General features: G+C 67.0%; 45 protein-coding genes (2 of these 45 cut by a window edge). 17 read left to right on the top strand and 28 right to left on the bottom strand.

Annotated features, from left to right (window positions below; all coding sequences use genetic code 11):
* The 11 genes from NZU74_07680 to NZU74_07730 form a co-directional block, all read left to right on the top strand.
* Positions 1-5,963: the 3' portion of a DUF2298 domain-containing protein gene (locus NZU74_07680; GenBank protein ID MCS6881199.1), read on the top strand. Its footprint begins 1,768 nt before the window's first position; the window shows 5,963 of its 7,731 coding nt (coding positions 1,769-7,731); its start codon lies off the left edge, out of view; the stop codon is at positions 5,961-5,963.
* Positions 5,964-6,083: 120 nt separating this feature from the next.
* Positions 6,084-8,594, top strand: coding sequence for a DUF2298 domain-containing protein (locus NZU74_07685; protein MCS6881200.1), 2,511 nt, complete (start codon positions 6,084-6,086; stop codon positions 8,592-8,594).
* 138 nt (positions 8,595-8,732) lie between these two features.
* A complete protein-coding gene (locus tag NZU74_07690; protein ID MCS6881201.1) occupies positions 8,733-9,110 on the top strand; it encodes an isoamylase early set domain-containing protein in 378 nt (125 codons plus the stop codon).
* Positions 9,111-9,302: 192 nt separating this feature from the next.
* Positions 9,303-10,847: a glutamine-hydrolyzing GMP synthase gene (guaA, locus tag NZU74_07695; GenBank protein ID MCS6881202.1), complete on the top strand. Its 1,545-nt coding sequence runs from the start codon at positions 9,303-9,305 to the stop codon at positions 10,845-10,847.
* A gap of 96 nt (positions 10,848-10,943) precedes the next feature.
* Positions 10,944-11,930 carry a mevalonate kinase gene (mvk, locus tag NZU74_07700; protein ID MCS6881203.1) on the top strand — a complete coding sequence of 329 codons (987 nt, stop codon included), beginning with the start codon at positions 10,944-10,946 and terminating at the stop codon, positions 11,928-11,930.
* Between the two features lie 8 nt (positions 11,931-11,938).
* A complete protein-coding gene (gene mnmA, locus NZU74_07705) occupies positions 11,939-13,024 on the top strand; it encodes a tRNA 2-thiouridine(34) synthase MnmA (protein MCS6881204.1) in 1,086 nt (361 codons plus the stop codon).
* A 40-nt stretch (positions 13,025-13,064) separates the two neighbouring features.
* The gene (locus NZU74_07710) at positions 13,065-13,325 is read left to right on the top strand and encodes a hypothetical protein (protein ID MCS6881205.1); all 261 of its coding nucleotides are present in this window, start codon (positions 13,065-13,067) and stop codon (positions 13,323-13,325) included.
* A gap of 93 nt (positions 13,326-13,418) precedes the next feature.
* Positions 13,419-13,877, top strand: coding sequence for a hypothetical protein (locus tag NZU74_07715; GenBank protein MCS6881206.1), 459 nt, complete (start codon positions 13,419-13,421; stop codon positions 13,875-13,877).
* 228 nt (positions 13,878-14,105) lie between these two features.
* Positions 14,106-15,026: a DUF1385 domain-containing protein gene (locus NZU74_07720; GenBank protein MCS6881207.1), complete on the top strand. Its 921-nt coding sequence runs from the start codon at positions 14,106-14,108 to the stop codon at positions 15,024-15,026.
* A gap of 78 nt (positions 15,027-15,104) precedes the next feature.
* Entirely contained in the window at positions 15,105-15,920 is an 816-nt protein-coding gene (locus tag NZU74_07725; GenBank protein ID MCS6881208.1) for a DUF4388 domain-containing protein, read from the top strand.
* 50 nt (positions 15,921-15,970) lie between these two features.
* Positions 15,971-16,501, top strand: coding sequence for an ATP/GTP-binding protein (locus NZU74_07730; GenBank protein ID MCS6881209.1), 531 nt, complete (start codon positions 15,971-15,973; stop codon positions 16,499-16,501).
* Positions 16,502-16,645: 144 nt separating this feature from the next.
* Here NZU74_07730 and NZU74_07735 read toward each other — a convergent pair whose 3' ends face one another.
* The 3 genes from NZU74_07735 to NZU74_07745 all read right to left on the bottom strand — a co-directional run bounded on the left by NZU74_07735 (position 16,646) and on the right by NZU74_07745 (position 21,066).
* Positions 16,646-17,986 carry a hypothetical protein gene (locus NZU74_07735; protein MCS6881210.1) on the bottom strand — a complete coding sequence of 447 codons (1,341 nt, stop codon included), beginning with the start codon at positions 17,984-17,986 and terminating at the stop codon, positions 16,646-16,648.
* A gap of 400 nt (positions 17,987-18,386) precedes the next feature.
* Positions 18,387-19,559: a trypsin-like peptidase domain-containing protein gene (locus tag NZU74_07740; GenBank protein ID MCS6881211.1), complete on the bottom strand. Its 1,173-nt coding sequence runs from the start codon at positions 19,557-19,559 to the stop codon at positions 18,387-18,389.
* A 568-nt stretch (positions 19,560-20,127) separates the two neighbouring features.
* Complete coding sequence (locus NZU74_07745) at positions 20,128-21,066, bottom strand: TIGR01777 family oxidoreductase (GenBank protein MCS6881212.1); 939 nt, start codon at positions 21,064-21,066, stop codon at positions 20,128-20,130.
* A 471-nt stretch (positions 21,067-21,537) separates the two neighbouring features.
* On the opposite strand from NZU74_07745, the gene NZU74_07750 reads away from it, so the two are divergent.
* Positions 21,538-23,451 carry a glycoside hydrolase family 5 protein gene (locus tag NZU74_07750; protein ID MCS6881213.1) on the top strand — a complete coding sequence of 638 codons (1,914 nt, stop codon included), beginning with the start codon at positions 21,538-21,540 and terminating at the stop codon, positions 23,449-23,451.
* A 164-nt stretch (positions 23,452-23,615) separates the two neighbouring features.
* On the opposite strand, the gene ettA is transcribed toward NZU74_07750, so the two are convergent.
* Entirely contained in the window at positions 23,616-25,289 is a 1,674-nt protein-coding gene (gene ettA, locus NZU74_07755; GenBank protein ID MCS6881214.1) for an energy-dependent translational throttle protein EttA, read from the bottom strand.
* 452 nt (positions 25,290-25,741) lie between these two features.
* Here ettA and NZU74_07760 point away from each other — a divergent pair, with 452 nt between their 5' ends.
* Positions 25,742-26,221: a linear amide C-N hydrolase gene (locus NZU74_07760; GenBank protein MCS6881215.1), complete on the top strand. Its 480-nt coding sequence runs from the start codon at positions 25,742-25,744 to the stop codon at positions 26,219-26,221.
* A gap of 120 nt (positions 26,222-26,341) precedes the next feature.
* On the opposite strand, the gene NZU74_07765 is transcribed toward NZU74_07760, so the two are convergent.
* The 13 genes from NZU74_07765 to NZU74_07825 all read right to left on the bottom strand — a co-directional run bounded on the left by NZU74_07765 (position 26,342) and on the right by NZU74_07825 (position 39,963).
* Complete coding sequence (locus tag NZU74_07765) at positions 26,342-27,007, bottom strand: YIP1 family protein (protein MCS6881216.1); 666 nt, start codon at positions 27,005-27,007, stop codon at positions 26,342-26,344.
* Between the two features lie 186 nt (positions 27,008-27,193).
* Positions 27,194-27,622, bottom strand: a complete 429-nt coding sequence (locus NZU74_07770; protein MCS6881217.1) for a PIN domain-containing protein — start codon at positions 27,620-27,622, stop codon at positions 27,194-27,196.
* On the bottom strand, positions 27,622-27,891 hold the full coding sequence (locus NZU74_07775; GenBank protein MCS6881218.1) for a hypothetical protein: 270 nt from the start codon (positions 27,889-27,891) through the stop codon (positions 27,622-27,624). Before NZU74_07775 ends, NZU74_07770 begins: the two co-directional genes overlap by 1 nt.
* Before the next feature lie 291 nt (positions 27,892-28,182).
* Positions 28,183-29,322 carry a hypothetical protein gene (locus NZU74_07780; GenBank protein ID MCS6881219.1) on the bottom strand — a complete coding sequence of 380 codons (1,140 nt, stop codon included), beginning with the start codon at positions 29,320-29,322 and terminating at the stop codon, positions 28,183-28,185.
* 19 nt (positions 29,323-29,341) lie between these two features.
* A complete protein-coding gene (locus tag NZU74_07785; protein MCS6881220.1) occupies positions 29,342-30,022 on the bottom strand; it encodes a hypothetical protein in 681 nt (226 codons plus the stop codon).
* Positions 30,023-30,370: 348 nt separating this feature from the next.
* Positions 30,371-32,575: an alpha/beta hydrolase gene (locus tag NZU74_07790; GenBank protein MCS6881221.1), complete on the bottom strand. Its 2,205-nt coding sequence runs from the start codon at positions 32,573-32,575 to the stop codon at positions 30,371-30,373.
* Between the two features lie 36 nt (positions 32,576-32,611).
* The gene (locus NZU74_07795; protein ID MCS6881222.1) at positions 32,612-34,852 is read right to left on the bottom strand and encodes a prolyl oligopeptidase family serine peptidase; all 2,241 of its coding nucleotides are present in this window, start codon (positions 34,850-34,852) and stop codon (positions 32,612-32,614) included.
* A gap of 114 nt (positions 34,853-34,966) precedes the next feature.
* The gene (locus tag NZU74_07800; GenBank protein MCS6881223.1) at positions 34,967-35,653 is read right to left on the bottom strand and encodes a Bax inhibitor-1/YccA family protein; all 687 of its coding nucleotides are present in this window, start codon (positions 35,651-35,653) and stop codon (positions 34,967-34,969) included.
* A 149-nt stretch (positions 35,654-35,802) separates the two neighbouring features.
* Positions 35,803-36,195, bottom strand: a complete 393-nt coding sequence (locus NZU74_07805; protein ID MCS6881224.1) for a phage holin family protein — start codon at positions 36,193-36,195, stop codon at positions 35,803-35,805.
* Positions 36,196-36,435: 240 nt separating this feature from the next.
* Complete coding sequence (locus NZU74_07810; protein MCS6881225.1) at positions 36,436-37,995, bottom strand: alpha/beta fold hydrolase; 1,560 nt, start codon at positions 37,993-37,995, stop codon at positions 36,436-36,438.
* 35 nt (positions 37,996-38,030) lie between these two features.
* The gene (locus NZU74_07815; GenBank protein ID MCS6881226.1) at positions 38,031-38,507 is read right to left on the bottom strand and encodes a hypothetical protein; all 477 of its coding nucleotides are present in this window, start codon (positions 38,505-38,507) and stop codon (positions 38,031-38,033) included.
* 332 nt (positions 38,508-38,839) lie between these two features.
* Positions 38,840-39,544 carry a response regulator transcription factor gene (locus NZU74_07820; GenBank protein ID MCS6881227.1) on the bottom strand — a complete coding sequence of 235 codons (705 nt, stop codon included), beginning with the start codon at positions 39,542-39,544 and terminating at the stop codon, positions 38,840-38,842.
* Positions 39,545-39,756: 212 nt separating this feature from the next.
* Positions 39,757-39,963 (bottom strand): hypothetical protein, encoded by a 207-nt coding sequence (locus NZU74_07825; GenBank protein MCS6881228.1) that lies wholly within the window; start codon positions 39,961-39,963, stop codon positions 39,757-39,759.
* Positions 39,964-40,173: 210 nt separating this feature from the next.
* Here NZU74_07825 and NZU74_07830 point away from each other — a divergent pair, with 210 nt between their 5' ends.
* Together NZU74_07830 and NZU74_07835 are read left to right on the top strand one after the other, a co-directional pair.
* Positions 40,174-43,533, top strand: coding sequence for a hypothetical protein (locus NZU74_07830; protein ID MCS6881229.1), 3,360 nt, complete (start codon positions 40,174-40,176; stop codon positions 43,531-43,533).
* Between the two features lie 251 nt (positions 43,534-43,784).
* Positions 43,785-44,570, top strand: coding sequence for a Mut7-C ubiquitin/RNAse domain-containing protein (locus NZU74_07835; GenBank protein MCS6881230.1), 786 nt, complete (start codon positions 43,785-43,787; stop codon positions 44,568-44,570).
* A gap of 111 nt (positions 44,571-44,681) precedes the next feature.
* Here the strand turns inward: NZU74_07835 and NZU74_07840 are convergent, their stop codons facing one another.
* The gene (locus NZU74_07840; GenBank protein MCS6881231.1) at positions 44,682-45,548 is read right to left on the bottom strand and encodes an alpha/beta hydrolase; all 867 of its coding nucleotides are present in this window, start codon (positions 45,546-45,548) and stop codon (positions 44,682-44,684) included.
* Between the two features lie 556 nt (positions 45,549-46,104).
* On the opposite strand from NZU74_07840, the gene NZU74_07845 reads away from it, so the two are divergent.
* A complete protein-coding gene (locus tag NZU74_07845; GenBank protein ID MCS6881232.1) occupies positions 46,105-46,614 on the top strand; it encodes an NAD(P)H-dependent oxidoreductase in 510 nt (169 codons plus the stop codon).
* 124 nt (positions 46,615-46,738) lie between these two features.
* Here NZU74_07845 and NZU74_07850 read toward each other — a convergent pair whose 3' ends face one another.
* The 5 genes from NZU74_07850 to NZU74_07870 all read right to left on the bottom strand — a co-directional run bounded on the left by NZU74_07850 (position 46,739) and on the right by NZU74_07870 (position 53,613).
* Entirely contained in the window at positions 46,739-47,497 is a 759-nt protein-coding gene (locus NZU74_07850; GenBank protein MCS6881233.1) for a Sir2 family NAD-dependent protein deacetylase, read from the bottom strand.
* Between the two features lie 266 nt (positions 47,498-47,763).
* Positions 47,764-49,113, bottom strand: coding sequence for a S41 family peptidase (locus NZU74_07855; protein MCS6881234.1), 1,350 nt, complete (start codon positions 49,111-49,113; stop codon positions 47,764-47,766).
* Positions 49,114-49,186: 73 nt separating this feature from the next.
* A complete protein-coding gene (locus tag NZU74_07860) occupies positions 49,187-50,905 on the bottom strand; it encodes a penicillin-binding protein 2 (GenBank protein MCS6881235.1) in 1,719 nt (572 codons plus the stop codon).
* Between the two features lie 418 nt (positions 50,906-51,323).
* Positions 51,324-52,475, bottom strand: a complete 1,152-nt coding sequence (locus NZU74_07865) for a histidine kinase (GenBank protein ID MCS6881236.1) — start codon at positions 52,473-52,475, stop codon at positions 51,324-51,326.
* Positions 52,476-52,752: 277 nt separating this feature from the next.
* Entirely contained in the window at positions 52,753-53,613 is an 861-nt protein-coding gene (locus NZU74_07870; protein MCS6881237.1) for a hypothetical protein, read from the bottom strand.
* Positions 53,614-54,035: 422 nt separating this feature from the next.
* On the opposite strand from NZU74_07870, the gene NZU74_07875 reads away from it, so the two are divergent.
* Positions 54,036-54,524, top strand: coding sequence for a MarR family transcriptional regulator (locus NZU74_07875; protein MCS6881238.1), 489 nt, complete (start codon positions 54,036-54,038; stop codon positions 54,522-54,524).
* Positions 54,525-54,601: 77 nt separating this feature from the next.
* Here the strand turns inward: NZU74_07875 and NZU74_07880 are convergent, their stop codons facing one another.
* The 5 genes from NZU74_07880 to NZU74_07900 form a co-directional block, all read right to left on the bottom strand.
* Positions 54,602-55,102, bottom strand: coding sequence for a hypothetical protein (locus tag NZU74_07880; protein MCS6881239.1), 501 nt, complete (start codon positions 55,100-55,102; stop codon positions 54,602-54,604).
* Between the two features lie 22 nt (positions 55,103-55,124).
* Positions 55,125-55,706, bottom strand: a complete 582-nt coding sequence (locus tag NZU74_07885) for a hypothetical protein (protein ID MCS6881240.1) — start codon at positions 55,704-55,706, stop codon at positions 55,125-55,127.
* 139 nt (positions 55,707-55,845) lie between these two features.
* A complete protein-coding gene (locus tag NZU74_07890; GenBank protein MCS6881241.1) occupies positions 55,846-56,598 on the bottom strand; it encodes a hypothetical protein in 753 nt (250 codons plus the stop codon).
* A gap of 21 nt (positions 56,599-56,619) precedes the next feature.
* Entirely contained in the window at positions 56,620-57,264 is a 645-nt protein-coding gene (locus NZU74_07895; GenBank protein MCS6881242.1) for a ribonuclease HII, read from the bottom strand.
* Positions 57,248-57,671: the 3' portion of a methyltransferase domain-containing protein gene (locus NZU74_07900; GenBank protein MCS6881243.1), read on the bottom strand. It continues 257 nt past the right edge of the window; the window shows 424 of its 681 coding nt (coding positions 258-681); its start codon lies off the right edge, out of view — the gene reads right to left on this strand; it ends in the stop codon at positions 57,248-57,250. Before NZU74_07900 ends, NZU74_07895 begins: the two co-directional genes overlap by 17 nt.

Genomic DNA, 57,671 nt, shown 5'->3' on the forward strand with positions numbered 1-57,671 from the left:
CGGCGCCGTATGCGGAGGATGAGCCGCGCAAGTACGTCGGCGGCATGGGGCTGAGCGGCGGCTACGAAGAAGGGCTGCTCGACCAGCTCGACCGCGCCGATTACATCACCCTCACCAGCAACCGCATCTACGACAGCGCCTCGCGGCTGCGCATGCGCTACCCGGCGCTGATGCGCTACTACCACGCCCTGTTCAGCGGTGAACTGGGCTTCCGGCTGGCGGCGGAGATCACCTCGTACCCGCACATTCTGGGGATTGAGATCCCCGACCAAGTGGCCGAAGAGGCTTTCCACGTCTACGACCATCCCCGGGTGCTGATCTTCGAGAAGACCGCGGCCTACTCCCGCGAGCGGGCCGAGGCGCTGATCACCGGCGACGTGCTGTGGGAGGAGGTGTACAAATCCCCGGTGCTGATCGCCGACCGCAACCCGGCAGCGCTGCGCCTGACCGACGGCCAGTGGCGCCGCTATGCCGCCGGCGGGGCCTGGGTGCTCGACGACCTGCCGCAGCCGCTCGCGCCGTTGACCTGGCTGCTGGCGCTGGAGGCGCTGGCTCTGGCGACCTTCGCCCTGCTGTTCCCCCTCCTGCCGCGCCTGCCCGACCGGGGCTTCAGCCTGGCGAAGATCCTCGGCCTGCTGCTCGTGGCCTACCTGGCCTGGCTTGCCGGCAGTCTGGGCAACGGACCAGGCATTCCCGGGCGCGGCAACGCTGGCGCGGTGGGCCGGGGGCCGTTCCCGCTGCCCTTCGCTCCGGCGACGCTCTGGCTGTGCGCCGCCCCGCTGGTGCTGGTGGGCGCGGCGGCGGCCTGGCGCCAACGGGCCGAGTTGCGGGCCTTCGGGCGGGCGCGCCGCGCGGCCCTGCTGGGCGCCGAGGCAGTGTTTCTAGCCTTCTTCCTGCTGGGCATACTATTGCGCCTGCTCAACCCGGATCTGTGGCACCCGGCCCGCGGTGGCGAGAAGCCCATGGACTTCGCCTATTTCAACGCCGTGCTGCGCAGCGCCGCCTTCCCGCCCTACGATCCCTGGCACGCAGGCGGGTTCATCAACTACTACTACTTCGGCTTCGTGCTTGTCGGCGCGTTGACCCATCTCAGCGGCGCGGCGCCGGGGGTGGCCTACAACCTGGCCGTCGCCACCGTGCTCGGCCTCACCGCGCTGGGGTCCTGGGGCGCGGTCTACAACCTCCTCGGCGGGCGGGGCGATGCAGCCGGGGAGCAGCGGGCGCTTGCAGCCGCGGGACTGGCGCCGGCGCTGGGGCTGATCCTGGGCAACCTGGCCCAGGCCGTCTGGTTCCTCAACGGTTATGCTGCCGAGCAGGCGGCGAAGGGCCGTCCCGAGTGGGCCTACTGGGACGCGACGCGGATCGTGCCGGGAACGGTGAACGAGTTTCCCTTCTTCACCTTCCTTTTTGGCGATCTGCACGCCCATATGCTGGTCATGCCGCTCAGCCTGGCCCTGCTGGGGCTGGCCGTGGCCTATGCGCGCGACGTGCCGCGCCAGGCGGGTCGCGCCGTGGCCTGCGCTCTGGCGATGGGCCTCCTGGCGGGAGCCATCCGTGCGACCAATACGTGGGATTACCCCACCTTCGTCGGCCTGGCCGCCCTGCTGCTGGCCGTGGCGGGCTGGCGGGCCAGCCGCGGGCAGGGGGTGGCCCGATCACTGCTGTGGATCGCCGGGCCGCCGCTGCTGATGGCAATCAGCGGTAATCTGTTCTTCGCCCCCTTTGTCGCCAACTTCGCCACCGAGTCCTCAGGAGTGGAACTCTGGCGCGAGAGCATGGCTCCTACACTGCTCGGTCAGGTCCTCGGCGCGTCGCGGACGACGCTGCGCGAGGCGTTCCTGCTGTACGGTCACTGGCTCTTCGCCGCGGCCACCGCGGGGGCGCTCCTGCTCCAGCGCCTCGCCAGGCCAAAGGTCGCGGCGGGCGCGGCGGCCATCGCTGTGGGCATCGCGGTGATCGGTCTGGCGCTACACTGGCCGGCCCTGGCGCTGCTGATCCCGCTGCTCGGCGCAGCGCTCTGGCTGCTGTGGCGCCTGCGACGCGCCCCGCTGGCGTTGCTGGTTCCGGGCCTCTGGCTGGCCGGGGGTCTGGGCCTGCTGGCGCTGGTGGAGGTGGTGACGGTCAGGGGCGACATCGGGCGCATGAACACGGTGTTCAAGTTCGGGCTGCACGCCTGGATGCTCTTCGCCCTGGGGACTGCGGCGCTGCTCCCACGCCTGTGGGCGGCGCCGGGCGTCGTACCGCGCCTGATCACGCGCGGCGGAATGGTGCTGCTGGCCGTCGCAGCGCTGGTCTACCCCCTCACCGCGACCCCGGCGCGCGCCGCCGACCGCTGGGCGCCCGACGCGCCGCGCACGCTCGATGGGGCGGCATTCATGGCCGCGGTGTCCGCGGAACGTTACGGAGAGGCCTTTTCGGTAGATGAAGATGCTGCGGCGATCGCCTGGTTGCGGCGCAATGTCTCCGGCACGCCAGTGATCCTCGAAGCGCACCAGCCCTCCTACCAGTGGGCCGGGCGCGTCGCGGCGCACACGGGCCTGCCCACCCTCCTGGGCTGGGAGTGGCACCAGGTGCAGCAGCGCAACGCCGTGGGCGCGGGACCGGTGATCGCCGCGCGCCAGCAGGCCGTGCAACGGATCTACGCTGGCGCCGACCCCGACGAGGCGCTGGCCCTGCTGCGGCGCTACGGCGTAGAGTACGTCTACGTCGGCGGTGTGGAACGGGCCAGTTACGACCCGGCTGGCCTGGCCAAGTTCGAGCAGTTGGCCGCGCGGGGTGATCTGGAGCGGGTCTTCACCCAGGGGCGCACGACCATCTACCGGGTCGCCGTGCCGGCGACCCCGCGGATGCTCACCAGCGACCTTGACGTGACCCCGCCCGCTGGTGATACGCCCCCGCTGCTGATGCTCAGGACGCCGGTCAACGAGTTGCCTGCCGTGGCTCCGGCGGCCTGGAACCGCCTGGCGGCAGAGAACTCCTGGCTGGCGACCCTGGCCTGGCTCGCTGCGCTGTACGCCCTGGCCCTGCTGGGATTGCCGGCTGCCTATGCCGTCTTCGGCGGCTGGCGCGATGCCGGGTGGACCTGGGCGAAGCTGGCCGGGTGGCTGCTGGCGGGCTACGCGGTCTGGTTGCCGGCCAGTCTGGGCCTCTGGCGCCATAATGGCGCGGGGTTGCCCCTGGGCCTGGCCCTGATACTGCTGCTGAACCTGGCGCTGCTCTGGTGGATGGGACGAGGAGCGAAGGAGGGCGCCCTGGCGCGCGTCGGGCACGGGTTGACCGACGTGGGACGGGCGCTGTGGGCGCGGCGGGTGGCTGTGCTGTGGAGCGAGGGCGTGTTCCTGGTCGGCTTCACCGGCCTGGCCCTGATTCGCGCCCTGAACCCCGACCTATGGCACCCGATCTGGGGCGGGGAGAAGCCCATGGAGCTTGGCTTCCTCAACGCCGTTCTCCGCAGCCCGGCGCTGCCGCCCTACGACCCGTTCTTCAGCGGCGGCTACATCAACTACTACTACTACGGCTATTTTCTCGTCGCCCTGCCGGTGCGGATGGCGGGCCTCCCCGCGGCGATGGGCTTCAACCTGGCCCTGGCGACGATCGCCGGTCTCACCCTGGCGACGGCCTTCGCTCTGGTCAGCCAGTTGACCGGACGGGCGCGCTACGGCGCGCTCGCGGCGGCGCTGGTGGGCGTGGCGGGGAACCTGGCCGGCTTCTTCGCCGTGGGCTGGTCGCGAGGCTTTCCCGCCGTCGCCGAGGCGCTGCGGCAGGGCGGGCTGGCCGGCTTCGGGGCCAGGCTCGGCGACTGGTTCGTCGGGCCGAGCCGGGTGATCCCCTATACCATCAACGAGTTCCCCGCCTTCGCCTTCCTCTACGCCGACCTGCACCCGCATACCATCGCCCTGCCGATCACGCTGCTGGCGCTGGCGCTGGGGTGCCGGCTGGCGGAGGGAAGGGCGCCGGCACCCGAAACGGAAGCCCGGGCGCTGCCGCAGGGCTACGCGCCCCTGCTCATGTTGGGGTTGACGCTGGGAACCCTGGCGGTGACCAACTCGTGGGACGTGCCGACCTGCGCCCTGGTGGCGGGTCTGGCGCTGCTGGGAGCAGCCTGGCGCGCGCCCGGCCCGCGGGCCGCGGGCGTGCCATGGCGCCGTCTGGTCCGGGCGGGGGTGGCGGCGGTGGCAGTGGTCATCGGCGGTCTGGCGCTCTTCGCGCCGTTCTTCGACCACTACTGGGCGCCGGTGGACGGTATCGGTCTGGTGCCGCTGGCCGATGGGACGACGCCGCGGGACTACCTGGTGATCTACGGCCTGTTCGTGGCGGTGCTGCTGCCCGCCCTGCTCGGCGCGGCCCGGCGCGTCTTCGCCCCGTCCCGGAGCGCTCGCGGGCGTTCCCCGGTCGCCCTGGGAGCGACCGTGGCCCTGGCGCCCGGCGCGGGGGCCTGGTTGCCGGTAGGGGTGGTCGCCGGCTTGCTGCTGTTGGGGGCCGTGTTGCCCACGGTGGGGCTGCGGCTGGCTCTGGTCGCGCTGCTGATGCTGGGAGCGACGGTGCTGCTACGGCGGGCCATCAGCACCCCCGTCTGGTACGGGTTGCTCCTGCTCTGGGTGGCCCTGGCAGTCTCGCTGGGGATTGAGCTGGTCTACATCCGCGACCACCTGGACGGGGGCGACTGGTACCGGATGAACACGGTCTTCAAGTTCGGGTTGCAGGTCTGGGTGTTGCTGGCGATCGCCGCGGCAGCCAGCCTGCCGCTGCTGCTACGGGGCGTGCGGCGGGTGTGGGGGTGGGCAGGCGCGGCGGTCACGCTGGCCGGTCTGGGGGTGCTGGCGACCCTTGCCGCAATCTACCCGCTTGCCGGCGTGCCGAGTCGCCTCGATACGCGCATGCCGGTGCGAACCGGGCCGACGCTCGATGGTCTGGCCTTTCTTGACCAGGCGCGCTTTACCTACGATTGCCTGGCGTATGGCGGATGTGAGCCGGGCGTGACGCAGGTGGAGGTGGATCTCTCCGGTGACGGGCCGGCGATCGCATGGTTGAACCGGGAGATTGAAGGCACGCCGGTGGTCGTGCAATCGAGCCTGTTCTTCTACCGGGCCTATGGCATCCGCGTGGCTGCCAACACCGGCCTGCCCACGGTGATTAGCGCGCTCCACGTCAACGAACAGCGCGACCCGGCGGTCGCGGCCCGGCGCGAGCGCGAGCTGGACACGTTTTTCCGCACCCCCGATGTGGAAACGGCGCTGCGCTTTCTGGCGCGCTACCGGGTGGACTACATCTACGTCGGCGGAGTCGAACGCGCCTTCTACCCCGCGGCGGGCCTGGCCAAGTTCGAGCAGATGCGCGGCACGTACCTGGAGACGGTGTACGATGCGCGGCAGACACGCATCTACCGGGTGACGGGCGTACCTCCGGGCTACGCCTGGCGACCTCTGGCGGAAGGCAGTGCAACCACACGATTGACGGAGCCGCCCTCTGCCGAACTGGAAGAGTTGGAGACCGCTCTGGCGGCGAACCCCACCGACGGGCCGCTGGCCTTTGGCGTGGCTGTGCGTTACCGGGAGCAAGGCCGACTGGACGAGGCGGCGCGGATTCTGGAGCGGGCCGCGCGGGCCAACCCCCGCGACATCGGCGTGATGCATCTCTGGGGCGACATCCTGGCCGAGGCGGGACGCTACGATGAGGCCGAGGAGGCCTACCTGATGGCTGCCCGCGCCGAGCCGAGCGCCGCGAACTGGCACAAACTCGGCAGCGCGCTGCTGGCCTGGGGTCGCCTCGATAAAGCCGAGATCGCCCTGAGCCAGGCGGTGGTCGCCGACCCTTCCGCCCCCGACGCCTACTTCAGCCTCGGCAAGCTCTTCGCCCGGCAGGGCGACCGCGAGCGGGCGCGGGCCGAACTGGAGATCTACCTGGCCCTGGCCCCTGATGGCCCCTGGGCCGAAGAGGCGCGGCGGTTGCTTGGTGATTTGTAGGCTCAAATGATGGCCGGTTGCAGGAGAGTGGGGAAACCAGGTTTCCCCGCACCCCCGCCCGATGGGAGGGTCCGGGAGGGCTACGTCCTCCCAGGACAACACCTCCGCATCAAAAGACATATGGCATCTGACCTTCTCATCTGGTGGTTGATCACCTCCCTGATCGGCCTGGCGGGCCTGCCGCTGGCGAACTGGCTGCTGCGCGCCCTGCCCGACGGGGGCTTCAGTCTGGCGCGGCCGCTAGGGTTGCTGCTCACCGGCTACCTGGCCTGGCTGCTGGCGATGTTCGGGCTGGCTCCCTTCATCGCGCCAGTGGTTGGCTTCGCGGCGGTGGGGGTGGCGGCGCTGGGCGGGCCGCGGGCGGCGCTGGCGGCGGCGCAGGCGGCGCTGCGCGCCCGCTGGCGCAGCGTGCTGGCTGCCGAGGCGCTCTTCCTCGGAGCGTTGCTGGCCGCGGTATGGCTGCGGGCGCACGACCCGACGCCATGGGGCACCGAGCGCCCCATGGACTTTGCCTTCTTTAACGCGATCAGGCGCTCAGGAATGTTTCCGCCTGCCGATCCCTGGCTCTCCGGCTTCAGTATCAACTACTACTACTTCGGCTATTTGCTTATGGCCACGGCGGCCCAACTGGCTGCCCTGGAACCGGCAGTCGCCTACAACCTTTCGCTGGCGCTGATCTTTGCTATGACGGCGCAGGCAGTGGGAGGCATGATTGCCAACCTGATCGCCCTGGCGGCGTGCGATGCCCCGCTCTGTCAGCAGGGTTGGCGCCGGTGGAGCGTGCCGTTCTTCGCCCTGCTGGGGGTGATCTTCGTGCTGGTGGCGGGCAACCAGTCGGGCGCGCTCCAGGTGCTGCTGGGCGATGAGCGGGTGGTAGCCCTCGACGGGCGCCAGGCCCTGGCGGCGACCCGGCAGGCCCTGAGCGGCGCCGCGACGATCAGCCTGCCCTATCCCGCCGTGACCGGTGAATTCGGGACGATCAGCGGCTGGGAGCGGCGCGACAAAGTGGCCGACTTCAACTGGTGGTGGCCCTCGCGTTCGCTGTGGGATGCGCAGCGTCCGGGCGAGGAGCGGCGCTACACCATTACCGAGTTTCCCTTCTTTAGCTTTCGCCTGGGCGACATGCATCCCCACGTGATGGCCCTGCCCTTCGGGATGCTCGCCGCAGCCCTGGCCCTCGCCGTGCTGGCGCGCCCCGAGCCGCCGGCGCCGGGCCAGGGGCGGCGCGGCTGGGGCGAACTGGTGCTGACAGGGATCGCTATCGGCAGCCTCTACGCGATGAATAGCTGGGATCTGCCGACCTACCTCCTGCTCTACGCCGCCGCGCTGACCCTGCGCGTCTTCGCCAGCGACGCGCCGCGCCCCTGGCGCGCGGCGGGATGGATGCTTGTGCTGGTCATCGGTGCAGCCTATGTGCTGTTCCTGCCCTTCCATCTCACCTTCCGCTCGCTGGTTGGAAGCGCGCCGCCGCTGATCGATCTGCCCCTGATCGGGCGACTTACCAGCGTCATTGCGCCGTTTCTCGGCTCGCGCACGGGGTTGCACGCCTTCATCGTCATCTTCGGACTGTTTGCCGCGCCCATCATCGTCTTTGTGTACCTGATCGCGCTGCGACCGGCGACCTCGGAAGCGCCCGTGACGGCGCCTGCTCACGCTTCGAGCGCCTCGCTGACCTCGCATGTCGGAATCGCGGCGCTGACGCGGCCCTCCACCTCGCGCCTCCTGCTCTGGCTGCCTCCGGCGCTCCTGCTGGCCGGGCTGCTCGGCGGCTTTCCGCTGCTGGCCCTGGCGGGCCTGGGTATGCTGGCGCTGGCGCTGGCGCGAGAACTGGTCAGGCAGGCGGCCCAGAGCTTCGCCCTGCTGCTGGCCGCTCTGGGCTGCGCGGTGCTGCTGGGGGTTGAACTGGTCTATATCCGCGACGTCTTCGAGGGCTTCTCGGCGCGGATGAACACCGTGTTCAAGTTCTACTACCAGATCTGGCTGCTGTGGGGCGCGCTGGCGCCCTTCTGCCTGTGGTGGCTCCTGGCGCGGGCGGAGGGCCGGGCGCGCCTGGCGGGGTGGGGCGCCGCCGCTCTGGCCCTGGCGCTGCTGGGAGGGGCGCTGGTGTATCCCTGGTTAACGGTGCGCGAGTATGCGCGGGGAAGCATCGAGGGTCTGGCGGGGCGCACGCCGCGCGAACTCAGCCCCGCCGGGGCCGCGTCGCTGGCCTGGCTGCGACGCGAGGCCCCGCCGGGCAGCGTGGTGCTGGAAGCGGTAGCCGTGGAGGATCGCGCGGCCCAACGCTGCGGCGGCTCGTACAATGCTGAAGGTTACGGCGGGGTCGCAGCGGCTACGGGGATACCCACCGTGCTCGGCTGGGTCGGGCACCAGATCCAGTGGCGCGGCGGCGACCCTGAAGCCCGAGCCGAACTCGCGCCCCGCTGCGCGGCAGTGGATATGATCTACCTGACCGGCGACCCCTCCGAGGCCGAACGGCTGTTGCGGCAGTACGGCGTAGACTTCGTCTATATCGGCGCCCTGGAGCGGCGTCTATACCCCCCGGAGAGCCTGGCCAAGTTCGCGCGCCTGGGCGCGGTCGTGTTTGAGCAAGACGAGGTGACGATCTACCAGCTCACTCCTGCCGCCCCGTGACCCGGCCCGTTCGAGAACCGAACAATTTCGCTCGTGATTTCCGTGTATCGAAGGACGAACCCTGCTGTAAAATATGTTATACTTCAAACGAATAAAACCAACAACGGGGTTGGCGCCGCGCAACAAAGGAGTAGCGTGATGATCACCAAGCGACCCGGCCGTGACGGTAAAGTGCTCGTGACCTTTGCGATACCCGCCGCGATCTGGGCCGACTCGATCTCCGTCGTAGGCGACTTCAATAACTGGGACGAACTGGCCACACCGTTGCGGCAGACCGAGACAGGGTGGATAGCGACCGTTGAGCTGGAGGCCGGACGCGCCTACGAGTACCGGTACCTCTTTGATGGCACGGAGTGGCACAACGACTGGCAGGCTGACGCCTACGTCACCAATCGTTTCGGCGGCGACAACTCCGTTGTGGTGACGCCGGAATTTGCCCCCTCCGAGCCCGACTACCCCGACGAGCGGGTCATTCCCTTCAACCGCGGTCGTCTCCGGCGCGCCTCGACGGGCTAGAGGCGTCAAGGTCGGGACGTTATTCAGCTACGTGGTCTGTCGCATGAGCGTTGGGGAAGGTGCGGAGGGCTGCGCCCTCCGCGGTTTCATTCCGCCCGCGGCGGCGGTCGCGCTCTGGCTTCGCCAGAGCGTGCATTCGCTGTGGGCGCAACCCTGCGGGTTGCCGATGGGGTCGGAAAGGAATTACCACCCATGACCCATCACAGTGTTCCCGTGCTCGATTTTGGCTCGCAGACGGCCCAGTTGATCGTGCGCCGCGTGCGCGAACTGGGCGTGTATAGCGAATTATTGCCCCACGACGCCCCCGCGGAACAGGTGCGCGCGCTCAACCCGGTGGGCATCATTCTCTCCGGCGGCCCCGCGAGCGTCTACGAGCCGGGCGCGCCGGCAATGCCCGCCTGGTTGCCCGCCAGCGGCCTGCCGGTGCTGGGGATCTGCTATGGCATGCAGTTGATGAGCCAGGCCCTTGGCGGCCTCGTGTTGCGCCACGAAACCCGTGAGTTTGGCCCGGCTACAATCGAGGTGCTCGACCCTGACGAACTCTTCGCCGGCACGCCGCTGACGCAGGCGGTGTGGATGAGCCATGGCGACCGCATCGAGGTCCTGCCGCCCGGCTTCCGCGCCATCGCCGCCAACCCCGCCACGCCCTTCGCCGCCATCGCCGATGAGGCGCGGCGCTGGTACGGGGTGCAATTTCACCCCGAAGTGGTCCACACGGTCCACGGGCGCGCCGTGCTGAGCAACTTCCTGTTTGGCGTCTGTGGCGCGGTGGCCGACTGGCGCCCCGCCAGCTTCGTCGCCGAGGCGGTCGAGCGGGTGCGCGCCCAGGCAGGCCCAGAGCGGCGGGTGATCTGCGCCCTCTCCGGGGGGGTGGACTCGGCCGTCGCTGCGCTGATCGTTCATCGGGCTATTGGCGACCGGCTGACCTGCGTGTTCGTGGATAATGGCCTGCTGCGGCTCGGTGAGGCCGAACAGGTGATCGCCACCTTCCGCGAGCACTTCCACGTGCCGCTGATCGCCGTGGACGCTCGCGAAGAGTTCCTCGCCGCGCTGGAGGGCGTGGCCGACCCGGAGCGCAAGCGCAAGATCATCGGCGAGAAGTTCATCCGCATCTTCGAGCGCGAGGCGCGCGCCCTGGGGAATGTGAACGTGCTGGTCCAGGGCACGCTCTACCCTGACGTGATCGAGTCGAGCGCCCCCGACCGCCAGAAGGGCGTAACGATCAAGACCCACCACAATGTTGGCGGTCTGCCGGCGGATATGCGGATGGAGCTGGTGGAGCCACTGCGCTACCTGTTCAAGGACGAAGTGCGCGCGGCAGGGTTGGAGCTGGGTCTGCCCGAAGACTGGGTCTGGCGGCATCCCTTCCCCGGCCCAGGGCTGGCGGTGCGCGTCATCGGTCCGGTGAGCTTCGCGCGGCTGGAGACGCTGCGCCGCGCCGACGCGATCTTCCTGGAGGAACTGCGCGCCGCCGGTCTCTACCGCGCAACGCAGCAGGCCTTCGCCGTGCTGCTGCCGGTGCAGAGCGTGGGGGTGATGGGCGACGGGCGCACCTATGCCGACACCATCGCGCTGCGGGCGATCACCACGGAAGATTACATGACCGCCGACTGGGCCCGTCTGCCCTATGAAGTGCTGGCCCGTGTGAGCAGCCGCATCGTCAACGAAGTTCCCGGCGTGAACCGGGTGGTCTACGACATCTCCTCCAAGCCTCCGGCGACGATTGAGTGGGAGTGATGCGTCGGTCCTCACCCTCCCGCGCCGAGCGCAGCGAGGCGGGGGAGGGTGAGGACCCGGCAGCGTGTAGCGAAACCCGCACAGGAATGCTATGCCATGACCAGCGCCTCCGCCCCTGGAAAGCTCATTCTCTGCGGCGAGCACGCCGTGGTCTACGGCCGCCCTGCGATTGCCGCCCCCCTCGGCGATCTGCGAGCCTATGCCCGGCTGGAAGCGGGTGAGCCTGGCAGCGGGCTGTGTTTCAGCGCTCCCGACCTTGGCGAGACCTGGACCGCTGCCGGCCAGCCTGAGCACCCGCTGAGCGAACTGGCCCTGGCGACGCTGGCGCGTCTGAGGCAAAACGAACCCGATCTGACCATCGAGTTGCGCTCGGACATCCCCATCGCCAGCGGCATGGGCAGCGGCGCAGCGATCGGCACGGCTCTGGTGCGCGCGCTGGCGACCCATGCGGGCGCGACGCTGGCGCCCGAAGAGGTGGCCGCCCTGGTCTACGCCAGCGAGCGGCGCTTCCACGGCACGCCCAGCGGCATTGACAATACGGTGGTGGCCCATGAGCGAGCGATCTGGTTCGTGCGGCGCGAGCCGGCCCCGCTGATCGAGACCCTGACTATCGCCAGGCCGTTGCTGCTGGTGGTGGGCGATACCGGCGTGCGCAGCGCCACCCGGCTGCCGGTGGGCGCGGTGCGGGAACGCTGGCGCGCCGACCCGCCGCGCTACGAGGCTCTCTTCGACCGGGTGGCCGAACTCGTGACCCAGGCCCGTGCGGCCCTGGCTACCGGCGATGCGCCGCTTCTGGGGGCCCTCCTTAACGCTAATCAGGCTCTGCTGGAGCAGATCGGCGTCTCATCGCCCGAACTGGAGCGGCTGGTGGCCGCGGCGCGGGCAGCCGGCGCCCTGGGGGCCAAGCTCTCCGGCGCGGGCTGGGGCGGTGTGATGCTGGCCCTGGTGACCCCTGAGAATCGCCCGGCGGTTGAAAATGCCCTCCAGGAGGCCGGCGCCGCACGGGTGCTGGCAGCTACGGTCCCGGCGACAGGCGGGGTCGAAGGATTGGCGCAGCCAATCCTTCGGCCCTGCCTGTTATAATTGTCACCATGGCAAAGATCATCGTCGCAATGAGCGGCGGCGTGGATAGTTCCCTCACCGCCGCGCTGTTACATGAAGCGGGACACGAGGTCGTCGGGGTGACCATGCACCTCTGGGATGACGACGACGAGCGCCTGGCCGAGAGCCTCTGCTGCGCCGCGGAGATGGCAGAGAGCGCCCGTCGTGTCTGCGCGCGCCTCGGCATCCCCTACTATGTCTTCAACTACCAGCAGGAGTTCCGGCGGCACGTGATTGAGTATTTCGTGCATGCCTACGCCCAGGGCTACACGCCCAACCCCTGTCTGGAGTGTAATCGCGAAATCAAGTTCCGAGCGCTGCTGGAGCGCGCCCGCGCCCTGGGCTTTGACTACGTGGCCACGGGCCACTACGCACGCATCGTCCGTGAGCACGATGACGCTCCGTACCAGTTGCTGCGCGCGGTAGACCGTGACAAGGACCAGTCATACATGGTCTACATGCTTGGGCAGAGCGACCTGGCCCGGCTGATGTTCCCGATCGGCGGGCTGACGAAGCCCCAGGTGCGCGAAATGGCCGCCGCGCGCGGCCTGCCAAGCGCCTACCGCGAGGAGAGCCAGGACATCTGCTTCGTGCCGGGGGGCGATTATCGCAACCTGCTGCGCGAAGCGGCGCCGGAGAGTCTCGTTCCCGGCCCGATTGTCGATCTCCAGGGCCGCGAGATCGGCCGCCACCGCGGCCTGCCGCTCTACACCATTGGCCAGCGTCGCGGTCTGGGTTTGAGTGCGGGCGCGCCCCTCTATGTGGTTGACCTTGATGTGGGCCGGAACGCCCTGATCGTTGGCCCCCTGGAGGCCATTCTGCGCGACCGCTTCGAGGTGGACCGGCCATCCTTTGTCGAGGGGAGGCGCCCGGACGAGCCGTTCGCCTGTGAGGTGCAGGTGCGCGCCCATGCCGCCCCCGCCCCCGCCGAGGTCGCCCCGCTGCCCGATGGGCGGCTGCGGGTGCGCCTGCTGACGCCGCTCAAGGCGATCACGCCGGGGCAGGCCGCGGTCTTCTATGACGGCGATCGCGTCATTGGCGGGGGACGCATCGTGCGCTCAAGAACGGAGGGGTAGCACGGGCGGATCCGCCTTGCCTCTTAAGAAAGGCAACTCTGTGTTCAATGGCCTGGCGCCGGCGATCTTTCTGCTGTTGCTCCTCGCCACTGCTAGCGCCACCCTGGGGTACGCGCTCCTGGGACGGCGCTGGCGGCACTTGCCGATCTTCTGGCTAACGGCGTTCGCCGGGTGCCTGCTGGCCTACGGTCTGGGCCTGCGCCTGCCGCTGGCCCTGCCGCAGCCCGCCGACGTTCCGGTGCTCGAAGCCGTACTGCTGGCCTGGATTCTGATGATTATTGTCTCGCGCCTGCGAGTATGATATAATCGCCGCCGCTGTCCGGGCAAAACACCGCATTCTGATGCCAAGGATAACGAAGTGGGGCCATGATGCCCCAGGAGCGGAGGGCCTGCCGTGCTACGATGGATTGGGATCGGCCTGGGTGTACTACTCCTCTTGTTGCTCGCTGCGATCGTTGGCCTGTATCTGGCGCCGGTTGGCGTGCGTGAAGCGATACGCGACATCTTTATCATCATTCTGGGCTTCTTCACGCTCGTCAGCACGATTCTTACCATCGCGATCCTCTTCGGGCTGTTCTACGTGCTCAATCGCCTGGATCGGCTCGCGCGCCTCAACCTGATGCCCAGGCTCGATGAACTGTCGGGCAAGCTCAACGAGGTGCTCGACAGCACCAAGGCGCTGGCAGCCAACGCGAAGGACACCGCCGGCACGGTCGTGGGAACGACGGGGTTCGTTTCGGAACGGGTCGTCTCACCGTTCATCCGTGTTTCCAGCCTGGTCACCGGGGTTGCGGCGGCGGCCACCACCTTCGCCCGCCGCGACGCCCCAGAACGACTCAGTAGCGAGACCTAGCCGCCGGGCTACAATCTGGTAATGCCTCCGGGATATACTCGCTCCAGGTTGCACGCCGCGATGGCGCCTTGCCCGGTCAATAAGGTACGATTCCTTGTCGGAAAGCTGCACAGCGTGGTATGATACACGCCGGCAGGCTGCTGCTGCCGCGGAAGCGAGAAGGCAGCAGCCTCAGTCGTGGGTCGGACAGATAGAACGGCGCTCAGGTGCGCAAAGATTCTGGGGGCGATGAACGAACAACGCTTTACATACGGCGGTCAGGCAGTACTCGAAGGGGTCATGATGCGTGGCCGCCAGCAGGCTACCGTCGCCGTTCGCCGACCCGATGGCGCCCTTGCCCTCAAGCATATTCCCGTTGCCGCCCAGACCTGGCCGGCCTGGACCAGATTGCCCGTCATCCGCGGCCTGGTCGGGTTGTGGGAAGCGGTGCGGATCGGCAGACAGGCCCTCGATTTCTCGGCCACGGTTGCGGTTGGCGATGATGGCCAGGATCTCCATCCGGTCGCGCGGTTCGGCATCGTGGCAGTCGCGCTGGGGATTGCGGTGGGCGTCTTTATCTTCCTGCCCTCGTTGATTGCCAACTATGCCGCTCAGCATGGAGCGCCGGTGCTGATGCGCGAAATGATCGAAGGGGCGATCAATCTGTTGCTCGTCCTGGCCTATATTTATGCGATCAGTCGGGTGCGAGACATTCAGCGGGTTTTTGGCTACCACGGCGCCGAGCACAAGGTGATTAACGCCTACGAAGCCGGCGCCCCGCTGACGGTCGAGTCGGTCCGGCAATTCTCGCGCATCCACCCCCGCTGTGGCACCAGTTTTCTGGTGATCGCCGCGCTAGTCGGGTTTGTCATTTTTCTGTCGGTAAGTGGTCTGCCACTCTGGCAGCGCGTCGGATCCCGCATCCTGCTTATCCCGGTGGTGGCTGCCGTGGCCTTCGAGGCGATGCGCTTCGCTGCGGCGCACTACCATCGCCCCTGGGTGCGTTGCCTGCTTGCCCCGGCCCTGGCGACTCAGCACCTGACGACTCGTGAACCAGATGATGCGATGATTGCGACGGCCATCGCCGCCCTCGTCCCCGTTCTGGAGGCGGACGGCGTCGCATCGGCGCCCGCGGAGGCGCCAGAAGCTGCTTTCGCCGTTACTGCGTGAGGCCCGCGTGACTCGCCGGCAACATCTCTGCATCAATGCGCCGCTGGGGAGGAGCGCCAAGCCCGTGGAGGCAATGCAATGGCCCTCGTAGGCAACATTCGCGACTTTGGTCTCTCTGATTTTCTCTACCTGGTTGATCGGGGTGATAAGACCGGGGGGTTGTACCTGTCGCGCGGGCAGGAAACCGCTTTGCTCTTTTTCGAGCGTGGCAAACTGGTGATGGCTGTGCGACGCCCTGAGGATCAGCAGCCTGATCTGCTGGTGCGCCTGGGCCTGTTGAGCGAAAGCCAGCTGGCCCGCGCTCGCGCCAGTCTGGCCGCCCGCGGCAGCGGCGCAACCCTTACCGAGGTGATCCTGGCCGAAAACCTGGCCTCGCGCGAGCAACTGCAAGGGGCGTTGCAAAGCTTTTCTGAAGAAGCGGTCTATGGTCTCTTCGGCTGGCCCGAAGGCGAGTTTCGCTTCGAGCAAAATCAGCGTCCCGATCCGGCGGCGCCCACCATTCCTACGCCTATCTCGGTGGATCACCTGATTATGGAAGGCTCCCGCCGCATTGATGAGATGGGCCGGATCCGCGATCGCATACCCTCTACCGACCTGGTGGTGCGCTTTCTCGATCAGCCCGGCGTGCGGATTAAAGGGATCAAGCTCTCGACCGAGGAATGGCGGGTTATTGCCCGGATCAACGGCCGCGACACCCTGGCCGAGATTGCGCAGAAGACGAATCTGAAAGAGTTCGACGTCTGCCGGATCGTCTATGGCTTCTTGACCGCGGGCCTGGTAGAGGTGGTGAAGAAGCCTGTGCCGATGCCCCTTGCCCGTGGCGTTCCCGCCGAGACGTCCCGGATCAAGCGGAGCCTGGTGAACCGCATCATTAATCGTATCAAAGGCATGTAACACTCGATGTGTGCGTCATCCAGGGCACAGCACCGAAGCGGAGGGCTGGAGTGCAGACTGTAAAGATGGTAATCAGCGGCGCCGTGAACGCCGGCAAAACCGAGTTCATCCGATCAATCAGCGAGATCGAAGTGGTCTCGACCGAGCGCCGCGCGACCGATGATACCAGGTTGATCAAAAAGGAGACCACCGTTGCGATGGACTTCGGTCGCATCGCAATCGGGCCCGATCTGGTGCTGCATCTCTTCGGCACACCCGGACAGAAACGGTTCGACTTTATGTGGGAGATCCTCTCCGAGGGGATGCTCGGTCTGGTTATCCTGGTAGATAGTACGCGCCCGGAAACGTTTCGCGAGACGAACCGGATCATTGATTTCTTCATCTCGTATCGAGATACGGCCTACGTCATCGCGGCCAACAAACAGGATCGCCCCAACGCCTGGAGTCCCGAGGAACTGCGCCTCGCGCTGCGCCAGCCGCCGCACATTAAAGTGCTGCCCTGCGTCGCTTCCGACCGCGAGAGCGTGAAGAATGTGCTGCTGGAGTTGCTCTACGTCATCCAGGAGCGGAGCGAGGAGTAGTATTCGGGAGAAGACGACACTGGGAGAGCGTTCGCCCTCCCAGTGTCGTTTTCTTTTCTCGGTTGGGATGACCGGTCGCGTAGGAGCAAATGGGGAGCCTGGCTCGCCAGAGGCAAAGCCGCCGACCTGGTCGGGCGCAGGCTTTTATGGCGCGCGCACCCAGCGCGCCTGGTCGAACCAGATGGTGGCGCCGGCATCGCCGGCAAGGGCCCCGCTCTGCACGTAGCCTTCGACGCCGGCTTTAAAGGGGAAGCGCCCCAGGTGCACCCATCCGGTCTGATCGCGCTGGTTGACCGTAACTTCCACCGCGCCGTCGCGGTGCTGGATGACGTAGCGCGCCTGGGTGGCGCGCTCGCGTCTACTCGGGCAGATCGGAACGTGCACGAACAGATCGTACATGGCTTCGACAGGTAGATTGGGCTGCCAGCGCACCACCACTCCCCCTCGCGCCGGGTCGTTCACCGTGGTAGCCTGGTAGGCATGGCGCGCCATGCCGCACCCGACGGGGCTGGCGTTGAGAACCGTCTCACCGTGCCAGAAATCGCCGCCGAGTTCGTCAACGACGTGCTCAGAAGCGGACGGGTCGCGTTGCGGCGGGCCGGCGAGGGGGTCCTGTCCTAGCCAGAGGTATGTAACTTCCACTTCAGCCTGGTCGCCGACGATACCCAGGTCGTCCCACCAGATGCCATCCCCCACATCCATGGCCGTAGGGAAGCGCACAAAGCCCTTGTCGGCGCGCCCGCCGTTGAAGCCTTCGTAGTAGGCGGCGTGGTCAACGGGCCAGCCGCGCTCAAGTTGCGGGAAGCCGCGTCGCGGCTGGTTCCAGTAGTCGTCGCGTTCGCTGTAGGGACCGACGTCATACACCGGGGCCACTGCACTGCGCCCCTGGTAGGTAATACGCACCTGGTACTCATCGCGCCCACGGGTGGAGAGCGCCGTCCAGGAGGGCAGAGCGACGAAGCGCGCCCGTGGCGGAATGATGTAGCCATTGGCCGTCCGCCCGCCGACCATGCCCTGCCGGGTAGCGCGGATGCGGAACGTCGGCGCGATGCTGAACGGCCCTGCGCTGGCTGCCGCGAAGACGGAGGGCGTCTGGCTGGTGCTGGCGAGGCGCACGTCGCGCACCGCTGGCGTCGCATCAGGGCTGCCAAGAAGGATCACGCGGTACTGCGCGAGGAGTACAGGCTGGTCGAAGCCAACTACGGCGCCGTCGGGAAGGGTGGTGACCCAGGGCAGCCAGCGCTGGCCATCAGGGCTGCCGCGCACGTCAATCCGCGCTTCGGCGCCGGGAGGGAGCGTGGTGGTATAGCTAAGTTTCAGGCGAGTAGCGGGCGGGTCGAGTCGAACAGGCGTGGAGAGGGCGCTACCGTAGCGCTGGTATCCGCCAACAACGGACGGGGGCGGGCCGGCGTCGGCCGCGAGCGTGAGAGCGCGATCGGGGCCGCTCCACGCGCCGTCGAGCAACTCCAGGCCTCCAGCGGACACGGGGCTGTTTGCCAGGACGGGAAGGGCGGGGACGAGAGCGGTGATGAGGATCCAGAGCGCCCATATGGGCCGCGACCACAACCTGGGGGATCGCTTGCTACTCAATCGGTCCTCCGTTGTCTACGTTCCTGGTAGAATCGCCACACCCTGGTGGACGGAGGGGATTATAGCATAATTTTTTCTTAATGTAGCAGGGGGTTGGAGAAACCCCAGGGCTGATGCGATGTCCTCCTCCCGCGGGTGGATCGGGTCGGTCTGGCCGCCCGACAGGTCATTTCTGGTTGGTTTTGGCGGCTATGCCGCCAAAACCAACCAGAAATCCGGGGTCTGGGACACTGCAACAGCCCTGGAGAAACCTGGTTTACCCGACTACCTGCCCGCAGGGCGGATGTGATCGCCCCTACAGATTGGCGGGGCGTTCGCCCAGGGTGACCTGGATATTGCGCTCCCGGCCGTCGCGGAGCACGGTGAGGGTGATAGTGTCGCCGGGCTTGTAGCCCAGCAGCAGTTGGCGGAGCGAGGTGCTGTAATCCAGGCGGACGCCGTTTACCGCGACGATAATGTCGCCTTCACGCAGGCCGGCGCGCGCGGCGGCGCTGCCAGGCTGCACGGCGGGTTCGCCGGGACGGGCGCTGCGGATCAGGGCGCCATTCTGCACCGGCAGGTTGAACTCGGCAGCCACCTGGCCATCAATGGTGAGGTAGGTGATCCCCAGGTAGGGGAAACGCACGCGCCCGGTCGTAATCAACTGGTCGGCCACGTTGCGGAAGATCGCGCTGGGCACGGCGAAGCTTAACCCCTCGACCGGAGCGGCGCCGAAGACGCTCCCGTCTCCGCGCACCACCAGCGTGTTGATGCCGACGACTTCGCCGGCAAGGTTGATCAGCGGGCCGCCGCTGTTGCCCGAGTTAATCGCCGCGTCGGTCTGGATCAACCCCTCCAGGCCGGCGCCGGGGACGGAGCGATTCAGCGCGCTGACCACGCCAGCCGTGACCGTGTTGCGGAAGTTGCCCAGCGGGCTGCCAATCGCCAGCACCGTCTCGCCGGGCTGCAACTTCGTCGAGTCGCCGATGCTCGCCACGCCGGGGACGGGGCCCTGGACGCGGATCACAGCGATGTCGTTGAGCGGGTCCGTGCCGATCAGCCGCGCCTCCTGTAACGTGCCGTCGGCAAAAAGCACGCGCAAGCTGGCGGCGTTCTCAACCACGTGGTTGTTGGTAACGATGTGACCCTGTGCGGTGATAACTACGCCACTGCCGCTGCCGCGCCCCTGCCGGCTGGTTACGATCACCGTGACCACTGCGGGGCCCACTTTCTGTACCGCGGCGACTACGGCGTCGGAATGGGCCGAGTGCCCGACGGCGCTCTGCGTCGAAGGGGCCAGGCGCGGGGCGGCCTGCGCCTCGCTCTGGATGCTTACCGGCTGGGCGCCGAAGGCCGGCGAGGCAGAGGCGGCGCGCCCGGTGACAACCATCGCCACCGTCCCCCCGGCAACGGCGCCGCCACCGATGCCGATGACGATCCCGAGCAACAGGACGGCAAGGAGCAAGAACGGATTGTGTCTACGTTCCATGGGCTATACCATGTGTGGATTTTGGATTGCGGATTGTCGCAACCTTGAGGAAGCCGGCGTTCCTGCTGTTGCCCTCACGAGGCAGGGGCGAATCATAGTTCACCTCTACCTGGCCGCTGGGCATCCACCGGGTGTCAGGGCCGCCAGCGCAAGGCCGGGAGGGAGGGAACGGGTGGTCACCCCGATCCGCGACCCGGAGGAATGCGCCAGCCTGGTTGCCCGGCCGGCCGGGGGGTGGGTAAATCAGGTGTCCCCACTTTACTAGTCTGTGAACGAAAGTTTCCTTGCATTTCCGCCTCCCTCCCAACCCCCCCGTTGGGAGGAGGAGCCGGACACACCCTCCCCCAGCGGGGGAGGGCGGGGAGGGGGATGAGTTACCGAAAGACTTCGTTCACAGAGCACTTTCTAACCGGCGTTGGGGCCGCCTGACGCCTCAAGGCAGCCTGTCCTGCTTCAAGTATATGGCACACGACTGAGGACGAGGTTAAGCAGATGTAAGAGTTGGATGAGTGGGCGGTCATGGGCGATTGTTTCCCGGGAGGGCGCAGCCCTCCCACGTCTTCAGGTTTTACCTCAGCAGGTCCTGAAGCGCAGGCTTCAGGGTCGGGAAGCGGAAGGAATAGCCCAGTTCCAGGGCGCGTTTGGGGAGCACGCGCTGGCCTCTGGTCACCAGGTCGGCCATTTCACCGAGGGCGATGCGCAGGGTGAACTCGGGCACCGGCAGCCACGAGGGCGAGCCAAGCACCTCGCCGAGAGTCTCGCAGAAGGTGCGGTTAGTCTGAGGATTGGGCGCGGTGGCATTGATCGGCCCGCGCACCCGTTCGTCTTCCAGGGCCAGGAGCAGGATGCCAATCTCGTCGTCGGGGTGGATCCAGGAATAGTACTGCGTGCCGGGCATGATCGGGCCGCCGGTGCGAAGGCGGAATGGCAGCAGTAACTGAGCCAGGGCGCCCCGCTCCGGGTCGAGCACGATGCCTGTGCGGATCAGGGCCGTGCGCACGCCATACTCCTCGGCGCGAGAGGCTTCGCGCTCCCAGGCGATGCACACCTCGGCGACGAAGTCGCGCCCCGGAGGAGAGCTTTCGTCGAGGGGCGTATCGTCGCGGTAACCGTAGTAGCCGATGGCCGAGGCGTTGACCAGCACGGCGGGGCGCTGTTCGGCGGCGGCGATGGCATTCACGATGCCGCGCGTGCCTATCACGCGGCTGTTGAGGATCTCCTGCTTATACTCGGGCGTCCAGCGCACTCCCAGCAGGCCCTGGGCGATGGGAGCCCCGGCGAGGTGTATCACCGCGTGCGCCCCGTCAATGGCCGTGGCCCAGGGGCCGCTTTCAGTGGGCGACCATGATACATACTCGGCGGCGCCGGGCAGGGTGGCGCGGGCCTTGACGGGATTGCGCGAGAACACGATCAGTTCATAGCCTCGTTCGCGCAGAGCGGTAAACAGTTTCGAGCCGATTAATCCGGTCGCGCCGGTGAGAACAATGCGTTTATTGGTGGTGCTCATAAGGTATAGAGTACTCCGGGATGCAGCACCGGTCAAGAGCGGGCGCGAGCGCGATTTTGGATTGCTGATTTTAGATTGTGGATTGAGCGCGGCGGATCTAGAGACAGTCGCAGTCGTGCTGACGACCGAAGGGGCGCATTCCTGAATCAGTTTATCCGCCCACATTCATTTCTTCAACGAGCATGAGTGGTCTGTAAACAAAGTCTTTCCCTAAACCCCCGCCCCCTCCCCAACCCTCCCCCGCCGGGGGAGGGAGTCTGGCGCCTACCCCAACGGGGGAGGCTGGGAGGGGCGCGGAAATGCCGCGCAACTTAGCTTTACAGACTAATCAGTCTCGCTGCGGGCCGGTGAGCCACGGACGCCAAAATATGTGATACCCTATGCACTCGGAGGACGCAATGAGGGACGCGGGCCGCGCGGGTTTTGCTCGGCGCGTCTCGACCAGGCGAAGCAATGGAGTGGAATGGAGTTGTGGAGCGATACCCGACGGCCAGCGTGCCTGTGCTGGTGTTAATACTGCTGGTTGCGTTCGTTCCGGGCGTTCCGCCGGCCAGCGCCGCCCCACGCCAACCCGCGGGGCCGCCCACGCTCTTCGGCCTGAACATGTACATCACCGGGCGCGAACGCAGCGATGCCGAGGCCGCTGCGCTGGTGGCGATGGCCACGCGCATCGGGGCCAGATGGACCCGCGAGGAGATCTGCTGGGCCTGCTGGGGCCGGGAGGCCGCGAATCTGTTCTATGACCGGCGCATCGGCCTGCTCGCCGACGCGGGCATCGGCATCATTGGCATGCTGCTGACCACGCCTGAGGAGCACCGCGACCCGCGCTGCGCGGCCCACGCCAGAGCGACCGGCCAGCCCGCGTACTGGTGCGCGCCAACTGATATGGACGCCTACGCCCGCTGGGTTGGCCAGGTGGTTGAGCGGTACGACGGCGATGGATACAATGATGCTCCCGGCTCGCCGCGGGTGGCCGCCTGGGAGATCTGGAACGAGCCGGATATGGACGGCACCTGGCTGCCCCGGGCCGACCCGGCGGCCTACGCCGTGATGCTGCGCAAAGCCTATGCCGCGGTCAAACGGGCCGACCCGACCGCGCTCGTGCTGAATGGCGGGGTCTACGTCTTCGATGCAGTGGGCCAGAATGCCTTTATGGACCGGGTGGTGGAACTGGCGGGCTGGGATAGTTTTGACGTGCTCTCGATCCACCCCTGGCTGATTGACCACGCGCCTGATGACCCCGCGCTGATTAACCCCCGTGAGGGTTTCGATGTGACCATTCCCGGGCGGCTGGAGCTGGCGAAGCGCTGGGCGTCTCGGGGCGGCAAGCCGGTGTGGATCACCGAGGTGGGCTGGAGCGTCTGTGGCGGGGCCTGCGCGCCGCAGTTCGCCAGGAGCCTCGACCAGCAGGCCGATTACCTGGTGCGCACCTTCGTGCTGGCGGCAGCGGCAGGCATTCCCCACGTCAGCTTTTTTCAGCTCGAGGACAGGTTCGGCGGCGCGCAGCAACCATGGGGGCCAGCGGCGATCGTTGACGACGCGCTCAACCCCAGGCCGGCCTACCTGGCCTACGGCACAATGGTGGCCCAGTTGCAGTTCGCGCGCTACGAGGGAACCGGGCCGGCCCATCGCCCCGGGCGCCTGGCCCACCACCGCTTCGTTCAGCCCGACGGCGGCAGCGTGGAGGTGCTCTGGAGCCTCGGCGAGCGGCGCAGCGTCGAATTGCCGCTGGCGCCAGGGTGCAGCGCGGCCCTGATCCAGCGTGATGGGGCCGAGCAACCGCTGACGGGCAGCGTGGCGAGCATCAGTGTGGGGGAGCGTCCGGTGTACCTGCGCCAGACGGCGCCCGGACGTTCGCGCACCTTCGCCGAGACGGGATTGACGGTGAGCGGGGTGTTTCTGGCGGCGTGGGAGCGCGGCGGCGGGCTGACCGTATTCGGCCTGCCGCTGACGCCGGAGCGGGTGGAGCGGGGCGCCGACGGGCGCGACCGGCGCGTGCAGTGGTTCGAGCGCAACCGCCTGGAGCACCACCCTGAGAACCCGCCGCCCAACGATGTACTCGGCGGGCTGCTCGGCGTGGAGTACCTGGCGCGCCGCGGCATTGACTGGCGCGGCCTGCCCACGGTGAGCGGGGCCGGGCCGGGCTGCCGCTACTTCCCCGAGACGCAACACAGCCTCTGCCCGCCCTTCCGGGCCTTCTGGGAGCGCAACGGCGGCCTCGCGACGTTCGGCTACCCCATCAGCGAGCTGCTGACGGAAACGGTGGAGGGAGGGCGAGTGTTGACCGTGCAGTACTTCGAGCGCAGCCGTTTCGAGGAGCATCCCGACCAGCCGCCCGCGCGCCGCGTGCAGTTGAGCCGGCTGGGGGCCGAGTTGATGCCGTAGGGATGTAGAGAAACCTGGTTTCCCCACGCCCTACGGCATCGCGATGCTGGATTCGGAAAAGAGGTCGTGGAGAGGCAAAGCCTCTCCGAACCTCCCCTGCGCCGTGTCGCTGTCCACCAGAGCGCTAGCATATTAGTTTGCCAGCATATTAGCTTGTTAGTATACTAGCGCACCAGTTTCTTATATACCGTGCGATGGGGCTGGTCGGCGGCTGCGCCTTTACGCCGGCGGTAGTCGGCCTCGTACTCGGAATAGGTTCCGGGAAACCAGAAAACCTGGCTGTCATTCTCAAAGGCCAGAATGTGGGTCGCCACCCGGTCGAGGAACCAGCGGTCGTGGGAGATGATCACCGCGCAGCCGGCGAAGTTCTCCAGACCTTCTTCGAGGGCGCGCAGGGTGTGGACGTCGAGGTCGTTAGTAGGCTCGTCGAGCAGCAACACGTTGGCGCCCGACTTGAGCACCTTCGCCAGGTGCACGCGGTTGCGCTCGCCGCCGGAGAGGGCGCCGACCCGTTTCTGCTGGTCGGCGCCGGTGAAGTTGAAGCGGGCGCAGTAGGCCCGCGAATTGATCTGGCGGTTACCGAGCACAATGATGTCGTTCCCCTCGGAGATCTCCTCCCAGACGGTTTTGTTCGGGTCGAGGGCGTCGCGGCTCTGGTCCACGTAGCCCAGACGCACGGTTGAGCCAATGGTCAGGGTGCCGCTGTCGGGCCGCTCCTGGCCGACGATCATGCGGAAGAGGGTTGTCTTGCCGGCCCCGTTCGGGCCGATCACGCCAATGATGCCGCCGGGGGGCAGATCGAAACTGAGGTTCTCGAAGAGCAACTTGTCGCCGTAGGCTTTGGTCAGACCCTCTGCTTTAATCACCACGTCGCCCAGGCGCGGCCCGGGGGGAATGAAGATCTCCAGTTCGCGGTCCTTCTGCTCCTGGTTCTCGGCCAGCAGCTTCTCGTAGGCGCTGATACGGGCCTTCGATTTAGCGTGGCGGCCCCTGGGGGCCATGTTGATCCAGTCAAGCTCGCGCTGGAGGGCCTTCTGGCGCTGGCTTTCGGCCTTCTCATCGGCGGCGAGCTTCTGGCGCTTCTGTTCGAGCCAGCTGGCGTAGTTGCCGCGCCAGGGGATGCCGTGCCCGCGCTCAAGCTCCAGGATCCAGCCGGCCACGTTGTTGAGAAAGTGGCGGTCGTGGGTCACGGCGATGACCGTGCCCTTGTACTCCTGGAGGTGGCGTTCGAGCCAGGCCACCGACTCGGCGTCGAGGTGGTTGGTCGGCTCATCGAGCAGGAGAATGTCGGGGGCCTGGAGCAGCAGCCGGCAGAGGGCCACGCGCCGGCGCTCGCCGCCGGAGAGCACGCGCACCGGGGTGTCGCCGGGGGGACAGCGCAGGGCGTCCATGGCCAGGTCGAGCTTGCTGTCGAGATCCCAGGCGTCGAGGTGATCAATCTTCTCCTGCAACGCGCCCTGCTCGGTGACGAGGGCATCGTAGTCGGCGTCAGGATCGGCGAAACGCTCGGAGATCTCATCGTAGCGTCGGAGCAGGGCGGCGATCTCGGCCACGCCCTCTTCAACCACCTGGCGAACGGTCTTGTCGGGGTCGAGTTGCGGCTCCTGCTCCAGAAAGCCAATGGTGTACCCAGGGGCCAGCACCGTCTGGCCGTTGAAATCCGTATCCACCCCCGCCATGATGCGGAGCAGGGTGCTCTTGCCCGAGCCATTGGCGCCGATGACGCCGATTTTGGCCCCGTAGAAATACGATAGGCTGATGTCCTTCAGCACTTCGCGATTGGGCGGGACAACCTTGCCCACGCGGATCATGGAGTAGATGATCTTGTTGTCGGTCACGTGCTGTTGCTCCTCGATGTCGGTTTCAAGATGGGGAAACCAGGTTTGCCCTTGCCCCGGCCTGCCGGGAGACCAACCGTAACGCAACCCTCCGGGTTACACGCGGGCAAACCGGGTTTCCCGCGGCCGGGCTCGCCAGGGAACCCGCCATAATGCAACCCTTCGGGTTACATGCGGGCAAACCGGGTTTCCCCCGCCCCGGCCTGACGAAAGGGTTTGGGAGGGCTGCGGTCGCTCCAGTATACCCTATCTACGTAACTATTGGAGGGGTTCGGGGAGGCCAGGCCTCCCCGCAATTCCCTTTCCGCCCGCTGCGGCAGATCCGTTCCGGCTTTGCCGGGGCGTGCGCCCGCCGCGGGCGGAATCAACGAATCGCGGAGGGCGCAGTTCTCCCCACCTCCCCCCAACGAACGCGCCGCGCAGCGAAACCACGGGTTAGCAGGAGGACTCCTATGTGCACCCGAGTGTTCTGGAACACCAACAAGACGGCGCTGCTGGTCGGCAGGTCCATGGACTGGCCGACGTCCACCGAGCCGAAGCTCTACGTCTTTCCGCGGGGGATAGCGCGCGATGGCGGCATGCTGGGCGCGCAACGGTTCATCGCGGAGAACCCGGCGAGGTGGACCTCGCGGTACGGCAGCATCGTCACAGCGGCCTACGATCTGGGCGCCTTTGATGGCTTCAATGAACGCGGCCTCGCCATGCACCTGCTCTACCTGACGGCCGCCGACTACGGCCCGCGCGACCCAAGCCTGCCCGCGCTCCATTCAGGGGCGTGGGGGCAGGCCCTGCTCGACAACGCGGCGACCGTCGAGGAGGCCCTGGCGTTGCACGCGGGATACCGACTGGTGAAGGCTCAGGACCGGGGCTACGAGGCCAATCTGCACCTGGCGCTCGAGGACGCCAGCGGCGACTCGGCGATCATCGAGTAGATTGACAGCAAGCCGGTCATCCATCACGGGCGCGAGTTTCGGGTCATGACCAACATGGGAAAAGCTGGCGCTCGAACCGGGGGACTTCGAGGGCGCCGGGCGGCGCCGTTCACAGACCATTCACCCGCTCACCTGCAGCCCGGTGAGGGCCACGAACGCGGCGATCAGCAGGCAGAACAGGGACAGATAGAAGAGCGCGGGGATCAGGACGACCACCAGGGCGCGGCGTGGCGGCAGGTTCAGCCCCGACTGCACGCCGAGGTAGGTCAGGTAGAGGCCGTAGAAGGTTAGGAAGATCGCCAGCGGCGCCGTCAGGCACGAGAACCAGCCGAAGGAGAAGAGATTCACCACTGCCCCGATGATCGCGACCGGCGCCCAGAACAGCGCGATATCGTATGCCAGTTCGCCGAACTTGCCGTCACCGCCCAGCAGCCGCCCCAGCAGGTAGACGATGACAAGGTAGAGGAGGAAGCCGATCATCGTGTGCAGCAGGTTGCCGAGCACGGGGATGCCGGGCTCCCAGGGCCTGAGAAGCGTTTCATAGGGCAGATCGCGGCCGAGCCGCGCTTCCAGGCCGGCGAAGTAGGCCGCCACGGTGGCCGCCTGCCGCTCCAGGAACGGCCGCTGGATCAGGAAGGTCAGCCAGCCGAGGATGGCGGTGATGGTCGCGCCGATGAACACGTAGAGCAGCGCCCAGCCCAGCCTGCGCTGCTCGTGGGCCTCGAAGGTGGCTACCGAGGGCCGCAGCAACACCGCCCGGCTGCCGCGGATCATCGTCATCAGCATGCGCGTTGCTCCGTTACGGACGCCCCTGCCGGCAGGAGAGTCGTTGCAGCGCAATTCTCCGCGTTGCGGCAAGGAAACCAGATGTTCTCCCCAACCTTCCCCTGCCGGGGGAGGGCGCCCGGCGCCTCCCTCCAACGGGGGGAGGTTGGGAGGGGGGTGGAAATGCAGGGAAACGTCGTTCACAGACTACGCAAGCTCGGCCAGCGCCTCGGCAGGGGTGAGCGCCCGCACCAAGGGCGCCGCGCGCTCGCGCTGCTCGCGGTCGAGCGAGACGAGCGCGCAGCCGTGGCGTCGCGCGACGGCGACATACACGGCGTCCGCGCCGCGGAGCGCGCGATCGGCCGCGATGTCGGCGGCTTCCTGCGCGAGGGCGTCGTCGAGGGGGATGTATTTGATAATGTGCAACTCGCGCAGCAGTTCGACCTCAAGTCGGGCGCGGATCGGGTCGCGATAGCTGCGGCTCAACGCGCTGGCGATTTCCGCTAGCACGAGCGTGGGTAGCACAATTGACGTGCTGCTCTCGTAGAGGCGCGCCGGCAGGGCATGGCACATCACCTGTTCAGGGTCGTTCGGGATGGCGTCGCGAATGAAGATGTTGGCGTCAAGGGTATACATCACTCGCGGATTTTACCTTCAAGGAGATCGGCGCGGTGCTGCCGGTCAAGATCCAACTGCTCACCGGCGCTGGGCGAGACCGGGCCGAGGCGCCGAAACTCCTCGCGCAACTCAGCCAGCCGGGCCCACGCTTCGTGCGACCGTTGCAGTGCCATATCACGCTCGTCTGCCAGTTCTTGCACCACTTGCGCCACCAGCCGCGCCCGGCTCTGCCGGTCGAGCCGGCGGATGATCGCGAGCGCCTGCTCATAATCGGATGTCGCGGTCATGGGGCGCCTCCTGGTTACGCGCCCGGTGGTTCCTCGACGGGTCGCCTGTTGAATGCTTGCGCTTCCATTATAGCAGGCGCGTTTGGGCGCCGAGGGGCAGGGCCGCGCGTTCAGGCTGTCGCAACGTCTGCCTCCGGCGGAGGGTTATGATACTTCCTTATCGCGGAGGAGCGCCTTCCGCGATCCTCGGGTTCCTCCAGATGGCGCCTCAGGTGTGAACCAGGCTTATCAGGAAAACCTATTTCCCGTAGCGTTCGTGCGCGGGGGAGTGGCTCAACCGCGAAGGCTCTGTCATTCCGAGCGCAGCGAGGAATCTCGGCTGGGACGCTTCGCTTCGCTCAGGGTGACATTCGAGATCAAGCCACGACTGTGCGGAGCGACACTGGACGCGTGTTTATCGTGAAATGCTGTGATGAGCTCGACAACCGTGGCCGTCGTCTTCTCCATGTGGCTGCGGCCGTCCGGCAGAAAGGCCTCCGTGTCCAGGTAGCCCTTCGGGCCGGTGTGGGTCATCGGTCCCAGGTTGATCTGCCGCAGCCGGCCGGAGGCGAGGGCCCGGTTCCAGCGCGAGTTGCGGGCGAGCGGCCATCGCCCCCAGAAGACCACGTCGGCGATGGCCTGCACCGAGTCCCGTTCGCCTTCGAGATGCACCAGTTCGTCGGCGGCGTCAATGCCGCGAGTGCTGGCCATGACCCCGCCCAGCGAGATGACCTGGAGCGGCGCGGCGATTGCCGGCTTGAGGTAGTAGGCCGCGCCAAAGACCACCTGGCCGCCGCCGCTGTAGCCCATCAGCGTCACCGGCACGCCGGAACCGGGCTGGTAACCCTCGTCCAGCAGCGCCCGCAGGATGGTGCTGGCGGTGCCGTAGTTGAAGACCGGGGCATAGCGCCGGTCGGCCGAGACGGCCACCTGGAGCATGTTGCGCATGTTGATCAGGTTGCCCAGGGCGGAGGCCCGCCCGCCGGTTGACTTCACGGCCAGGATCGAGCGCCAGAACTCCCCGTAGCGCTCGTCTTCGGTAAGGCCGGTGTTGTCGGGCGAGTAGGGGAAGATGTTGTCGATGATCGCGAGCCAGGGCATGGCCGCCTTCAGGTTGCGCAGGAACGCCTGCTCCTCGCTGGCCAGGGCGTCGGCCGAGGTGTTGCCGATCCCCGAGAGGAAGACCAGGTAGTGACTCGGCGGAATCTCCGCGCCGGCGCCCTCAGGCGGCTTTACCGGGGCCCGTAGCGGTTCGGGAGCAGGGCCGGCGCCGAGGGCCGGCGCGTCCTGCTCACCGGACCAGCCCGCCCACCACCCCAGGAAATTGAGCGGCGCGGTCGCGCTGACGACCAGAACGGCGAAGATCAGCATTCCTATCAGAAAGAGGATCTCGACGCTAAAGGTGAGGACAAAGGCGACGAGACCTTCGTACAGCAGGAAGAAGATCTCCATTGGGGCAACCTCGTACCGTTTATTTCCGGCGCTGCAATCCCAGCGGCGCGGAGGGCACAATGTCACGCAACTGGTAGTTAACCTCCTGCCCAGTGAGCGCCCGCAGCATGCGCCGGCTGATCAGCGTGACCGGGCCGGCGGTGAACCAGCGGAAGAGCTGGAAGAGCAACCAGCCGCCAATGGCGCAAAGGGCCGCGCCGCCAAACGTCAGCGGGTAGACGATGGCGAGCGTAAGCGCGACCAGATAGAGACTGAGACCCTGCAGGACCATCAGCAGCCCCTGGCCGAGGTAGGGGGTGAAGCCCAGGAAGGCGAACAGCAGGGGCAGGAACCCGACCGCGACGGCGCGCAGGGAGACGCGAAAGACGTCGTCGAGGCCGTAGAGGGCATTGACGACGAACGCGGTCGTGTAGGCCCAGACAAAGCCTCCTACGACATACGTCAGGGCGGTGAGCACCAGGGCGATGGCGAAGGGCCGCCGCCCGACCCGGTTCAGCAGCAGTACCACCGCGCGGGTGCCGAAACTCTCCGCCAGGCCGGCCAGGAAGAAGATCAGGACGATCGTGGGCAGCCAGAGCGGGCCCGCCAGCAGCGGCGCCCTGGCCGCGTCCGCCAGGCCGGCCTGGAGATTGCCCAGTGACTGGACCACGGTCCACAGGGCGATCAGCGACTGGATAAGCGGGCGCGTGTCGAAGAGCATGCTGTCTCCATTAAGGCGTCGCATAGGGCCGCAGCATTGGCTGCGACGATGTTTCGGCCTCAGGCACAATACCGCTCAAATACGTCATGGCCCCCACGCGGCGCTGTTACCTTTTGGAGTTGGTGATCCCGCATCTTGTCATGCTGAGCGCAGCGAAGCATCTCGGCGTCTTGATACCGGGACCCTTCGCTTCGCTCAGGGTAACAGCATGCGGGAGCCGCACAGCGAATTGGCAGTGTCAAACGGTGAGGCCTCTCGGGGTGAGGCCCGCACTGTCATGCTCATTTGAGCCATGACGTATGGGGCTGCTGCCGTGGCAGGAGGCGAGCAACATACCCCGGCGCCCCGTCAAGCCCCCGTTGCGCGGGCAGTCGCCACGGCCGCGCGCCTCTCAAAGACACCCGTATCGTAGATGAAGTCGAGGATCACCTGCTCGACTACCTCGGGGTTGTTCACCACAATGATATGATTCGCTCCCGGCACGGTGATCAGCCGCGAGCCGGGCACGTGGCGCTGGATGATTTTTGAATCCTCGACAGTGAATACGGTGTCTTCCTCGCCGACGACCACCCACACCGGCTGGGTCATCGAGCGCAGGGAGGCCACGCCGTCGTACTGGGCGATGCCGCGGTAGATCATCAGCCAGGCGCGCAGGGTGGTGTGCGAGGCGTCGGCCATCAGCCGGTTGAGCTGGATGTCGCCCGTGCCCTTGAAGGCGTCCATGGTGTTGGGCAGCAGGGCGCGCCGGTCGGCGGGGAGCAGTTCGAGCAGCCGCCCGAGCATGCCGATCACCCAGGGCGCGCGGGTCGCCACCCAGCCCGGCGCGGCGGGGGCGCGGGCGGCCGTGTCGAGCAGCAGGTAGCCCTTGCTGAGGTGCGGGTGGGCCTGGTGAAACATCGTCGTGACCATGCCGCCGAAGCAGTGGCCGACCATAATGAAGTCGCGGATCGCCAGGGCCTCCAGCACATCGTAGACGTCCTCGGCGAAGCGCTCGAGCCGATAATCCTCGGCGTCGCGCGGGCGATCCGAGTAGCCGTGGCCGCGCAGGTCGAGGGCCAGGGTAGAGAAGCCCGCGCCGTGGAGGGCCGGATACTGCGCGCGCCAGGCGTCGTGGTCGCCGCCGGCGCCGTGCAGCAACACGATGGTACGCGGGCCGTGGCGATGCCAGTCCGCGAAGATGCGCACACCGGAGCGGGTGGGGATGAGTTGCCGCGTCTCGGGTCCCTCGGCCCCGGCGAGGCTCAGGGCGGCGCGACGCTCCTCGTCGATCGTTGCATCGACCAGTTGCGCAGCGGGCAAGGGCAGGTGGCGGATGGTCGCGCCCTCCGCGCGCAGGGCCTGCACAGTCGCCGGGCCGGCGTGGTGGTAGATCGAGGCGATCAGCAGCGCCTTGCCCGGCGGCACGGTCTCGGCGATGCGGCGCAGGTCGGCGTCCTTATAGGCCAGGTTGACGAGGTGCGCGACGCCGGCGCCGAGCAGCCCGCCTCCCAGTCCGAAGACGATGGCTCCCAGGGCGCCGAGCACCAGCCCGAAGGCGAGGATGAAGCCGCCCGCGTTGGCTGGCACGGTCGCCGTGCCCTGGTTGACCATCAGGGCCAGGCCGGCCAGCGCCGCGCCGGCGGCACCGCCGACCAGCAGCCCGCCCGCCGCGCCGGCGAGGCCGCCAACCAGGGCCCCGCGCCCCGCGGTCACATTCCCGGCCTGCTGGATGCCCGCGCGCCCCTGTTCATCGCGGGTGACGATGGCGTGATTACCGGCGGAGAGCCCGCCGAGGGTGCGGCGGAGCCGGCGCAGGCCGCGGGCTGCCCGGCGCGCGTGGGCGGCATCGGCGCACTCGGCTACCACCAGGTCGCGCTGGCGCGGGTCAACCGGCGGCGTTTCCAGGGTAATGGGAACGTAGGCGCCCGCGCGCCCCACACCGGCGTCGTAGGCCCGCGCCGCGAAGCCGGCGGCGGTCGGATCATCGCCAGGCGGCGCGCCGACCTCGCCGGCCTCCCGCGGGCGCATCAGCGCGCCGCCGCTCAGCGCCAGCAGGTCAGCGATAGGCGGCCGTTGCGCTGCGCTCACGCGGGTAACCAGCGCTGCCTGGCCGACCGCCAGTTCCTCACCGATGGCGTAGAGTTTGCGGCTGCCGATGCCGAAGTTGATCAGCGCGGCGGCCAGCCCGCCCAGCAGCGCGCCGCCGAGGGCCGAGAGCAGCGCCGTCAGCCCGCTGGCGAAGGCCACCACCAGCGCCAGGGCCATCACCCAGTTGTCCACGCTCGGCGCCGTGGCGAGGCCCTGGCGCGCGTTGCCGGCTACCAGGATCCCGACGAAGGGCGCCAGCAGCACGGCGCCGAGCACCGCGCCGACCACCAGGCCGAAGCGCATGCCGTCCCCGGCCCCCAGATTGCCGTCCTGCTCAAACTGGATGCTGTCGCGCGCCGGCCGGGTCACGACGGCGATCGAGGGCAGGCGGCCCAGCCGCAGCTCTTTCTGAAGCGCGCGCAGCTCGCGCCGGGCCTCGTGGGCGGCGCCAGGTCGCTCGAAGAAGCAGATGAGCTCGTCTTGCATCGCGGCTCCAGTCCAGGGGACTGTATTGTACCAGATTTACTGCCCCAGATACCGGCGGAACCAGAGCACCTGCTCCTGGACGCCGTAGAGCTCGTAGGTGTCGGTAAGATCAGTTCCGCCGAAGTTGTGGTAAGCGTCCTGGAACTTCAGCAGCCTGGCAGGCGTCCCGGTGGCGATCACCTGACTCATGAAGTTCTCCATGACCGCGACCGGTAAGAAGTCCTTCGTACCGTGGAAGGCCAGCAGCGGCGTCCGCACCCGCTCAACCTGGTAGATCGGCGAGTCGCGGCGGTACTCCTCGAGAGCTGCGTAGATCGGCCGGCCCTGCAACCAGGGGATCAGCTCGCCGCCACCACGGCTCCACTCAGTAATGACGTCGACGATCGAGCACATCGTGTGGGCGGCATCATAGGTGTTGGGGTGACGGGTGACGCTCTGGGTAACGAAGTAGCCGCCGTAAGAGCAGCCCGCGATGCCGACTTTGCTGGCCCAGCCCCGCGCCCGCAGTTGGGCGACGATCTCGGCCTGGGCATCGATGTCGATCTGCCCGAAGTTGTTGCCGTCGGCCAGGGCCTGGAAGCGCTCAGGCCCAAACCCGTAACGCCCGTAGAGCGGCGTGACCAGCACCCCGAAGCCGAAGTTCGGCAGCAGAGAGGTTGGGACCTCAACCGTATCTCTCCAGCTATTCGGCACCGTCTCGGTCGGCCCACCTGGCTGCCAGACGACGATCGGCACCTGCCGGGGCGGGAAGGGCACGTCGGCGGGCAGGATGAGCACACCCTCGAAGCGCTCGCCGTTGCGCAGGGTGAACGAGACCCCGTACTGCCGCGCCTGGCTAAGGTTGCGCACCGCATCGTTGCGCCAGGTGAGCTGCGCAAAGGCCGTACCGTCCCAGCGCATGCGATAGTACTCGGGCGGGTCGGTGAACGAGCTGTAGACGAAGACGATCTCGCGCGAGCGGTTCGTTGAGACGACATCAAGGAAGACTCCGGCCCGGTCGGCGATGTTGCGGAATTCGCCCGATCGCAAGTTGTAATAGTAGGGGTGCCCGTTGGTGCCGTAGCGGGTCTGGATGATCACCTCGTCCGGTGAGACGAATTCTACCCGCTTCTGGCTGGTGTCGAGCTCCGGGCGCTCCAGTCGGCGAATCTCTTGCAGGTCGCTGTTGAAGAAGCGCAGGCTACCGCCAGCGTGGAACTGCGGGTAGTACTGCGGGTAGCGCCGCCCCTTCACCCGGCCGGGCGTGTTTACTTCCACAACGAGCGTCTGGTTGTCGGTGCTCCAACTTGTGCCAGTGTAGAACACCCCGTCGCTCTCGGCGGCACGCATGCGGCGCACGACGCCGCTTGGAAAATCGAGGATCGTGACGGCGTTGCTCTGGAGGAAGATGTTCTCCTCAGGCGCCAGATTGCCCGTCGCGTCACGATAGCCGAACTCGGTAAGCTTGACCCCGTCGAAGCTGCGGGTATCCGTGTCGGCAATCGACCAGCTGGTGAGGCTGAACTTGTCACCGTTCTGGCTGAAGGTGACATCGGCGATCAGCGTGTTCGGCTCGACCGTGAGCACCTCGTGCGCCACGCCGCTGTCCACGTCGACAACTTTGAAGCGTGCGCCCTCGGTGACCAGGAACCTCACCAGGCTCGGAAGCGGCGTGAAGCCCGGGTCGAGCACGTCGCCCTGGCCGGAGGCGCTCAGGGACGGGAACGACGCCGGTTTCGCATCTGTCGTGTCCAAGAGCAGCAGCTTCTGATGGTTGGGCGAGAATAAGATAGGGACCTGCTTCTCACCGACCCAGCGAACCGCCTTGCTCAGCCGAGGCTCGCCGATCGTCGCCCTCCCGGTGCGACGATCGATATTGCCCCCGCTGTAGCCGTTTTTGGTTATCGTGAGAAATCCGAGGGTGTAGTCATCGAGCCAGACATAGTTCGTGGAGGCAGAGAACCGCTGATCAGAGGTCACTGGCGTCACCCCGCCGTCGCGCACATTGACGAGAAACAGCTCGGGTCCATAGGCTGCGAGAAACGCCTGGTCGTCGGGGCTGACCGGGCTTACGACCCTGTACGAGGTACCCCACCCCGCGCTCCGTAGTGTGACGATCTTCTCCACATCTTCGGCTGGGAGCAGATTTGGAAGCGACCCCTTTGTGCCATCGACGAGGTAGATGTTCTTCCTCTCTTCGATAACGGTGGGGGTGCCGGTCTGGGCAAAAACCGGAGGGGTGCTGAGCAGCAGGGCAAGCAGGATGACGATCAGACCGAGGCGATGAGGCTGTGCCACAGGATACTCCTTATCAGACTCCCATATGCGGGATGCACAACGCCGCGATGAACACCGGCCCCCGTACGGCCGCAGCGCGCTGCGGCCCTCCGGCTTCTGCGGGCGCCGCAGCCACTACCGCCGCCTTCCGGTGAGGGCAAGCACGCGCAGGAACATGTTGATGAAGTTCAGGTACAGCGCGAAGGCGCCGTAGATCGTCGCCTGGCGCGCGCCATACGCATCACGGGCCTCGGCGACCCGCCTCTTGGTCTGCTGGGTATTGTAGGCGGTCATGCCCGCGAAGAGCAGCACGCCGCCGACCGAAAGCGCCCAGTCCAGCCAGCCGCTGCGCACGAAGAAGAAGTTGATCGTCGAGACGAGCAGCAACCCGAGCAGGCCAAAGAAAAGAAACAGGCCCCAGCCCGACAGATCGCGCTTCGTTACGAAGCCGTAGACGCTCAGGGCGCCGAAGATGCCGGCGGTCACAAGGAGGGCGATCACGATCGCCTGGATCGGGTAGATCAACACGAACAGCGAGATGGTCAGCCCGGTGAGCGCCGAGTAGACGAGAAACAGCACGATTGTCACCGCGGGGGGGAGCCGCATCACCAGCATACCCAGGACAATCGCCACCACCAACTGTACCCCGAACAGGCCGAAGAGAACCCAGATACTCGACTGCAAGAACCCGATGAACGCCGGCGTGTTCGCGGCGAACCAGGCGACGGCCCCGGTGATGCCCAGACCGAGCACCATCCAGGCGTAGACTCCCGCCATCGACCGCTGCTCCGCAGTCACCTGGAGGGTCGTAGCGGAAGACATTGATGAAGTGTTCAAGCGTTTACCTCACTGGCTCTAGCGCACCAATGGTATGCCGATAGTTGGTCACCGGTGATCGCTGTGATGCAATGGCGCAAAGGCCTGGCATTACTACCACGAACCCGTTGCGCCTTCGCGCCATTGCCTCGACGTTAAAAAACCTGTTGCAAACCGATGACCACGAACCCGATAAGCATGTTCACCAGGCCGATCGCGACCGCGGCAAAAAGTGCCCCCACGATGCCGTCAACCTTCATACCGGGCAGGATCTTATCACCGAGCAGGAGCACGACTACCGCGACGATCAGACCCAGGAGGCCGCTCCAGATACCCGGGGAAGTGCCCGTAGCGATGAACACGGAGGCCAGCAGGACGTTGATGATGATCGTGAGAATGGCGATGACGATCGCTGCCACAATCGCGCCGTCGAACCCGGCGACGGTCAAGCCGACGTTGAGCTTGCTCACGATCCAGATGACCAGAGCACCGAGAAGCGTATTGAGGACGAGGGATACGATCAGGGCGACGATTGGTAACGTGTCCATGGATTATTGCTCCTGGTTCATTCAGCAGGTTTACTTGCATTTCCGCCCCCCTCCCAACCTCTCCCCGTTGGGGGAGGCGCCGGAATCCCTCGCCCAGCGGGCGAGGGTTGGGGAGAGGGCGGGGTTACCGAAAAACGTCGTTCACCGACTATTCGGCGGTCCGTCAGGACGCAGCACGCTGCGTCCCCACGGGTCGTTTACAGGCAGCATAGGCCGATCACACCGCAGGGCGGTCACAACTCACGGGTGTGTCCCTTCGATCAAGCTGATCAAAACCGGATAGACCAGATCAATGCGCTGTTTCGGGTGGTTCGGGTCAATGACATCGTGGTCAAGGTTCAGTTCGGCGGGGAAGGTGTAGGTGCGGACAGTCGCGCCGTTGCGCGCCCACGACTCGCCAAAGGCCGCAGTGGCGCCATTGCTGATCGCCCCGTCCGCGTCGTTGTTCACCAGCAGGATGTTCCGAACCTCCGGCGCCTTCCGTGCGGCATTGTCCTGCACGGCGAAGCTCGGACGCAGGAGGGCGCCGACAGCGTGGACGGGGTAGCGGGGGTAGGCGTAGGGCGGGCCGATGGCCCGCTCGCGCGCTTCGTTGTCCCACCACATGTAGAAGTTCGGGGTCGCCAGAATGGCGCTTGCCGCCGGGCGAATCGAGAAGGGTGGCAGGCCCGCGATGTGGAATAGCGGCGCGATCAACACCGCCTGCGCCACATCGCCGCGCTGCTGCGCGGCCCAGGCCGCCAGCGTCCCGCCGGCTGAAAGGCCGGCGACAATCACCTCGGCGCCGAGGCCCTGAGCCAGATCGATGCTCTGGCCGGTGAAGCTGACCAGTTCGTTCGCGGTCAGCCCGGCCAGGTCGTCGGTCAGGCGGTCGGCGTGGCCATGGCGGGGCAGGCGGGGGATGTAGACGGCATAGCCCCGCGCCGCCAGTTGCTCGGCCAGCGGCACGAACTGGGCCGGACAGTTGGTAAAGCCGTGAAAGAAAACCACCACCCGCTCGGCGCGCCGGCCCGGCGTGAAGAGGCGACTTGCGCAATTCGGATTGAGACTGGAGTCGGCCAGTTCCGCCGCGATCCGCGCCCGGATCGCGGCGACGCTCGTGTTGTAGTCGGTTACCGGCGCCGGGGTGGTGACCAGGTCGCTCACGAAGAGCGGGCGCGTCCAGACCCAGGCGCCAAGGCTGACGACGACGAGGGCGATCAGGATCAGACCGCTCACCAGGGCCTGGACCAGCGGGCGCCCGCGCAGGAACGCCGCTACACGGCGCCCTGCGCTCCGCAGGCGCGGGGTCAGGGCGCGCTCCATCCCCGGCGATAGCGCGATCTGCCCCAGAGCGAGCAGGGCGCCGGTCAGGGCGAGCAGCGTGACCATGAACCACCCGCTGAAGACCAGCGTCACCAGCGAGATCATCAGGCCGGTTACGACGCGCTGGGCCAGGCTCTCGCCGTAGAACCAGGGGGACGCCAGCCCATAGACCAGGTGTGACACCTGGTAGACCAGCAGGTAGCCCAGCAGGGCCGTGAGCGCGCCGGCCATGGCCCCGCGGCCCTCGCTGACACGGCGCCGGCGGGTGATAAGCAGCCACCAGCTCAACGCCCCCGCTGCGCTTACGGTGAGGAAGACGATCAGGCTGGTGACGGTCAGATCGGCCGCTGGCTTGCCGCCCTGGAAGAGGCGTGCAACGCCGGCCGCCACTCCGCCGAGGATCAGCCCCGCGATTGCTGTCCAGACGGAAAACGCGGAGATGCGCTGAAAGCCGTTCGCCGCCACGACGATGTCAGATCCTCGACGCAAGGCCATACCCTCTGGACCTTCTTCACCTGATAGTATGCCGATCAGGCCGTGACGTTGAGCACCCTGGCGAGATCGGCGAGAGCAGACTGCTCTTCGGCGCTCACCGGCGTACCGCCCATCCCCAGAAACCCGCCTTCCGTGTTGGCCTCGGCCACCTTTACCGCCGCCTGGTACAGCCACTGGCGAAAGGCCGACGCCTCGCCGGGCGCCTTGCTGTCAACCAGCGCCAATGCAGAGCCAAGCTCGGACAAGATCGCGTCGTTCGACTTCGGGGCGCTCGGTCCCTCACTGGAAGAGGCCGGCTTCTGCTCCTGCATATCGGCCATCAGATCCTTGATGATCTGCAGGCCCCCGGCGCTTTCCGCCTCGCCTTTCAGGCTGCCGAGGACAGCGAACGCCTCTTTGATGTTTCCGATCAGACCACCCTTCGATGCCTTGCCAACGTACTCCGCGACCAGCATCGGCAGCTTCGCAACCTGCTGCCATTCCTCCGCGCTGAAACTCGCCTTGCCTGTCATCCTGTTTACCTCCTTCTGCCTGGTGCAGTGCACCCTATTGAACACCGCCCTATCGACGGCTCAGGAAGAGCGTACTCCGGCGCCCTGTCAAAAACCTGTCAGATAGCATTTACATTTACCAAACCTTCGGCGCCGCGGAGGGCGCCGAGAAGCGCAGAGATCTTCAACAAGCCTGGCTTCCTCGATCCTCCGCGCACTCTGCGGTAAGCCTGACCGGGTATGTCAGACCAGATTCGTCTTGAGTCAGTGCGTGCGCATAATCGCCAGATCTCATTGGAAGGCCATATACGGCAATCCGAAATCCGAAATCCAAAATCCAAACTGGCATCGCCCTATGCGCTCCGGGCGCGCGCCGTACCACGGAGTGGGCGTTGCGCCACCGGCTCAGTCTCGGCAATCAGCCGCGGCGCCAGGTTGCGGGCATAGGCCACAGCGACAGCCTGGGATCGGCTCTGCACCCCGAGCTTGGCGAAGATCTGGCCGCAGTGGAACTTGACCGTCGCGCGGCTCACGCACAGGCGCGCCCCGATCTCATCGTTGGAAAGTCCATGCGCCAGCAGGGCCAGCACCTCGCGCTCCCGCCGCGTGAGCGTTTCAACCCCCAGGTCGCGTGACTGCGCCGAGAAGGTGATGCCCAGGACCTCAGGGGCGAAGACCTGCTGGCCGGCGGCGATGCTGCGCAGGGCCTGGGCCAGGGCCAGCGGCCTGGTATTCTTGAGCAGATAGCCCCGCGCGCCGGCCCTGAGCGCCTCCCGCACCCGTTCGGCATCGGCCTCCAGGGTAAACACGACCAGGGGGATGCACAGCGCCTCGAGCAGCCGACGAAGCGCCGCGGGCCACTCCGGCCCGAGCGCGTCAATCTCGACGAGCGCGACGGTCGCCGCGCGCGCCGGGCCGAGCCGGAGCGCGTCATGGAGGTCAAAAGCCTCGCCGACCAGTTGCAGGTCGGGAAAGGCGGCGAGCAACTGGCGCACGCCGGCGTGGACAAGCAGTAGCGGGTCAATCGTCAGGATGCGAATGGTTATTGGCTCAGCCATGGCTATTCCTGGGGCCTCAAGCTATACGACATGTGAGGCGTGTGGTCCTCACCCTCCCCCCAACCCCCTCCCTCTCCACCTGCAGTGGAGAGGGAGGGGGCGTCGAGCGCAGCGAGGCGGAGGAGGGTGAGGAACCCGGCTTTCTCTATATCCCTAACCGTGGGAGGGTTCGTTTCGCCAGGCTCGCTCTGTGCTCCATCCCTCAGCGCGTCTCAGATATGACAGGCGCCTGCGTCGCGACAAGGCGGCGCAGGCCGAAGGCCCCCAGGGGCGCCGAGCAGGGCCGAGCCGGCGACCACCAGGGGCCAGGCGCCACCGCTGGTGTTGGGCAGGTTCCTGGGAACCACAACCATGAGCGCAGGCAGCGCGAGCAGGACAACGGCGAAGGCCAGCACCCCGGCGAGACGGATCACGCTCATTGTCTTGCACCTCTGGTGTCGGCGCGGCTTGTCGCCGCGTGCCACGCTATCTTGCGCGGCTCCAGACCGCGCCCCCGACCACCCAGGGCTGTTGCTGCGTCCCCGGGTCAGGCTCCAGCCTCCGCCGCGGGAGGAATACTTTGCGAAAGCGGCAACAGGATACTCCCTCACCTTGTCAGAATCTTGTCAAAGGCGTATCATGGCTCTGGTATGACAACCTTGACCCTCAAGCTGATTGGTGCCATCGCCGTTGAGCTTGACGGCCAGCCGCTGCGCTTTTCACGCCGGGCCAGCCTGGCGCTCCTGATCTACCTGGCCTGCGCGGGGCGCTCGCAGGCCCGCGCCACCCTCGCCACGCTGATCGCCAGCGAGAGCGATGAGCCGAAGGCGGCCATGGCCCTCAGCAACGCGCTGCGCGATCTGCGGGCCGTGCTCGGCGATGACCTCCAGGCCGACAAGCAGACGGTCACGCTTGCCCCGACCCTCACCATCGCCCTCGACGTGGCCGACTTCGAGGCCGCGGCCCGCCTGGCGCTCCAGCGGGATGATCTGGAGGCCCTGCGCGCCGCTGCCGCCACCTACAGCGGTGAGTTCGCCCGTGGCTTCCACCTCCGCGATGCGCCCGCCTTCGATGACTGGTTGCACTACGAGCGCGAGCGGCTGCGCGACCAGTACGTGGCCGTGCTGGAGCGACTGGCCGGCGCCGAGGAGCGGGCCGGCGATCTGCGGGCCGCAATTGCGACCACGCGCCGCCTGCTTGCTGAGGAGCCATGGCGTGAGGAAGCCCACCGTGGCCTGATGCGCCTGCTGGCCCGCGATGGCCAGCGCGCCGCCGCGCTGCACCAGTTCGCCCGGTGTCGCGATCTCCTCCAGCGCGAGTTCGGCGTCGAGCCGCAACTCGAGACCCTCCGCCTCTATGAACAGCTTCAGGCCGGGCCGCTCGCCCCGCCCCACAATCTGCCGGCGCGCGCCACGGCCTTTGTTGATCGCCCGGCTGAACGCGCCCTGCTCACCACCCAGTTGCTGCAGCCCGATTGCCGCCTGGTCACCATCACCGGCATCGGCGGCGCGGGCAAGACGCGCCTCGCCCTCGAGCTTGCCGCGGCCTTTACCCGGCCCGCCCTGCCCGACGAGCTTGCCTTTCCCGATGGGGTTTTCCTGGTCACCTGCGATGAAGCCGACCGGTCCAGCCCTGGTGAGGTACGCCAGCTCGCGCAGACGGTCCTGCGCAGCCTCAAGCTCATGGTCGAGCCGGGCGCCGATCCGCAAGCGGTTCTGCTGGGCTGGTTGGCCGCGCGCCGGCTGTTGCTGATCATTGACAACGCCGAGGTGGAACCTGCGGTGGCCCCGCTGGTCAGCGCGATCCTCGCCGCCGCGCCCGAAGTGCGCCTGCTGGTGACCTCGCGGGTGCGGCTGCGGCTCGCGGCGGAGTGGGTCTTCGATCTGGGCGGCCTCAGCCTGCCCGCCGGCCCCGAGGATCTGCCGGGCAGCGCCGCGGGCCAGCTCTTCCTGGAACGGGCGCGGGCGGTGCGCCTCCAGCACCCGCCGGGCCTCGACGACTACCCGCATATCGTCCGCATCTGCCAACTGGTCAACGGGCTGCCGCTGGCCATCGTGCTCGCCGCCGGGCGGCTGCGGGCCCTCGACTGCGCCGCAATCGCCGATGAACTTGCCTGTAGTCTCGACCTGCTGGTCAGCGACGAGACCGACCTGCCGGTACGGCAGCGCCGCCTCGACGCCGTGATCCGCTGGTCCTGCGCGCGGCTCAGCCCCGAAGAGGCCATGGTCCTGCGGCGCCTGGCCATCTTCCCCGGAGCCTTTGATCGCCCGGCGGCCCGGGCGGTGGGCGGCTGCACGCCTCAGGTGCTGGAAATGCTGCTTGACTACGGGTTGCTCAGCCGCGCCGGTGAGCGCGCCTACAGCCTGCATCCGCTGGTGCGGCGCATCGCCGCCGAGGAACTGGCGCAACTTCCCGATGAACAGGCCCAGGCCGAACTGCGCCACGCCGGCCATTTCATCCGCCTGGTTGCCACGGTGGACGAACAAGTTGCCCGTAACGCGAACGCGATCTACGACCTGATAGACCACTGGAGCGATCTGAACCTCGCCTGGGGCTGGGCCGTCGCCCGGCGCAATCGCGAGTACATCGTGCGGCTGCGCCCTGGTATGGTCCAGGTGTGGTACGCCCTCGGCCTCTTTCAGGAAGGCGCCGCGCAGTGCCAGCGGGCGGTAGCGGCCCTGGGCGGGAGCGGCGCGCCGCACACGGTGAGCCGCGCAAATGGGTTGGAGATCATCGAACTGCTGCTGGCCGCAGCCCGGCTCCTTGTGCACCGGGGTGACGCCCCTCAGGCGCGCGCGGCCATGGAACAGGCCCGCGCCTTCGCCCCCGCCGACGACGACACGCTCTCGGCGCGCATTGACCAGCTCGAGGGCACCCAGTTTTACGTCCAGACTCGCTATCGGGCCGCTCGCCCGCTCCTGGAGCGCGCCCTGGCCGCTGCGATTCGCCGTGAGGACCGGCAGGGCGAACTGGAGAACCGGAGCCTGCTCGCCCGCCTGGCCTGGCGGCATGGCGATCTCGCGTTGATGCGCGCAACGGTCGCGGCCGCCAGTCAACGCTTCGACGACCGCGAGCCCTCCCTCGACCTGATCCTGCTCTGGTACGCCGAGGCCCATCTCGCGGTAGAGATCGGCGATCTGACCTCGGCCCGGGCACTGCTTGAGCGACGCTCCGTTCGTTCGCAAGCGCCCGAGCATTTCCAGTTGCGCTTCTGGCACTGGTCGCTTCAGATCGCGGTTGCTACGGCTGAAGGGCGCCTGGCGGCTGCCGAGGAGCAGATGCGCCATGCCGCTGGCTATGCCGGTGAGACGGTCCACGGCTTCATCAGCGTCCATCTTACGGCCATGCTGGGCAACGCCTTGCTCGCCCAGGGCACGATCGAGGAGGCCGATGCGATCTACGCGCACGCGCTACATGGCGCAATGCGTCTGGATATGCCGCACCCGCACTGTTCGGCGCTGCTTGGCCGCGCCCGCGCTGCTGAACTGCGCGGCGACGTAGCCCGCGCCCACGCCCTCGCCGGCGAGGCGCTGCGGATCGCCGGCGACGAGGGCTATCAACGCCTCCAGCGCAAGGCGTACCTGCTGCTGGGGCGCGGCCTGGCGGGCCTCGGGCGCTATGCCGAGGCCGCGGCAGCCTTCGCCAAGGCACGGGCCGCCGACGAGGCCGTGGGCCACTCCGTGCAGGCCGCCGAGGCCGCCACTGCCGAGGCCCAGGCGCTGTACCTGCAGGGCGAACCGCGTGCGGCCCGGAGGCGCCTGGAACCCTGCCTGCCGTTGCTGCTCAGTGGGCAGCTTATCGGCGCCGAAGAGCCGGTGCGCGCGCTGCGCGCCGCCGCCGAGGTGCTGGGGGCGGCGGACGACCCCCGTGGCGCGCAACTCCACGCCCGGGCGCGCGCCGAGCTCGAGCGGCGCGCCGCCCTATTGCGGCCCGAGCGCCGCGACGCCTTTCTGCGTGCCATCCCCGCCCACTGCGGTCTGCTGGGCACCGGTGAGCCGGTCGCCGGGTAATGCCCGGCAAGCCGTCGTGTAGAGGTGTGGAGGTGTAGAGCTGTAAGGTGTGAAGATGTGCAGCAGATAGTCACGCCCCAGCCCGAAGATGACAGCCCTCGCCCTTCTACGCATCAGAGTGGCGCTCCTCACCCTCCCCCGCCTCGCTACGCTCGGCGCCCCCTCCCTCTCCACCTGCAGTGGAGAGGGAGGGGGCCAGGGGAGGGTGAGGACAACCACACCGTAGCCGCCCATACGCCGCGCGCAACGGTATGCAAAACGATCGCTCCGAAGGGGCTTCGCCCTCCCAACCGCTCCCGGCCCCCGTTCCCCTCGTCACCGTGCGCTGCCACGGCGCGCTAAACGACTTCCTGCCTCACGCACAACGTGGCCGGCCTGTTACATTACCCTGGTCGGCCCATGAAACCGTCAAGCATGTGGTCGAGGTGGCCGGCGTGCCACATCCGGAGATCGGGGCGCTGACCATCAACGGCGCGCCAGCGAGCTTTGGCGCGCGGGTCGCGCCCGGCGCAGTGATTGACGTCTTCTCGCCCGAAGAGGCGCCGCCAGACGGGGTTCCCTTGCGCCCGCCGCTGGCCGTGCTGCGCTTCGCCTGCGATGTGCACCTGGGGCGTCTGGCCGCCTACCTGCGCATGCTCGGCTTCGACACACGGTATCGCAACGACCAGAGCGACGCCGAACTGGTGGCCCTTGCCCGCGCCGAGGAGCGCGTCCTGCTCACCCGCGATGTGCGGCTGCTGATGCGCGGCGCGGTCGTTCATGGCGCGTTTGTTCGCGCCACCGACCCGGAGGCGCAGGTGCGCGAGGTGGCGCGGCGCTTCGGCCTGCGGGCCAGCGCGCGGCCCTTCCGGCGTTGCATGCGCTGCAACGGCCTCACGGCGCCGGTGGCCAAAGCGGAGATCATCGATCAGCTCCAGCCAAAGACCCGGCGCTACTACGACGAGTTCTGGCGTTGCCAGGATTGCGGGCGGATCTACTGGTGCGGCTCCCATGTGAAGCGGATGCAGGAATTGATTGACCGGGCCCTCACAGGATAATGAGCCGCCCGATCAATCCAAACGTGGGTGCAACCCTGAGAGTTGCACCCACATTGCAACCCTCAGGGTTGCACCCAGGAGCACAGAACCCTCCCAGAAGCTGAATCAGCCTCAGCGCAGCTCCTGACCGGCCAGAAAGCCAAGCAGCAAGCCATGGAAACGTTCCTGGGCCTCGATCTGCGGAAAGTGGCCGCAACGGGGAATGATCACCAGTTGCGAGCCCGGAATGGCGGCCTGCGCCTCCCGCGCATACTTGACCGGGAACAGACGATCCTGCTCGCCCCAGACGATCAGCACCGGGCAGCGGATCTCCTTCAGGCGCTCCCAGAGGCCGCTGCCCTTGAGATCGTTGGCCTCGAAGTGACGGCTCATCGCCAGCGTCGTGTCGCGAATGCGGCGATCGCCAAGAGTGGCGCGCCCGCGGGCGATCAGCTCAGGGGTGACGTAGCGCGCCGGGTCGGCAAAGGCGGCGGCAAGTTGCATGCGGATCACCGGCGTGAGTGCGGAGAGAGAGAGAATGCTCTCGCCCAGGAAGGGCAGCGACCCGCCTTTGCGCATAAACAGCGGCAATTGCATAAATCCCTCGCTGTCGGCGATCAACAGCCGCGAGACGCGCTGCGAGTAGAGCACTGTCGTCGCCAGGGCGTGCTTGCCCCCCATCGAGTGCCCGACCACGGCGGCGGATTGCACCCCCAGGGCGTCGAGCAGGCCGACATTGAGGTCCGCAAACCGCTGGAGGCTGTAAGCCGCGCCTCCCGGCTTATCCGAGTACCCGAAGCCCAGCGTGTCCGGGGCGATTGCCCGGTAGCCCGCCTCGGCCAGACATGCGATGGTGGGGCGCCAGTCATCGGCGTTGACCAGGAAGCCGTGCAACAGCAGCACCGCCGGTCCTTCACCCGCCGTCAGCACCCGCAGGCGGAACCCTTCGACCGTGACCGTCGTGGCCTCGACGTTGACCTGTTCCTTCAGATTGTGCATGGTGTCATCCTCCGTAGGGGCCTGGCCGGGGCGCCAGAACCCAGGGATGTTTCTGGAAGGGCGTGGTCCTCTCAAATCCTCTCCTGACGCCTGGCGGCGCCATGCTCCAGATGCAAAATGGAGGTATTCGGCACTTGGAGAAACCCGATTTCCCCATACCCCGGCTCACCGGCAGGGCCGAAACTCGGCAGGCGCCTCTGACCCCTCTGCCCACCGGCCTCGTGCAACGCCCGCCTTCGGTGGCGGGTCTGGAGCGGCTACACGGCGCGCCAGGGTGGTTTTTCGTTGGTTCTGGCCGCTATGCTGCCAGAACCAACGTGAAGTTCGGGGCTTGACCCGGAGATGGTGCATCGCCCCTGCCTCCGCACGGAATCCTACCACACTATTTGACAGGGTTTGCTATAATAAGCGGCATTATCCACCCCGATCCCGCAACACAGAGAAAAGCTGAAACCCGCTCCCGGCCCGCGCCAGCGGCTCGCGGCTTGTCTGGCGCCGATGGCTGCTTCGGTTGGTGCGCTGCCGGGGTTGCCGGGCACGTAAAGGAGGTGCGCTCATGGGTGATCCCTGCCGAGTGCTGGTGCTCTACGATCACGGCGATCTGCTGGCCGCGCTAGCCCAGGAAGTGGCCGCTGGCGCGCAGGAAGTGTCGGGCGCAAGCGTGTCGCTCCTCAAGCTTCCCGACGCTTCGCGCGAGGATCTGCTCGAAGCCGACGCGATCATTATCGGCACACCGAACTGGACGGGTATCAAAGGCTCGCTCAAACGCTGGCTGGATACGACAGGGGATATGTGGGAGGAGGGCCTGCTCGCGGGCAAGGTGGGCGCGGCCTTCACCACCAGCGCCGGGCGGCACTCGGGCACCGAGTTCACCCTCCTCAATGTGCTGCACTGGGAGCTTGGCAGCGGGATGATCATCGTCGGGCTGCCATGGACCCCGACGATGGAACGTTCCGGCTCCTACTACGGCGCCACTGCCATCGGCGGCATTACCGATGAGGACCGCGCCCAGGGCCGCGCGCTGGGCCGCCGCGTGGCCGAAATTGCAGAACGACTGAAGCGTTGAGAGGGCCGCCATTCATGCCGTGACGGCGTTCACGTCTACCGACACGTGTTCGCCGCGGAGGGCGCGGAGGTTTCATCCAGCCCATCCTCCTGCGCCCTCCGCGGTAAAAGTGAAGACGCGCGCGCTACTGCCGCGCGCCCCGCTCCAGCGCCCCGGCGACGATTGCCGGAATAGCCGTCGCCACATCCTCGCGGACCACCGCATCGGCCTGTTGATCCAGATACGTCTCCTCCAGGTTCACGATGATCATCCGGGCGCCGCGGCGGGCGGCGATCAGCGGCAGGTCGCAGACCGGGGCCACTTCGAGCGAGGTTCCGGCTACCAGCAGCAGGTCGCACTGTTCGAGCAGCGCCTGGGCCAGCCAGAGCAACCCCAGCGGCAACCCCTCGTCAAAGAGCACGACGTCGGGCTTAAATACTCCGCCGCATGCGCAGCGCGGCGCGCGCCCCTGCCGGATCATCGGCAGCAGCTTCTCGCCCGGCGCCTGCCGTTCGCACTCGAAGCACGTCGCGGTCCGCAGGTGCCCATGGAGTTCATAGACGCGGCGCGAGCCGGCCTGCTGGTGCAATCCGTCAATGTTCTGGGTGATCACCCCCGTCACGCGCCCGGCGGCCTCGAACTCGGCGATGGCCAGATGCGCCGGGTTCGGACGCGCCGCCAGGATCGGCTCGATCAGCTCGTTGAGCCAGCGGTAGAAGCCGTCAGGATCGCGCCGGAACGCCCGCAGTGAAGCCACTTCGGAGGGATCGCTGCGCGCCCAGAGGCCATCTGCGCTGCGAAAATCGGGGATGCCGGAGGGCCGGCTGAAACCGGCGCCAGTAAGAACCACTACCCGTTGCGCTGCCGCCGCCAGTTCGATCGCTCGCCCAAGCTCTGTGCGCATAAGCCTTCCTCAACTCCGAAAGTGATGGCGGGAGAGCGTGGAACCCGCCCTGGTTGCCCCGCCTCTCTACCACGGAGAGGGGCTGGAAGGGCGTGGCTCTTATTATACCGATCTTGCCGACCTCACAGAACCGATGCAACGTCCCGGGGGCAGGCTTCAATCTCCAGTTTTTTCGTTGGTTTTCGCGGCCTTGGCGCCCCGGCCCCCCGCTGAAGGCGGAACGGAGGGTGGGGGGTGTGAACATAGCCAAAACCGAGAAGTCCCAATTATTTCCCTCCCGCGCCGCGGTTGAGCATCCCCAGGGCCAGCGTGATGCCCGGGTCATCGGCGGGGCTGAAACGCGTCCAGTCGTCGAGAGAGAGAATGTCAGGTTGCACGCCGGCGCCCTCCAGCCAGGCCCCGTTGGAGAGTTCAAAACCTTCCTGAGCCACCCAGAGGCGCGCGCCGCCGCTCAGATCGTAGGCGTAGATGGTTTCAGTGTTGCCCGCAGTGGGCGCGCCCACGACCACCGCGCCGCCGTGCTGTTGCAGCACCGCCGCGATCACCTCGGCGTAGGAGGCGGTGCCCTCATCCACCAGCACCACCAGGGGCAGACCGCGCAGGTCAGGCAGCACTGGCTCAATCACCAGCGGCGTATCTCCGGCGCGGCTGGTGAAGCGCCCCACCTCGCCTCGAACAAAGTGGCCGAGGAGGCCGGTCATAACGCCGCGCCAGCCGCCGGGGTTGCTGCGCAGGTCAATGATCAGGCCGCGTAACGGCGCCGCTCCGGTCAGAGCGGCCAGCGCCTCGCGTACCTGAGCGTCCATATCGTTGACCCAGAGGGTTGTAACTCCGAGGTAGCCAATGTCGCCGGCCAGACGCAACGCCGTAGGACCGATGCGTCCCTCGACTCGCTGCCGGGTGAGCACCAGGTCGCGACTGGCCTCACCGGGGCGCACGACGGTCAGGCGAACCTGGCTGCCCTCCGGCCCTTGAATGTCGCCCTGGGGATAGGCGGTGCCGTCAATGGCTACGATCCGGTCGCGGGGTTGCAGGCCGGCCCGTTCGGCAGGGCTATCAGGAAAGACGTGCTGGATGAACAACCCGTCCTGGAGCGGCAGCGCGATCACCCCGATGCCGACCTGCTCCTCGCGCCCGCTGGTCAGCACATCCTGGCGCTGGGCGTCGCCTGGAGGCAGGAAGCGCGAATGCTCATCCCCCAGGCGCCCCACCATCTCCACCATCAGGGCGAAGAATGCCGCATCATCGGCAGCGCTCTCAACCAGCGGCGCGAACTCCTCGCGCGTCGCTTCCCAGTCTACGCCGCGAAAGTCGGGGTAGAGGTACTTTTCGTTGATCGTGCTCCAGACCTCATTGAAAATCTGCCGGCGCAGCGCCATAGACAGAGGGGCTGCCTCCTCCGCCGTGGCGGGAGTGGGTGAAAGCGCCGTAGGTGACGGTTCAGTGGCAGGGCTGACCGCAATGGCTGTCGGGGGTGGCGCGGGGGTCGCCGCTGGCACGACAGGGATCGGCGTTACCATCGGCGTCGCCGGCGCCGGCGCGCCGCGCGCGGCGCATCCGGCTGCAAGCAATGCCAGTCCCAGCAACCAGCTCACCGTTCCCAGGATGCGGATCATTCTTAAACCGACGGTGGAGGGAAACCGGGGTTCCCCGCACCTCTCCCGGATCTCTCTGCACAAAGCGCGATCGTTATTCCGTTGCGAACGCCGCGGCGAGCACCTGCCCGGCCAGTTCGGCGCCGACGCTGCTGCCCTCGCCGCCGCTCTCCACCATCACCGCCACCGCGTAGCGCGGGGCGTCAAGGGGGGCCACCGCCAGGAACCATGCATGCGGTATCGCTCCCGGTACATGCTCGGCGGTGCCCGATTTGCCGCCCACTGCAATGCCCGGCACGAAGGCGCTCACGCTGCTTCCGAAGCCATAGCGCGCCACCGCGCCCATGGCGGCGCGCACCGTCCGGGCCGTCTGCGACGACATCGTCCGGCGAAGTTCGCGTGGCCGGAACTCGCGGATTGTTCCTCCATCGGGCCGGGTGATGCGTTGCACAAGATATGGTTGCATCATCACCCCGTCATTGGCGACCGCGGCGGCCACCAGGGCCATCTGCAACGGGGTGACCAGCAGTTGCCCCTGGCCATAGCCGGTGTCGGCCAGGGCGCGCGGGTAATTCAGAAAGCCCGGATCCACGTAGAGCAAACTCTGCGAGGCGGGCAGTTCGGTGAAAGCCGGATAAGAGGCAGGCGCGCTCCGGGGCGGCAGAACATCGAAGCGGCGCGCCACCTCGATCATCAGGTCCGCTCCCAGACGCACGGCGTACTGGGCGAAGGCCGTGTTGCACGAGAAGGCGTAAACCCGTTCAAGGTCGGAGGGTGATCCGGTCAGCGAGGCCAGACCGGCGACGGCATTGGTCACGGGCGGCGCGCCCTCCTGGGGCGTATAGGTCTCCGGGCAGGTAATCTCGTCGGGCCGTCCGGCCCGGGGATGTTCGAGCACCGCGATTGCCGTAACAGTTTTGAAGGTTGAGCCTGGCGGATAGACGCCTTGAGTAGCCCGGTTCAGCAACGGCTGGCCGGCGCCGTCGGCGGTCAACTCGGCCCAGTAGGCGCTGATGCGCCGATTTTCTTCCTGCCAATCGCTGGCGGCCGGGTCAAAGCTCAGCCCGCGCGGGTCGAAGCCAGGGCTGCTCACCAGAGCCAGCACGGCGCCGGTGCGGGGATCCAGCACCACCACCGACCCCGTGCGCCCGCTCAGCGCCGCCGCCGCCCCCGCCTGCAGATCGGCGTTGATGGTCAGCGTCAGGTCATTGCCCTGCGGAGCGCCGCCGAGGAAGCGTTCGCGCAGCCGCGCCCATTCGTTGCCCCGCTCGCCGGTTAAATACTCGGCAAAGCTGGCCTCCAGGCCGCTCTGACCATAGCGGGTGCTGAAGAAGCCCACCACGTGACTGAAGGCCCGCGGGTCGTAACGCTCCGCCAGCGGATAGGTGCGGCGGGCGAAACCGGCCGCGGGTTCGCCGGCCACCAGCGTCTCGCCGCGACGGTCGAGCATGCGTCCGCGCAACACGCGCTGCGAGGCCAGAACGGGTCGCACGTCGCCGGTGGTGAAGCCATCGGGCGTGGTAACCACGAACGACGTAATCGCCTCGGCCTGCACCACCTGTTGCCGGAGCAGTTGCAAACTCAAAAGCCCGAATCCTACGAGCACTACCAGTCCCAGGTTATACACGCTGCCCGACAGGCCGCGCCGCTGAGGCGGGGCGGTAATGCGCGCCGCGAGCCAGAGGAGCGGCCCGGCGGCCCAGAGACAGATCAGCCAGCGCCTCTCAGCCTCAACTGGCTGGATGATCCCGTACCCGATCAGCCCCGCGGCTCCGATCACACTTAACGTTCGCAGCGCGGTGCGCGCCATCATGGGTGCTTACTCCACGAAACACCCGGCGCCGGAGGGTATTGCCGGGAACACGACTGTATGGATTATACGCGAACGCATGTCCCACGACAAGTCATGAAGGACCTGTCTCCAGGGCTGGAGCAAGGCCGTCGCCCGGGGCGGGGCGTGAGTCGGACTGGCATCCCGGTCGTGCTGTTGCGGTGATTTTGATGAAAACTACTAAAAAACCGAGGTCAGGGTTGGCGCCGCGGGCGGTACAACACCCTGGGCTCTGCCTGGCTGGCGACTGCGGGAGGGTCTGGGTCGACGAACCCCCCCTGGGAACACTCGTTTCTTGCTCGATCAGAGGGGGTAAAAAACCCGGCTTTCCGGCGCCCCTGGTCGGGAGAGGGACGGGGAGGGCCAGGCTCTCCCCATCACCGCGCCGGCGCCTGTCCTGTCAGGAGTCAAGGGGCAGACTGGCGCGGACCGTCACCCCGCCACTCTCGCCCTCAAAGACATCAAGGCTTCCGTCGAACTCGGCCAGGCGATAGCGCACCGCCCGCAGGCCGTGCAAGCCAGGACGTTCGTAGGTGCCATCGAGAAGCCCGACGCCATCATCTTGCACGGTGAGGGAGACCCTATGCGCCTCGAAGGCGAGCAGCACGGTGGCGCTATGGGCGCGGGCGTGCTGTTGCACGTTCTGGAGGGCTTCCTGCGCGCAGCGCAGGAGCACGGCGTACTGGGCCGCATGCAAACGGCGCGCCGTTCCCGTGCAGCTCACCTGTATCGCCAGACCGCTCTGCTGGGCCACAAGGCTGCCGAGTCGTTCGAGGGCCGTTCCGAGGCTAATCTCCGGTGTTAGGGGGAGATCGTAGAGGACCCGCCGTGTGACAGGATGCTGTTCGGCGGTGGCGACCATCGGCGCGCTGGAAGTGAGGTTGGCGCCGGTCTGTCCGGGAGGTGTGCTGCGCTGCAAATCAGCCAGGCGCAGGGTTGACGCAGAACGGTCAACTGCGCCTTTGCCCTGGGCGAGGCCGCCCGTTCCCGCTTTGCCCGGAGGATGGATCGGCGCCGTTCCCGTTTCGCCGTCGCGTTCAACAACCTGTCCTGCGATGACCCAGAACCCGGCGAAGAGCAGCGGCGCCGTGACGCGGAAGGCGAGGGTCAGCGGAGCGAGGCTCTCGCCGGAAGACTGGTTGAACGTCGCCAGGCCCAGCAGATCCAGACCGATGAAGCTCAGGGCGCTTACCAGCCCGCCCCGCCAGCCAAAGAGCAGCGCGGGGAGCACCAGCGCGCCCAGGGCATACGGCAGGAATGGCAGCGCCCGGCTCTCGCTGAGCCACAGCACCGCCGCGCTTGCCGCCAGATCGACGAACCCCGCTGCCGGACGGCGCCGGAGCAGGCGAACATACCGCTGGGCCAGGGCCGTCGCCAGCACATTGACAACGCCAAGCAGCAACAACAACCCGGCGTCCCGCGGTAACGAAGCGGTGGAACGGCCAGGGACAGTCAGGGTGAGGGCTGCCACACCCCAGACTATCCAGCGGTAGCCAAAGAACGCGACGTGGTCGCTTAAACGAACGCGCCACTCTGCTGCCGGTCGCTTCACGCTATTCCCTTTCCCGGACACGACGCCGTGGCGGCGGGGGCAAGCCAGTCGGTCGAGGGTAAAAATCCACCCACAGTGTAGCAGAAAGACCCTTTCCCGGCAACCTGAAATCGCTTCAAGGAGGCGGGATTATTTTTCCTATCTTAAGAATCGCGGCAGCGCCGTCGCAAGCGGAGGCCGGGTCGGCGGGCTGCCGAGGACCAAACCATTCCCGTTGCCTACGGATCGGCGAGGACCCGCCTCGCCGACCCGCGGCGGCAATCATCGCCACCCGGCATTATTGCCGCAAGGCTGCGTATATAATGACGGCGAACAACCCGCCGCCGATCAACCCGTACTCCACCAGCAGCCGGCGCTGCAATTGCCCGGACCCCAGGTGGTGTACGAGGCTAACGGCGACATAAAAAATCACCAGTAGCACCGTGCCGGCAATCAGGAAGCTGGTGGCCCAGTAGTTCAGCGCCCACAGAACCTCGGCAAGCATCAATCCCACCACGGCTGACATGCGCCAGCGGTTGGCGGCCGGGGTGTAGGCCAGCAGGCCGTAGGACAGGAAGGCGGCCGTCGCCCCGATCAGCGTCGCCGAGTAGAGCGTGCGATAGCGCGTGTAATAGATGGCGCTGAAGCATCCAAAGGCCAGCAGATATCCGATGGCCTGCAGTACGGTCTGCGCGCGCTGACTGATCGCCGGGTCGCGGTCAAGGGCGTAGTGCTGGGCGATGAGTGCTGCCAGCAACAATCCCCCCGCCGCCACCAGCGCCAGCGCGAGGGCCAGGCCCTGCCATGCCCCGCTAAACAGGCGGAAGAAGGCAAACGAGCCGACAACGCTGAAGGAGGGCAACATCCAGAATGCCGGCGCGACTTCAAACCGCACCACTCCCAGGTCAACCACGGGAAGGGCGCGGTGTTGCATTTGCGGATGCGAGCGAATCAACACATCGGCGCCGGCGCTGGTAATGATGACCAGCGAAGTGAGCAGGAGCCACGAGACGCTGATCGTCGGCAGATCGCCCCCCAACACGAACCGCAGGGTGTTGGGATTGCCGTCAATGAGAAAGATCACCGTTAGCCCGATAAGCGTCACGATGACCAGGGAGACAATGCGGTCGTAACGCGGCGCTGGCGAAGGCGTAATCACGGGGCACCTTTATGCACAGATTGGCTGTGCATCTACTTGACAAACGATTGACAGCACAAGTTTTACATGCTATATTTCGAAGTGTTAAGGAATTACATTGCTGCAAATGGGGTTGTAGAACGCCTGTGTTCCATAGCATCACCTTCGAGTTGATCGGGGGCGTCCGGCAATATACTGACCTGAAGGCTCGGAGAAGCTCGTAAGCCCTGCACCTTTCTACATACGGTGGAGGGCGAAGAACCTGGAGTCTGACCGCTTTCGCACCCTGGCTCCGGTTCACACTGCGCCGCGTGCGACTGTGACACGGGCCGGCGACTTGCCTATTACGGGAGGTTCCTGGGAGCACGTCACACTTGTCGCTTCTCCCAGTCTTCCTCGGTTTCGTGCCTGCGTAGGGTATTCTTACATCAGGAGCAAAGGTTATGACTCTCCAACCCGATAGCTCCTCGGCTGACCTGGTTTCCACCGAGCTTGAAGCCTACACCCTTCTCCGCCAGGTCAATTCGATGATGGACATCTACAATCGTTATGACTTGCGCAGCGAGGATCTGACCGTTCCTCAGTTTATGATCCTCAATTATGCCACGCCCGAGGGCGTGCCGCTCAGCGAGATCAGTGCGCGCATGCTCTGTGACAATAGCAACCTGACCGGCATCGTTGATCGCCTCATCAGCAAGGGTTACGTTCAGCGTCGTCACGACCCCCAGGATCGCCGCGTCAGCCTGATCTGCATCACCCCTGAAGGGGCCGATAAGCTCCGGCGCATCAAGCCGCGCCATCATGCGCGCGTTAGCCGCCGCATGCGCACCCTCTCCGAGAGTCAGGTTCAGGAGTTGCGCGATCTGCTTCAGCAACTTTTCCAGGGGTTGCGCGAGCGAACGCCTGATGAAGACGCTGCTGAAGCACGCTGACCAGCCGTCTTATGGGGTGCATCTGAATCCAGGTCCCCACTGGAGAGTCTGGGAGGGCATAGCCCTCCCAGAAGCCTCTATGCCCTTTCCTGACGCCGAAGTTGCTCCACCCGCTGCTGTTGCACATACAGCGGCGGCACGCCGTAGAATGCCCGCTCCAGGTCGCTGACTGCCGGATCAACCGCTCCGAGTGACCAGCGTCCGTGCTGCTTAAGGATCTGGGTGCCAAAGCGTTGCGGCTTGCCGCTCGCCACCAGCCAGCGATCCCAGGCCATGGCCTCCAGCGTCCAGGACCTGGCTTCGCCGAGCTCCGCCGCGCGTCGGGCGAACATCCGCGCCAGTTTGAAGTGCGCCGCGCTTTCGCCGCAGAGCAACACCCACGCGGCGTGAAAGTTGTCCAGAGCGTCAACAATACGGCCCTGCGCGTAGAGGTCAATAACGCGCCGGCACCGCGCGCGCATTGCCGTCAGGTCGGATGGATCGGCCTGAGCTTCGAGGCTTTCGCGGGCCAGGCGTTCCAGTTCTTCGCCGGGGCTTTCAAAACTCGCCCGTTCCAGCGCATCATCATTATCTTCCATGATGCAGTCTCCCCGTGAGCCTTTATGCCCTGCTCGCGGAGGTAGTGTACCACAGCATTGGCTGTCTGCGCCGAGCGGGGCCGGTTCGCCCCGCCCTTATCGTCCTGTGCCAGCAGGCCCGGCAGAGCGCAAGGTAGCGCGTGCCCGCGGCGTGGCGGAAGCGGTGGACTTCGAGGCGCGCGCCGCGACGCCCACAGGACTGGCAGGCCCCTCTGGCGCGCAGCCGGGCCTGGATGCGCCGCGGCATGTCCACGTGGTCGAGCAGCAGGTGCAGGCTCAGGCCCAGGGCCAGGGGGCGCGCCGCCGGATAGGCGCCGGTCCAGGCCCACGCCAGCGGCAGGGCCAGCCAGGGGTTGTGCAGCCACGAACGGAGCGATCCATAGCGCGGTCGCGTGTCGCCAGCAGTGTAGCGCCGGCCACGGTAGCGGTTGTAGCGGAGCGCCCCTACCACGCTCCAATCCCCAGTGCGCAACCCGTAGAGTGCCATGTGGTCAAGGTCAATCAATGTGCCGGCCGCCACGAGGGCCGCCAGATGTTCCAGCCGGCGCGGATACAGGGCCAGGCCCAGCGCCGATGAGATGAGCAAGTGGGTGCATGGATGCATGCCGGGACCTCGCCTGGGTGTGGATCGATACTGTGCGGGGAAATCGGGCTTCCCTCAGACTCTCGCTCAATTGCAGCGCCACAAGAACGTGAAGGCCTGCGGGCGCCCGCGGCGCCCGCGGTTCCTGTCAGGACGGAAGCTAGTATTCATCGTCGTCGAAGTCCTCGTCCTCGCCGGATCGCAGAAATGGCCCATAACGATCGTAACGTTCGAAGAAGCCGTAGTGTACATTCCCCACGCTGGCCCGTCCGCCGCCGAGCAGGTACTGGCGGGCTGTCGCGGCTGGCGCTGCTGCCTGATCCACGCGCCCGGCGCGGTAGGCGGCCATCACTACCTGGTAACTGTCTTTGTCTCCCAGATCGCTTAACGCCATCGCTGCGCCCGTGCTGACCGGCCTCGCGGACTCGGCTTCCAGGCGGTGGCGCGCCTCGACGATCACCGTGTCACGCACCTCTGGCGCGCGCGTCGCCACGTATGACAGACAGGCCATAGCGAGCATGCGCGCCAGCGGCGGATGGCTTTCGTCGTCGGCGTAGCTTAGCAGCGCCGGCAGGGCCGGGGCGCCAGTTCGCCCGATGATCTCCAGCGCCTCCTGGTTGTACAACCGCGCTGGCACATCTGTTTCACTCCACGTCGGCGCCGGCAACGCTTCCAGCAGCGGGGCGATGATTGATACGTCGGGCAGTTCGCCCAGCAGACGCAGAGCGTGGAGTGGGCCGAGGGTCGCCGGCATCGGTGCGTGCAGGTCCTCGGTGTTTGTCGCCAGCTTGAGCAGTTCGCTCCGCGCTGCTGGACCAGGGGCGAGGATCTGCTCCACCAGACGTTCGGACGGGCGCAGGCCTGCCCGCCTCAACTGGCGCACCAGGTCGGCGGGCGATGATGTTGCGACCATGGCGTGATTCCTCCACAGCGATTACACCGCGGCTTCCGCGGTTGTTCCGGCGGCTTGGAGCAGAGGGGCAAAACTGCGCCGGTGGAGCGGACAGGGGCCGTAACGAGCCAGGGCGCGCCGGTGGGCGACGGTGCCATAGCCCTTGTGGGCCGCGAAGCCGTAGACCGGATAAACCCGGTGAGCGGTATCCATGAGCCGGTCGCGGGTCACCTTGGCCACGATGGAGGCCGCGGCAATGGTCAGGCTGCGGGCGTCACCCCTGACCAGGGCCTGCTGGCGCAGCGTCAGTTCAGGGAGGCGCAGGGCGTCAATCAGCAGGACGTCAGGAAGGAAGGGCAGGTGCAGCAGGGCCGTCAGCATCGCCAGGCGCGTAGCGGCCACGATGCCGAAGGCATCAATGACATAGGCCGGCACGATCCCGACCCCCACTCCCAGGGCGGCGGCGCGTACCTGGTCATAGCGCTGCGCGCGCGCGGCGGCTGTGAGTTGTTTCGAGTCATCAACCCCGGCGAGGAGTTCGGGCCGTCGCAGCGCCGCCTCACCCAGCACCACCGCGGCGGCCACCACCGGCCCTGCCCAGCAGCCCCGTCCAGCCTCGTCGAGGCCGGCGATGCGGGTATGGCCCGCGGCGAGCAGCGCGCGTTCGTGCTCAGTGGTTGGCGGCATACGGGGTAAGATCTTCAACTGCCGTTTCTTCCCGCTCGCCGATCAGGACCATCGCCTGGCTCGGCCCGACCCGCGCCCAGCGTCGGGTCAGGCGCATCCCGGCGATGCGCAGGGGCACAGGCGGCGGTTCGGCCCGCGGATGGCGGTAGACCGGGGCAAGCAGGGCCAGGCGGTACACCACGTCAATCGCCCGGGCGTACACGCCGGGGTCGAGTTCAGCCGAGGGGACGATGACCAGGCGACCGCCAGGGGCGAGCACGCGGTCAATCTCCTGATGCGTCGCGGGATCGAGAATATACTCGGACGGAAAGGTCGCGACCACGGTATCGAAGCGGGCCGCGGGGAAGGGCAGCGCCTGCGCATAGCCCCTGACCAGCCGCGGTGCGCGCCCGTGCCGGCGCAGGCGC

The organism is Chloroflexaceae bacterium (assembly GCA_025057155.1).
Taxonomy (GTDB): Bacteria; Chloroflexota; Chloroflexia; order Chloroflexales; family Chloroflexaceae; genus JACAEO01.

Coding starts and splice junctions, on each gene's coding strand:
- NZU74_07685 (MCS6881200.1), top strand. CDS start 6,084: ATGGCATCTGACCTTCTCATCTGGTGGTTGATCACCTCCCTGATCGGC.
- NZU74_07690 (MCS6881201.1), top strand. CDS start 8,733: ATGATCACCAAGCGACCCGGCCGTGACGGTAAAGTGCTCGTGACCTTT.
- guaA (MCS6881202.1), top strand. CDS start 9,303: ATGACCCATCACAGTGTTCCCGTGCTCGATTTTGGCTCGCAGACGGCC.
- mvk (MCS6881203.1), top strand. CDS start 10,944: ATGACCAGCGCCTCCGCCCCTGGAAAGCTCATTCTCTGCGGCGAGCAC.
- mnmA (MCS6881204.1), top strand. CDS start 11,939: ATGGCAAAGATCATCGTCGCAATGAGCGGCGGCGTGGATAGTTCCCTC.
- NZU74_07720 (MCS6881207.1), top strand. CDS start 14,106: ATGAACGAACAACGCTTTACATACGGCGGTCAGGCAGTACTCGAAGGG.
- NZU74_07725 (MCS6881208.1), top strand. CDS start 15,105: ATGGCCCTCGTAGGCAACATTCGCGACTTTGGTCTCTCTGATTTTCTC.
- NZU74_07740 (MCS6881211.1), bottom strand. CDS start 19,559: ATGGAACGTAGACACAATCCGTTCTTGCTCCTTGCCGTCCTGTTGCTC.
- NZU74_07745 (MCS6881212.1), bottom strand. CDS start 21,066: ATGAGCACCACCAATAAACGCATTGTTCTCACCGGCGCGACCGGATTA.
- NZU74_07760 (MCS6881215.1), top strand. CDS start 25,742: ATGTGCACCCGAGTGTTCTGGAACACCAACAAGACGGCGCTGCTGGTC.
- NZU74_07765 (MCS6881216.1), bottom strand. CDS start 27,007: ATGCTGATGACGATGATCCGCGGCAGCCGGGCGGTGTTGCTGCGGCCC.
- NZU74_07770 (MCS6881217.1), bottom strand. CDS start 27,622: ATGTATACCCTTGACGCCAACATCTTCATTCGCGACGCCATCCCGAAC.
- NZU74_07775 (MCS6881218.1), bottom strand. CDS start 27,891: ATGACCGCGACATCCGATTATGAGCAGGCGCTCGCGATCATCCGCCGG.
- NZU74_07780 (MCS6881219.1), bottom strand. CDS start 29,322: ATGGAGATCTTCTTCCTGCTGTACGAAGGTCTCGTCGCCTTTGTCCTC.
- NZU74_07785 (MCS6881220.1), bottom strand. CDS start 30,022: ATGCTCTTCGACACGCGCCCGCTTATCCAGTCGCTGATCGCCCTGTGG.
- NZU74_07790 (MCS6881221.1), bottom strand. CDS start 32,575: ATGCAAGACGAGCTCATCTGCTTCTTCGAGCGACCTGGCGCCGCCCAC.
- NZU74_07800 (MCS6881223.1), bottom strand. CDS start 35,653: ATGTCTTCCGCTACGACCCTCCAGGTGACTGCGGAGCAGCGGTCGATG.
- NZU74_07805 (MCS6881224.1), bottom strand. CDS start 36,195: ATGGACACGTTACCAATCGTCGCCCTGATCGTATCCCTCGTCCTCAAT.
- NZU74_07810 (MCS6881225.1), bottom strand. CDS start 37,995: ATGGCCTTGCGTCGAGGATCTGACATCGTCGTGGCGGCGAACGGCTTT.
- NZU74_07815 (MCS6881226.1), bottom strand. CDS start 38,507: ATGACAGGCAAGGCGAGTTTCAGCGCGGAGGAATGGCAGCAGGTTGCG.
- NZU74_07820 (MCS6881227.1), bottom strand. CDS start 39,544: ATGGCTGAGCCAATAACCATTCGCATCCTGACGATTGACCCGCTACTG.
- NZU74_07825 (MCS6881228.1), bottom strand. CDS start 39,963: ATGAGCGTGATCCGTCTCGCCGGGGTGCTGGCCTTCGCCGTTGTCCTG.
- NZU74_07830 (MCS6881229.1), top strand. CDS start 40,174: ATGACAACCTTGACCCTCAAGCTGATTGGTGCCATCGCCGTTGAGCTT.
- NZU74_07835 (MCS6881230.1), top strand. CDS start 43,785: ATGCAAAACGATCGCTCCGAAGGGGCTTCGCCCTCCCAACCGCTCCCG.
- NZU74_07840 (MCS6881231.1), bottom strand. CDS start 45,548: ATGCACAATCTGAAGGAACAGGTCAACGTCGAGGCCACGACGGTCACG.
- NZU74_07845 (MCS6881232.1), top strand. CDS start 46,105: ATGGGTGATCCCTGCCGAGTGCTGGTGCTCTACGATCACGGCGATCTG.
- NZU74_07850 (MCS6881233.1), bottom strand. CDS start 47,497: ATGCGCACAGAGCTTGGGCGAGCGATCGAACTGGCGGCGGCAGCGCAA.
- NZU74_07855 (MCS6881234.1), bottom strand. CDS start 49,113: ATGATCCGCATCCTGGGAACGGTGAGCTGGTTGCTGGGACTGGCATTG.
- NZU74_07860 (MCS6881235.1), bottom strand. CDS start 50,905: ATGATGGCGCGCACCGCGCTGCGAACGTTAAGTGTGATCGGAGCCGCG.
- NZU74_07875 (MCS6881238.1), top strand. CDS start 54,036: ATGACTCTCCAACCCGATAGCTCCTCGGCTGACCTGGTTTCCACCGAG.
- NZU74_07880 (MCS6881239.1), bottom strand. CDS start 55,102: ATGGAAGATAATGATGATGCGCTGGAACGGGCGAGTTTTGAAAGCCCC.
- NZU74_07885 (MCS6881240.1), bottom strand. CDS start 55,706: ATGCATCCATGCACCCACTTGCTCATCTCATCGGCGCTGGGCCTGGCC.
- NZU74_07890 (MCS6881241.1), bottom strand. CDS start 56,598: ATGGTCGCAACATCATCGCCCGCCGACCTGGTGCGCCAGTTGAGGCGG.
- NZU74_07895 (MCS6881242.1), bottom strand. CDS start 57,264: ATGCCGCCAACCACTGAGCACGAACGCGCGCTGCTCGCCGCGGGCCAT.